This window comes from Bacillus sp. ABA4_010 (assembly GCF_056159105.1).
The window spans coordinates 1,498,841-1,556,511 of record NZ_JBSWUN010000003.1 but is presented as its reverse complement, the minus strand read 5'-3'; the positions used below and the strand labels follow the sequence as shown (position 1 = coordinate 1,556,511).

Here is a 57,671-nt window from a genome sequence, read left to right as displayed (position 1 = left end):
AGTTGCAACTATTTTCTCTTCTACATGAATAGTAAAAAAAGAATATGTCCAATTACTTAACAGCTGTTGTTTGTTGTGCTTCTTTTCCTTTGAATAATAAGTGATCAAGTGCGTAAGCTTTTGAACCGCTAATCGCTAAAGATAACGCCATTCCTAAAAAGGCTAAGTCTAATTCAAAACCAGACATTTGTCCGTTCCCCATAAATCCTGCCGAAATTTTCACCGTAAAGATAGCTCCAAACATAATGATAACAAATAAACCTGCGGCAATACGTGTGCCAAATCCGACAACCATCGCAATTCCACCAACTAATTCAATAAACGCTACAACATACGCCAAAAAGCTTGGAATTCCAATGCTGTCAAACCAACCCGCTGTATTGACCAAGCCACCTTGGAATTTAGCAAGTCCATGCAAGAAAAAGCTAACTCCTAAAATCACTCGTAAAATTAGCGCACTTACTTCGTATTTATTTTCCATATTTATCCTCCTCTTTTTTGTGATGGTGTGAATAACACATCACTTACATTTCGTAACTAAGTGTACGATAGTAATTTATATACGTCAAGTACATTATTATAAAAAGTATATTAATTTATGTTTACCATCAATTTTTGGTATAATAGCTATTAAAGAGGTGTTACTATGAATCAATCTACACTTTGTCCAACCGTTGAAAAAGCGATGCAATTAATGGGAAAACGATGGACAGGGTTAATTATTTATCAATTGCTTTCCGGCCAGCAACGATTTTGCGCTATCCAGGCTGCGCTACCGATTAGCGGAAGGCTCCTGTCAGAAAGACTAAAAGAATTAGAAGATGAAGGAATTGTCAATCGGCATGTTTACCCGGAAGTGCCTGTACGGGTCGAATATTCTTTAACTGATAAAGGGGCAGCACTAGAGCCCGTTATCCGGAATATCGAACAATGGGCTTACACGTGGAATACTTAATTTTCCTTCACAAACCGAGAAAAGACAGAACGGACCGTCTGTCTTTTTTTCTTTTTCTGAAGAAAGCACCTTCAGCACGTCATAATGACTAATGGGGGCGCGGTCAAAAAAGGGAACAGGTTGGCGGCATCCCGTTCCATCGCTTTCCACTCTTCTGTTGTCATAACTGCTTCACATTCCTCAGGGCTTTCAAATTCAATTTCGGACATGACATAGAAATCGAGCTCCGCTTCATTTGTTTTCGCCACTTGATGAATTGAAAACCGCTTGATATGCGGTACTTTATTGGCTAAAGCCGTATGGGTCCCGAAATAATGGTCATCAAACCGCTCTTTCTCCTTCGGTTTTTGATATAAAATCATGATTTTGGCCATTTCTCTCCTCCTCACCTGTCTGCCACGTAAGTTAGATTATCCAAAATCCTTTTATTCACACCTACTGAAGTAAAAAAGCTTTCTGAAACCGCACACCGCTGTTTCAGAAAGCTTAGATCCATTGATTATGAGCGAACTTCTGTCGCTTTAACTTCTTCAAAATAATAAATGTCGTCAATCTTTTCCCGCACTTGTACACGCTCGCCGATAATTGCTTCCCCTTTTTTCCGGCCTGTTACCTTTAAACCGTTTTCCAGCTCGACAACAATGACGGTATAGGGGGCATCATGCTGAAATTCAGCTGAAGCAATATGAATAGTGGAAAATGAGTAAATCGTTCCTTCGCCGGATACATTCGCCTCCGTCAATTGCTCATGATGGCAACTTCGGCAAAGAAGCCGCTTTTGCAAGGACGGCTGCCCGCATTGTTCGCATACAAAAATGGTCATTTCCATCGTTACACACCCGCCTTTTCCAAAATATGAACGGTCGAATACGCACCGGTTCCGCCTAAATTTTGCGCAAGTCCGATTTTCGCTCCATGCACTTGGTTTGGTGCCTCTCCGCGCAGCTGTAGAACGATTTGGATAATTTGCGCCAAGCCTGTCGCTCCGATTGGATGACCGCGTGACAGTAGCCAGCCGCTCGTATTGACCGGCACTTTTCCGCCATGCTTCGTTTCTCCATCTTCGACCGCTTTCCAGCCCATCCCTTTTTCCGCAAATCCAAGCTCTTCGATCGCAATAATTTCCGTCATAGAAAAACAATCATGAAGCTCCACGACGTCAATATCTTCAGGTGTGAGACCTGCCTGTTCGTACGCAAGACGCGCCGATTCACGAATAGCCGGAATCGCGGTCAAGCTTTCAATGTATTCAATTTGTGTCGGCCCTGATGCTTGACTTGATGCGATAATTTTCACACCGTTTTCTCCTTTGGAAAGAACAACAGCTGCCGCTCCGTCCGTCGCCGGTGAACAGTCAAATAAGCCAAGCGGCTCGGTGATAAGCCTTGCGTTCAAAATTTCTTCGACAGATGTTTCTTTTCGGAACTGGGCATTCGGATTATTTAACGCATATTCACGGTTTTTCAGCGCCACCATTGCCAAATGCTTTTTGCTTGCGCCTGTTTCGTAAAAATAACGGTTCGCCACAAGCCCAAAAAAGGCCGGAAAAGTCAAGCCTGCTTGCTTATCACTTGAAGCGTTATCCATCGCCGCATTGATTGCTTTTGTCACCTCTTGTGTCGGCGCATGCTTCATTTTTTCGACTCCTGCAACTAATACATGGTCATACACGCCGTTTTCAATCATTAAATACGCTTGGCGAAAGGCGATGCCAGCAGACGCGCACGCCCCTTCCACTTTCGCAGTCGGAACCGGTCCGAGTCCTAGTTCATTCGCGATGATCGAGCCGAGCACCTCTTGATTGTTGACCATCCCTGACATGAAATTTCCGACATACACCGCATCAATTTTCGGAAACCCCGCATCTTTCCATGCTTGAACGCTCGCTTGAAGCACAAGCTCTTTTGCACTCGCTTCCTCATGCGTCCCAAACTTCGTCAATCCCACTCCTGATACGACTACACCGCTCATTGCTTAACCCCCTTATACTGTTCGCGAAGTGCTCGCTTTAAAATTTTTCCGTACGGACTTTTCGGCAAGTTTTCGACCATATATACTTCTTTCGGTTTTTTAAAGTTCGCCAAATGTTCACCGCACAGTGTCATTAATTGCTGTTCATCTACTTGAATGTTGCCATTTTGGACAACATAAGCAATGACTCGCTCTCCCCACCGTTCATCAGGAACACCGATGACACACGTTTCCTTAACACCGTCATGCTTATTGAGCACTTCCTCAATTTCTCGAGGATAAATGTTCATTCCCCCGCTAATGACGACATCTTTTTTTCGATCTACTAAGTGAAGATACCCTTCTTCATCCATCCAGCCAATATCACCGGTATGAAGCCAACCGTTTTTAATCGTCTCAAGCGTCGCACTTGGATTATTCCAATACCCTTTCATTACGAGTGAACCCTTGCAGACGACTTCGCCCGCTGTTCCGGTCTTTGCTTCTTCGCCGTTTTCATCGACAATTTTTACCTCAACGAATGGTCCTGATTTTCCGCATGATTCGAGACGAACAGCAAGTTCCTGCCGCGGCATGATTGTCACAGCCATCGGCGCTTCTACTTGTCCATATGTTTGAACGAGCTTCGGCCCTAATAAGTCGAGCGCCTTTTTCAGCTTCGCGGCCGCCATCGATGAACCCGCCATATTAATAGATTTGACATGCTGGAGCTTCACTGGATGAAACTCACGCTCTTGAATCATTAAATTAATCATCGTCGGCACAAGAAATAGAACCGTTACTTTCTCTTTCGCCACATCATCAAGAAACTCCTTTGGATCAAATTGATTGAACACTACTTGTGTCAGTCCAAATAACCAAGCAATATGGGATAGAAAATTGCTACCGTGCGTCAATGGCGCCACGTGGCCGATTGTATCGTCCGCTGTCACTTCACAAGCAAGGGCCAGGGATAATGCACCTGCAATCATGTTGCGATGCGACAGCATCCCTCCTTTCGGCCGTCCAGTCGTCCCTGATGTATACATAATCGAAAATACATCATCTTCCTGTACTTCACATCTCGGATAATCGTCGCTTTGGCGAAGCAACCACGCTTCATATTTCTCCCCGACTTCAAGCTTTGGAATGTCCACATCAATCTTATGAATCAGCTCTTTTTCACCAATCAACAGCTTCGCCCCTGAGTTTTCAATCATATAAGAGAGTTCTTTCGGATGAAGGCGATAATTGAGCGGCACTTTAATGAAACCGCCAAGCGCGGCCGCACAGTCCGACTCTATCTGCTCCGGACGATTGGACATGAGCACCGCGACTCTGTCGCTCCTTTTTAAATGATAGCTTCGAATGCCGTTCGCAAGCTGACACGACCGAATGCGCAGCTCATCATACGTCATCGTTTCACCGTAAAATTTAATTGCGATTTTATTCGGATAAGTCCGAAACGCTTTTTTCATATAGGATCCGAGTGTTTCCATGCTATTCCCCCTCGTACGGCTTCAGCGTCAATAGCCGAAACCCTTCTTGTTCATCATAGGCGCGGATGACACCGGCTCGGACAGCTTGCACTGAAAATTCAATGGTGACCGCAACGGGATTTTCTCCTTTTAGAAAATGTCCTCCGGAAATGGCGCCTCCTTCCTTGACGACTAGGGCATGCATATGCAAATCAAGGCGTCCGCATTCCATTTTCGATAAAAAACCTGTTGCAGAAAGCACTTCAACGAGACCATTCCATTCGACCGGACTAGAATAAGCAGGTTTTCTATTTTGGATGGACGGCTGCGCAAAGACCGCTTTACTTAATGAACCAATGCCTGTCACCGTACCAGCCGACAGGCGATGTTTTTCACATTCCGCCACAATTCCTTCCAAGAAGTCTGTACCTTTTGCGAGCGTTCCGATTAAGATGCCGCGCTGCTCGTCATATACAGAATGAGACATGTGTGCCACCATTTCACCTTCTTTCTGTTTCCTTTACTCCGCTTTCTAAATGTTTGAGCATATGGATGATTGTTCATTCAATTTCTTTATCCGATTGCTGAACCGCCGCATACTTTCAATACCTGTCCGGTCGTGTAGCCTGAAGCGGGTGAAGCAAAATAAAAGACCGCCTCGGCAATATCTTCCGGCGTTCCGGGACGTTTAATCGATTGCAAGCCAAGGTTATAGTTAAAGCCGCTTGTCATCTCTGTTTCCACAGGACCTGGAGCAACACTGTTGACACAAATGCCGAGCGGACCGACTTCTTTTGCGACCCATTTAGAAAAGGCGATGACCCCGCCTTTTGAGGCAGCATAAGCTGGACCTGAGCGCCCTTTCATCGAACCGTCTGTCGTCGACGAATACCCGCCGATAAGACCAGATACTGAACTGACGTTGACAATCCTTCCGTACCCTTGCTGCTTCATATATGGATAAATAGCTAGCTGGGTAAACAAAAAAGTCCCTCTTAAATTCGTATTCATGTCCCGTTCCCATATGTCATCCGTCATCTCTTCCAAATCAATCCGTCCGCACGTTCCCGCATTGTTGACGACAATGTCAATCCGCCCGAACTCGGCAGCCGTTGCATCGATAATGTTCTGCACTTCGGCACGTTCACGAATATCCGCTTCATAAGAGCGAACTTGTCTAGTTGGAGCCGTTTGTACAACCTTATTCATCGTATCTTCACTTGATAACAAATCGACTAGAACAACATGAGCGCCTTCTTGTGCGAGCTTGAGGGCACAGGCGGCGCCAATTCCTCGTGCCGCCCCTGTCACTATGGCTGTTTGACCTGACAATTTCATTCCTTATTTCACCCCTAATACATCCGGCAGCCATGTGCTGAAGGATGGAATGTATGTCACTAAAATTAAAACAATAAAGGAAGCGACCAAATAGGGAACCGTCGCTTTCGAAATAGACTTCAGCGGTACATTGGCAATGCCGCACGCCACATAAAGATTCACGCCTACTGGCGGTGTAAACAAACCAATTGCCAAGTTAACCGTCATAAACAAACCAAATACGGTCGGGTCCACCCCGAAATGCAGCATAATCGGGAGTAAGATCGGGACAAAAATGTAGTATGCGGAAATGGCATCGATGAACATCCCCGCAACGAGTAAAATGACATTCACCAGCAGCAAAATCATATATTTATTGTCGCTGAACGCAAGCAACATGTCTGACACTTGCTGGGCGATTTGTTCGGTTGTGACGACATAGCCGAACAAAGATGCCGCACTGACGATAAACATCACGACTGCTGTTTGAATAGACGAATCAACAAGCACTTTTGAAATGTTGGTGAGCTTCAAATCCCGGTAGACGAACAAGCCGATGATAAGTCCGTAAAAGACTGCTACAACTGCCGCTTCTGTCGGCGTAAATACCCCGCCGTATATACCGCCTAAAATAATGACAGGGATTAACAACCCCCAAATCGCCTCTTTAAACGCAACCCATATTTCTTTTCCGCTCGCCCGTTCTCTTGCAGCTGATAGTTCCAGTGCTGCCTCACTTGTCGATACTTTCGCCGCCGCCTTCTTTTTGACATACATAGCGGCCAGCGCCAAACCCACACCAAGCATCACACCTGGAATGATTCCGGCGATAAATAACCGAGCGATAGACACTGGAACTTGATCTCCCGCTACAACGCCAAACACGATAAACGCAATGCTCGGCGGAATAATAATGCCGATTGAGCCAGAGCTTGATAGAAGGGCTGCCGCCGACGCTTTCGGCACACCGTTTTTCGCCAGCGCCGGAATTAAAATCCCGCCTATAGCAGCAACTGTCGCGGGGCCTGAACCAGAAATCGCCGCAAAGAAAATCGCTGTGAGAACGGTAACAAAAATGATGCCGTTTTTCCGATGTCCAACACATACATCCGCAAACTGAATTAGTCGTTTTGAAATACCTGCCTGTTCCATAATGACCCCTGCTAAAATGAAGAACGGAATGGCTAACAGCGTGAACTTAGCAATGCTTGTATACATAATGTCGGCAATTAAAGAAAGCGAGGAGATGCCGCTTGAATACAGAAGGCTTCCAATCGCACCTGCTGCAAGGGCTACAGCAATTGGTATCCGAACAAGCAGCAGGGCAATGAACGTCCCAAATAAAAGAAAGACGGTCATACGTGTTCCCCTCCTTTTTGATGCAATCCTTTCCATTCCTTCACTGTCGCTTCAACTGTTCGCACTAAGCAAAGCAGACTTCCAAAAGGCAAGGACAAAGAAAACATCCATTGCGGCCATCCTAATGCCGGTGTCGTTTGCTTCACCATCATCTGAAACTGAACCATCTCGATGCCGTAGTAAGTAAATAAAGCGAAAATCATGGCCATTATGAAACCTGTAACTACCGTCAGCCGTTTTTGAAGCGGCAAGCTGGACTTTTCAAACAGCAGCGTAAAGCCTAAATGAGCATGTCTACGCAATCCAGCCGCTGCCCCGACAAACGTTAACAGCACAAATAAATTAATCGTCAGTTCTTCTGTAAATGCGAGCGAATGATTTAAAAAATAGCGGGTCATTACATTCATAAACGCAATCACGGCCATGACTGCGGCCGTCATTGTTAAAATGATGTGTTCGATTCGTTCGAGCAGCCGTGACATAAAAAACATTCCTTTCCAAACAAATTGTAAGCAAATTTAGACCGTTACTGGAACGCCTTCAGCAAATCAGCTCCCCATTTTTCTTTATATGTTTCATAAATCGGCTCAGCTGCCGCTTTAAATGCGGCCATTTGCTCAGGTGTCGGCTCATAAAATTCCATTCCTGCGTCTTTCAATGCTTGAATTTGTTCGGCTTCTTTTTCACGTGCCATTTGGATTTGCGCAACATTCGCATTGTTCGCTGCTTCTTGAATGACCTTTTGATCATCTGGATGCAGGGAATCGAATTTCTTTTTGTTCATTCCTAAAATCAGCGGATCATAAGAATAGTTCCACATTGTAATGTATGTTTGCACTTCGTTTAATTTAGCGGAGTAAATAACATCAATCGGATTTTCCTGTCCATCAATTGTATTTTGCTGCAAAGCGGTAAAAACTTCTGAGAAAGTCATCGTCGCTGGGTCCGCACCGAATTCTCTCCACAGGTCTGTATACATTTTAATGCCAGGGATACGTACTTTTAATCCAGCTAAATCTTCAGGTGATTGAATCGGTTTCACTGAGTTTGTCACTTGACGGAAACCGTTTTGCCCAAAGCCAAGCGGTTCAATTCCCTTTTCACGAAGCAACTCTTTAATCGCCTCTCCACCTTCCCCGCTGAATTTCTCATCGACCGCTTCTAAACTATCAAACAAAAATGGGGCACTCGCAACACCGAAGCGCTCATCCAAAATGGAATAAATAATGGTAGAATGGTAACTCAAATCCGTTGAACCTTTTAACAACATCTCGACACCTTTACCGGAATCTCCCCCCGATAACTGCTCATTTGGATATACATTAATCGTAATACGGCCGTCTGTTTTTTCGTTCACCTCTTTGGCAAATTGCTCAGCTGCCAAAAACCATGTCGATGTTTCCCCTACTGTAACCGACATTTTTAAATCAAGCTTTTCTCCCGGTTCTGACGAGGTACCAGCACTCTCCGATTTTCCACACGCTGATAAAATAAGCGTAAAGATAACGCTTACAATCATTAAACTTGTCATCTTCTTTTTCATCATAACTCTCCCTTTTTTTCGATTTCATTTGTTTGATGTGTCACTACAGGGGAAAGTGATCTCTATCCCCTAACTGGAACGAACTCTCATCGACGATGGTCCTCGCTTGCTGGCGGATGTTCTCTATTTGTTCATCCGTAAAATGATAGCTGGCTCGAGTCTGACGGCTTGTACGGTAGTCACTTCCATCGTCACACTTGATGCAAGCTGAAATGCAAATGGATTGTTCTTCACAGATGTGAGCGATTCTAAGGTGGACAAGAAACGGTGAATCGTGGCGGTGTTGCGGTTCATGAGGAAAATCAATTCGTTGAAAGAGCGAGACCATTTTACTAGCTGCTCCATGAGGTAAAAAGCTTTTTCAACGGTTTTTCAGTTTTGAATTGCTAGACATGGCCCCCTTCTCTATGAAACTATCGTTTCGTTTGCTTAAAGTATATATATTCCATTTTTATTAGTCAAATAATTTTAAATTTTAAAATAATTATTGTTTCACTTCCTAAAAAAATCCTTTAATAATTTAATTATAAAAGAATCTTCTATCAATAGCGGTTCCCTCATCCCCCACTCAAACTTCTCCAATTACTCTAAGTTTGGGAGGAAAACTTACGGCTCGTTCATACGAGATAAAAAACAGACCAACATGTTTACTTGGTCTGCTCATTCATTTCTTTTTTTAGATCCGTGACTTAACTGTACTATGATTATAAAAGGATAATTAGTTCAATATATGAGGGAGCACCATTTCCTCTCTTGTTCAAGTAAAGGACCCGATTCTTGAGTAATTTATTGTGGAAATTATAGGGTTTTGAAATAATGGTTGTTAAGTTAAAGGGCGGTATGGAGGAAGAAAAATGAAGATAATAGAACTACCAATTGAATTTGAATTTAATGGACAAAAAACTGTATTTATCCTAGCATGATTATCTTGAATAATGAACTAACTTTGGTCGATACACGGTACACCAATTTTTTACCTTTAATCGAAAATGAAATTTTGAAAAATGGGTATGAGATGACAATCATATAAGTTCCTTATATGATTTCAAAGAAAAGTATCCTTGGATTAACATTATAGCTAGTGAAATTGAAGCAAAATACATTAGTGGTGAAATGAAATCAGAAAGATTACTTCAAGCCGAAGAAATGCTAGAAAATATACCAAAAGAAGAAATGGAATTTGGAAAGTGGTTTATACAGCAATTAAAGAATTTGAAGCATGTTTCAATTGATGAAAAGGTACGTGACGGTGATATAATTTTAGATAACAAATGTAGAGTAATCGCAACACCAGGGCATACGTCAGGGCATATTTCATTATACTTTCCAAGTTTAACATTCTTTTATAATACAATAGCTCTTCTGCAATCGAGGTAAAAACGGAAAACCGTTATGTATGTCTTTCAGATGATCTCGATATTGAGTTTTCCAGAAAAGGGCGCGATTGTGGCACAAGAAGGAAAAGGAGAGAAACAGATTAGTCATGACTAATCTGTTTCTCTCCTTTCGATTTAGGTCTAAATAAATTTTAAAAGATCGCCTGCTTATCCTTCAGTCAAGTCGGTAATGTCCACAGTCGTTCGTTGTTCAAGCGGCCCTCTTAAATGAACGGTTGCCGTTCTTCCATCTTCACTTAATTCATCAATCCAAATGGAAGCACCATTAAATTTTACTTCAATATCAGCAGATGAGGACAAAATTTGCTTTACCCGTTTAACATCCATTGTGTTCACTCCTTTAATCTATTCACCATAGTGTTTGAACAAATCCAATTTTTATGCAAAGGAAGAGAATGCGCCTCCCCATCATGTTCGCTTCCGCAAGCTCATATACTAATGTCAAAGACTACGGAAACGAGGTGATTACACATGAACGTGTTTGTCCGAAAAGGAGATTCACTTTGGTATTACAGTCAACTCTTTGCCATCCCTGTTCAGCTTATTGTCGATTCCAACCCATCTGTTGATCCAACTGAGCTGACCATTGGGCAAAAGATTCGAATTCCGGGCTTTGTCACGACGGCTTATACGATTAAAAGCGGCGATACGTTATGGAATGTAGCTCGCAGCCGTAATTTGCCGCTTGATGCGCTACTAGTGGCGAATTCGTCCGTCAATCCGAACGCCCTACAAATTGGCGACACCATTCAAGTACCGCTCCGCATTACGTGGCGGCTCGTCAATGGAAAGCAGCGTTATACTTACGATCAAATGGTCAACGATTTAAACAGGCTCGTCCGCGTTTACCCATTTTTGCGGCGACGCTCTATCGGAGATTCCGTGTTAGGTGAATCGATTCCTGAGCTCTTAATCGGCAAAGGGACGAAGCAAGTTCATTATAATGCCGCCTTTCATGCGAATGAATGGATTACAACCCCTGTCATGATGACTTTTATAAACGATTATGCACTTGCTTTAACAAATTCTGGCTCCATTCGCGGGTTATCGGTTCTCCCGCTTTATAGCCAAACTACTTTATCGCTCGTTCCAATGGTGAATCCAGATGGCGTGAATCTTGTGCTGAACGGTCCTCCCGCTCAGTCTCCGTGGAAAGAGGACGTGGTCCAAATTAACGGTGGCAGTCGTGATTTTACCGGCTGGAAAGCCAACATTCGAGGAGTGGACTTAAACGATCAATTTCCGGCTAAATGGGAAGAAGAGCGGGAACGAAACCCGAAAAAGCCGTCGCCAAGAGATTACGGCGGCGAAAAGCCCCTTACTGAACCCGAAGCGATTGCGATGGCCGAGTTAACGAAAAGCCGAAATTTTGAGCGGGTTCTCGCTTTTCATACACAAGGAGAAGTGATTTATTGGGGATTTGAAAAGATGGAGCCGCCAGAAGCGAAAAGGATTGTTGAAGAATTTGGACGAGTGAGCGGCTATGAACCAGTACAAACCATTGAAAGTTATGCAGGCTATAAAGACTGGTTTATTCAAGATTGGAAAAAACCAGGTTACACCGTTGAATTAGGAAAAGGCATCAATCCGCTTCCACTCAGCCAATTCGAGGAAATTTACGAGGAAACGCTCGGCATTTTTTTAGCCGGACTATATATGTAAAGTTGCATCTCCAACGGGACGTTTCCCTTACGTCCCGTTGGATTTAGGGGGTTCTTCTTCGGAAAGCTCTCTCGCTTCCTCAATATTCGTTTTCTGTCCCCTCATATGGACCGAGCCGCCTGACAAACCTTCATTAATCATCCGGTCAATGTCTAAATACGCCTCATCTCTTCCTTCATACTGCAAATCCTGTTTTTCCTTCATCGCTAACCCTCCCGCTTTTTATGCCACTGTCCTTATTGTGTGGAATAAGCGAGAAAATATGAGTCGATGGAGAAAGAACGGCGGTTATTCCTCTTGCCCTGCTGTTTTAAATACCGATTTAGCGTAAAACTCGATAATTTCTCTTCGTCTAATGATGCCGATAAAAGTTCCGTGGTCATCAATGACGGGGACAAAGTTTTGTTCTGTGGCCTGCAATAAAATACTGCTCATTTCGGCATAGATGGAAATGGCTTTATTGTCCTGGCGTCTTGGGACGTTCTTCAATTTCATATCTTCTAAATCCTGCAAATTCATTTTCCCTTCTTTTTTTAAAAACCAAAGAAGGTCACCTTCTGTCAGTGTACCTTTATATTTCCCTTTTTCATCGATAAGCGGAACGGATGTATATTGATGATGCTCCATCTTTTCCAGTGCTTGGCGTACAGTAGATTCAATTTCAATTGTTGCAACTTCATGCTTTGGAATAAGAAAAAATGCAATGTTCATACGTTTTTTAGCTCCTTTTTCACTTACCTAAAATGAGCCGATTCCTGTACGTTTTTATTTAAACGCTTCCATGAATCGAATATCCTCATATCCATAATTATATAGTAATAATATCGTTTAGGTGAAGGAGAACCATCAAAATTGAACAAAATTTACTTATTTGGAAAACTCATTTCTCTTTTTTTCGTGAACTTGATACAATGAATCGTAGACATTACACATGAAAGGAAGAGGAAAATGAGCGCTTGGGGCACCGGGATTTTTGAAGATGATTTAACATGTGACATACAAGACGAATTTAATGAGATGATGGATGACGGCTTATCTGTTGCAGAGGCAACTGGACATATTTTAGAAGAGTTTTTAGAGGAGCTTGATGATTTGGAAGACGAGGAAGAACGATTGGCAGAAGAAGCCCTCGTTTACATCGCTCTTGCTCAATTGCAGCTTCGCCATCAATCCCTTCAGGAATCGGTTCGCACAAAAACAATTGAACTAATTGACAAAGGGGCCGACCTTCCGTTTTGGGAAGAAGCTGACCGAAAAGACTGCCTTGAGCGCAAGGAAGTACTTGAGCAGCTAAAACAAAAGCTAGCAGAGAGCGAAACCGTCTCTTAAGCTTGTATTTACGAAAAATGCCTGATATCCGCATTGGACATCAGGCGTTTTTTATGACTCATTCTGCCTCTTATAAGGCTGCCTCTGTTTCTTCTTTTACTTCCGATTCCACAGTTGCCGGATACACTTCAATTCGTTTAATGTGGTGTTCTTCCATCTCCAATACGGTAAACTCATACCCGCCAAAGATTAAAGATTGACCTTTTTCCAAATCAAAGTTTTGGGTTAACATCCAACCACCAATTGTATCCATGTCTTCTTCTTCAATCTCTGTTCCTAGTAAATCATTCACTTCATCAATTAATACTTTCGAATCAAAGATGTAGTGCTGTTCGTTTACTTTTTGAACTTCAGATATTTCATCGGCATCAAATTCATCACGAATATCGCCAACAATTTCTTCCAAAATATCTTCCACTGTTACAAGTCCGGCGGTTCCACCGTACTCATCTACTAAAATAGCCATATGAATGTGGTCCTTTTGGAATTTAAGCAATAAATCATGAATCGGAATTGACTCGATTACTTGAATAATCGGTTTTGTATACGATTCAATCGTTTTTTGTGACATATCCATTCCATGAACGTAATCTGTTAATATTTCTTTCAAGTTAACCATTCCGATAATTTGGTCTTTGTCGCCATCAAGTGCAACTGGATAACGCGTATATTTTTCAACCTTTGCGACTTTCAAGAAGTCTTCAATGGTATCCGTCTGCGAGGTACCCACAATTTCAGTACGGGGGACCATAATTTCTTTCGCAACGCGATCATCGAAGGCAAAAATGTTGCTGACATAGTTATATTCAGACTGATTGATTTCACCGCTCTCATAGCTTTCTGAAAGAATGATGCGAAGCTCTTCTTCACTGTGCGCCACTTCATGTTCTGAAGCTGGCTTTAACCCGAATAACCCTGTTAAGAAACGAGCCGATCCGTTTAACACCCAAATGAACGGATACATGATTTTATAGAAGAAAATAATTGGGCGGGCAAACAACAAGGTCACAGCTTCCGCTTTTTGAATCGCGAATGTCTTTGGCGCTAATTCTCCAACTACTACGTGCAAAAATGTCACCGACGCAAAAGCGATAGCAAACGAAAGAAGGCTCACAATCGACTCGCCTAATGCTAATCGTTCAAATAAAGGATGCAATAATCGTTCAACGGTCGGTTCCCCGAGCCACCCTAATCCAAGAGCTGTTACGGTAATTCCTAATTGGCAAGCTGATAAATATTCATCCAAGTTGGAAATGACTTTTCTAGCCGCAATGGCGTTTTTATTTCCTTCTGCTACCAACTGGTCAATACGGGTACTGCGAACTTTAACGACAGCAAACTCTGTTGCTACAAAGAATCCGGTCATCGCAATTAACACGGCGATTAATAGTAAGTTAATAATGTCCAAATATGATCCTTAGCTCGTTTTGACGAAACGAGTAAGGGTCCACCTCCTAAAGATAGAAAAATAATAGTCATGTTTTATTGTATTTTCGTAAAAAACATTCCGTACTTGGCAGCCGATGTCGGACTGCTCTCTAATAGTCATGTTTCTTACATTCTCCATCGCTGTAAGTGCGACAACTCGGTATCTCCCAGTCCCATCGAACCACCTCCTTTAAGTGAAAAACCCCAACATCAGTTCGGTCAACATTCCTTGTAATGATAGTTTTACGTTTTACGATTTCAATAGGTTTCATTTTTTTAGTTCACATTGTACATTTTTTATTATTTTACCATTTTTAAAGAAAGAGGACATGGGAAAATGCCCCATGCCCTACTTTTTACAATCCAAGCGAAATATATTTGACTTCTAAATATTCCTCAATGCCGTAATGCCCGCCTTCACGTCCAAGACCGCTTTCTTTAAAGCCGCCGAACGGTGCTTGAGCAACAGACGGCAAACCATCGTTTAAGCCGACAATGCCGTATTCAAGTCCTTCTGAAATTTCCAGTGCTTCGCTTATATGTTCACTAAATACATACGCCGCTAAGCCGTACGGCGAGTTGTTGGCACGCTCAATGACTTCTTCTGTTGTTTGAAATGTCGTAATGGGTGCAACCGGACCGAATGTTTCTTCTTTCATGCAAAGCATATCATCTGTCACATTCGTCAACACCGTCGGTTCAATGAAAAAGCCTTCTTGGTCATCAAGCTTGCGACCACCAATTACCACCTTCGCACCTTTTTCCGTCGCATCTTTCAATTGTGCAACTACTTTCTCGACCGCACGCTCATCAATTAAAGGGCCAATATCGACTCCTTCTTCCAACCCGTTTCCGACTTTGAATTCAGCGACCGCTTTTGTAAAAGCATCAACGAACGAATCGACGACCGACTCATGAACATACACACGGTTCGCGCAGACGCACGTTTGGCCTGCATTGCGATATTTTGACCCGATGAGACCTTTTGCCGCTTTTTCAATATCCGCATGTTTCGTGACGATAAACGGCGCGTGTCCGCCAAGCTCTAGCGACACTTTCTTCACCGTATGTGCTGCTTGGCGCATGAGCAACTTTCCAACCTCTGTCGAACCAGTAAAGGAAATCTTGCGCACACGCCCATCTTTCATCCACGTTTCACCAATTGCCTTCGCATCGCCTGTGACGATGTTAATGACACCTTTCGGAATGCCCGCTTCTTCTGCCAGCTCGACTAATCTTAAGGCCGTCAGCGGCGTTAGCTCCGCAGGTTTAATAATAGCCGTGCAGCCAGCCGCCAATGCCGGTGCTACTTTTCTCGTAATCATCGCTGCTGGGAAGTTCCACGGCGTAATAGCTGCCATGACCCCGACAGGCTGTTTTTGAACGAAAAGGCGCTTTTTCGGATCAGAGGCCGGTATCGTTTCGCCATAAATGCGTTTTCCTTCCTCTGCGTACCATGAAATAAAGCTGTTTGCATATCCAACTTCCCCAATTGCTTCTTTTAGCGGCTTTCCTTGTTCCTTCGTCATGAGCTCGCCAATTTCTTCTTTCGCTTCTTCAATGAGCGCGTGCCACTTCATTAAATAGGCGCTTCGTTCCGCGGCCGTTTTCTTTGACCAGCTTTTGAACGCTTCATGTGCAGCATCCACCGCTTGTTTCGCTTCCTTTTCCCCGCCGTTTGGCACGGTTGCAATAACATCCTTCGTCGCTGGATTTATCACGTCAATTTTGTCGTTTGTATCAATCCATGTTCCATCAATATACATTTTCCACTGTTTCATTGTCTGCACTCTCCTTTGCCTTATGTAGTTCGCTTTCTTTATTTTCGATATGTCCATTATATTTTCCTCTGTTCATTTGATAGAAGAAATAGGCTCCAATCGTTGTCCAACCCGCCACCATGATCCATTCATACGGCCAAATGAGTGCAGCTGGCATTCCTGGCATGTACAACACGATAAAACCAAAGCTTAACACAAGGGCAATCCACCCGATGGCACTTCCTTTTCCTGCTTTAAACGGTCGAGCCATATTCGGTTCATTTTTACGTAAAAGAATGAAAGATAATGCCACTAAAAAGTAGGCAATCACAATGCCTAAGCCTCCTGCATCAACAATCCACACTAATGCTGGTCTTCCTAATAATGGGGCTAGTACGGCTAACGTCCCAAGAAATATTACCGCGTTCGAAGGCGTTTTATATTTCGGGTGCAAATAAGCAAACCATTTCGGAAGCATGCCTGAAATAGCCATCGCGTAAATAACACGGCTTCCTCCAATAATAAAAGCATTCCAGCTTGTAACAATCCCACAAATCCCGCCGACAATTAAAATATTCGCAAAAAGTTCTGAGTTAAAAACGGTTGCCATCGCATCAGCTGTCGCTAATTGCGTAATGCTTAACGCTTCTTTGCTTAACGCCATTGATACACCAAACGCAATCGCTAAATAAAAGATAACGGCACATCCAACCGAAAAAATTAAAATTTTTCCGATATCTCTTGGCGGAATATTCGCTTCCTCGGCAACTTGCGGAATGACGTCAAAGCCGACAAACAAGAATGGCACCATAATAAGAACCGCCATTATACCGCCTGCCCCGCCTTCAAAGAACGGTGCTAAATTTTTTGTTTCCCCATTTGTCACAGAACCAAACACAAGCAATAAACCAATTCCGACAATCGCAATTGTTAACACTACCTGCATGAAAGCAGCAGGCTTTAATCCAAAATAGTTAAGAGCCGTCAATAATACCGCCCCAACCGATCCAATCAACACCCACGTAATATAAACATCCCAGCCGCCAATCGTCCATAAATAACCGACTTGATAGTTTGGAATTAAATAATCAATGACCGTCGGCAAAGCAACGGCTTCAAACGTGACGACCGATACATATCCGAGCGTAATCGCCCACGAAACAACAAAGGCAGCTTTATGCCCCATTGCCCGCTCGACATAATGGTGCTCGCCCCCTACAGCTGGCATAGCAGAAGCAAGTTCTGCATACGTCAACCCAACAAACGTAACGAGCAAACCGCCAATTACAAAAGCAACGATCGCCCCCATCGAACCAGCGGACACAATCCAGTTTCCAGAAAGAACGACCCAGCCCCAGCCAAGCATCGCTCCAATTGCTAAAAATAATACATCAACCCGTGATAAAACCTTTTTTAATTTCTTCTCTTCGCCTTCCATCCCCTTCAGCCCTTTCGATATATTTCCTCACTTTTCGCATGGCTGACGATTGGCTAATGCCAAGCGCTTCAGCTATTTTATAGGTGGATTCATATTTTTCATATGCTTGCTGCACGACTCTTTTTTCCACTTCCTCCAAAATTTCAGGCAATGTGTCGCCTTTTGGCGCAAACTCTGTATGCAGCATTTCTGACGGAAGATCGTCTACCATGACGATTTCGTCATTTGTAACGACAAGCCGCTCGACAATATTTTCAAGTTCACGAATATTCCCTTTCCATTCATGATGAATGAACGCCTCCAACACTTTGGGCGAAAAACGAACCGCTTGCTCGTACACATTATTAAAATGATCCAAAAAATGATACACAAGCGGAATGATATCTTCTTTTCGCTGCCGAAGCGGCGGAATGTGAATGGGTACGACATTTAAGCGGTAATATAAATCACGCCGAAATGTTCCTTCCTCCACCATTTGAGCCAAATCTTTGTTCGTGGCAGCAATAATGCGAATATCAAGGGTAATCGGTTTTTGCCCTCCAACAGGACGAATTTGTTTTTCCTGCAAAACGTGAAGAAGCTTGCTTTGCGCTTGCAGCGATAGCTCCCCGACTTCATCTAAAAATAATGTTCCGCCATTCGAGAGCTCAATAAGTCCTTTTTTTCCTTCCCGAAACGCTCCTGTAAAAGTTCCACCTTCATAACCAAATAATTCAGACTCAATGAGCTGTTCCGGCAAGGCTGCACAGTTGATGTCATTGAATATTCGGTCTTTTCTTGGACTTAATTGATGAATCGCACGAACAATTTTGCTTTTTCCGACTCCCGTTTCCCCTAGTAATAGCACCGTTGTATTTACTTTTGCGACTTTTCTAACAGTAGCTAAAACACGTTCCATGCTCGGACTTTTTGAAACGAGCCCCTCCACTTCGAGTGGCTCGCTCCATTCCTTTTTATAGGAGGCTAATTGATCTTCCATTTCTTCGAGCTTATGCCGCAAATGCATCAGTTCCGTTAAATCGCGCGAATAACTGATGACACTTTTCAATTCCCCTCGTTCGTTAAACACCGGCTGTGTGCGTACATGAAGATACCTGCCCGAGTTCGTCGTTTGAAATAATTCAAGCGACTGTTTTTTTTCAATTACCTTTAACGTCGCAGACGGATAAAAAATGCCCATTTTCTCTAAATCTTTCACATGCTTACCAACAAGCTGACTCGAAGGCATACCATAATTTCGTTCACATGCAGAATTGACGAGAACGACAATTCCATCTGCATTCGTTAAAAATATTTCATCGAACGATGATTCAAAAATGTCAAGTAGCTCTTCTGCAACAGGACCTAATGATGAATTCATGACAAGCTTCCTCCTGAACATAATATTATTCATATTATATCAGAAAATTCTTTCAACATAGAGAAGCTTGTAAGATTTTGTCACATCGTTCACACAGCGGCCATTTCAGCAGCAAGCGCCGCTTTCAGCGATTGTTCAATAATGTCGAGCCCTTCTGCTAATTGTTCTTCTGTTATAACGAGCGGCATTAAAATACGAAGAACGTTTCCATAGGCCCCAGCACTTAACAACAGCAATCCACGCTTATTCGCTTCCTGAACGATGCGATTTGTCAATTCTTTATTCGGCTCTTTCGTGTCAAGGTCTTTCACAAGCTCCATCGCACACATCGCTCCAAGTCCGCGCACATCTCCAATTACCTCATACGTTTCTGCCAACTGATGGAAACGGTCCATTACGATTGCCCCAAGCTTTTCTCCGCGCTCATTTAACTTTTCTTCTTCGATAATATCGAGTACAGCAAGGGCTGCCGCGCATCCGAGTGGACTGCCGCTATATGTGCCTCCAAGCTCACCTGGGGCTGCCGCATTCATAATTTCTTTTCTGCCAATCACTCCGCTAATTGGTACACCGGCACCCATTGATTTCGAAACCGTAATAAGATCTGGTACGACATCAAAATGCTCAATGCCGAAATAACGACCTGTTCGCCCAAAACCTGCTTGAATTTCATCCGATACGAATAAAATGCCATGCTTTTGGCACTCTTCGTATACTGCTTGAACAAATTTCTTAGACGGAACGATAAAGCCCCCTTCTCCTTGCACGGGCTCCATCACAACAGCAGCAATTGTTTCCGGTGCCACCTCGTTAATGAACAGCTCACGGAACTGCTGGATGATGCTCTCTTCGTATTCCGCTTCCGATAAGTTGCCAGGACGGCGGTATGTGTATGGATATGGCGCTTTGTATACTTCCGGTGCAAACGGCCCGAACTCGAATTTATATGGCTTCACTTTGCTTGTCATTGTCATCGTCATTAACGTCCGGCCGTGAAACCCTCGTGTAAAAGAAATAATGCCAGGGCGTTTTGTATATTTACGAGCGATTTTTACGGCATTTTCCACCGCTTCCGCTCCGCTGTTTAATAACAAAACTTGCTTCTCATGCTCGCCAGGCGCAATCGCCGCTAATCTTTCAGCAAGCTCGATATATGGTTCATACATCACAACATTAAAGCCTGTATGAATGTATTGATCAATTTGGTCATGAAGTGCCTGCTTCACTTTCGGGTGACAATGTCCTACGTTAACCGTTCCGATAGCCCCTACGAAATCGATATACGAATTGCCGTCCACATCATGAACAATGGCTCCTTCTGCCGATTGAACAAAGGTTGGAATTCCGTTGCTTACCCCTTTTGGCACAATTTGATTTCTTCTTTCAAGCAACTGTTTTGCTTGATCTCCTGGTAAGTTTGTTGTCACATTCGCGTATGTTTTCGTCATCTTTTCTCTCCCCTTCTCCAAATAATCAGTCATCTATCTAAAATGCAAGAAGCGTGCCAATTTTAAAAAGGCGAAAAATTGCTTTTTTTCTGTCAAATATATATCCTTTCTAAGTCTAAATTGACTTAATTGAGTCACATTCAACTTATTAAGAGAATAAAAAAATCAGTAAAACGATAGACGATGAACACCTCTCTTCGCTTTACTGATTTCTAGTTCGTTATTTAGTTCATACTCTTCACATAAAATGTGCGTGTTCTCGGCCCGTCAAACTCGCAAAAATAAATGCCTTGCCATGTTCCAAGAAGAAGCTTGCCGTTTGTGACGATAATATGCTGGGAAGCGCCCACCGTACTTGCCTTCATATGTGCTGCTGTATTTCCTTCCATATGGCGGTCAAGCTTATGGTGCCACGGATACACTTCATCAAAGCGGCGTATCATATCTTTTTTCACGTCCGGATCGGCATTTTCATTAATGGTCATGCCGGCCGTTGTATGCGGACAATAGACAATGACCGCCCCTTCTTCGATTCCATGTTCTCGAACGAAAGACTGCACTTCGTCTGTAACGTCTATCATTTCGTCTCGTTGATTCGTTTGTACTGTAAATCGTTTCAGCATCGTATTCTCCCTTTCTTTCATATGTACTTACTTTCATATTACACTATCACGGAAACTAACCTCAAAAAAAAGAGAAACCAAACGGCTCCTCTTTTTAATAGTAAGGCGAAATCATTAAATATACAATCACACCGGTAAAGCTCACATACAGCCAAATAGGCATGCTCCAGCGCACAATTTTTTTATGCTTTGTAACTTGGTTCGTCACGCCCCAAATGAGCGAGAACAATGCAAGCGGAACGATAATGGCTGCTAATACACTGTGCGTAATTAAGATGAAGAAATAAAGAGAGCGTAAAAACCCTTCTCCGCCATAACGCGTCGTTTCAACAGATAAATAATGGTACGAAAGATACGAAACACAGAATAAAAGTGTCGTCGTAAACGCAGCGAAAATGAAGCGTTTATGGACCGTAATGTTTCGTTTTTTAATCGCATATAATGCTGCGCATAAGAAAATAAATGTAAAACTGTTCAGTACGGCATTAATTCTTGGGAAAATTGTTAAATCAAACGTCACTTCCCCACGGTAGCCAATCGGCGAGAAAAATAATAATAAAATAACAGCGTTCACTACAATGGAAAGACCGACAACAAGAGGCGTATAGTTTCGATTATTGTTCGGCGTTTCAGATATGTTGTTCATCTATGAAACCTCCTTCATTCTCCTGAAAACTCCACATATGTCCATCATAGTAGGTTGCAGCCGATTGTACAATCATTTTCCCTCAATTGAAACAAGATGTTCACAAACTCTCTTTTTCTTTATGCTCGCTTTTTTTGACACAAAAATCGTACGCTTTGCGCCACCAAGTTTTTTTGTCGTCCCCATTACCGTACGCAGCTAACGTTTCGCTATCCATTGTATGCTTCATAAAAAAGTCCCACATAAGCCGACTCGCGTCCGGACCTTTCGGGTCAGTATAGCTCCCATCCAAGCTGCCTCCAGACCATGCATGCCCCATTCCGGTCACGATGAACTTTTCCATAAGCACTTTTCCATCGTCATTTTCATACATAAACTGTTCGTATTCCAGTCCTTCTGGTACACGATCTTTTCTGACAGCATCTGCCTCGTTATCGAGCCAGCCTGTCAATTGACCATCTTGTGCCAAATCATTCGTAACGGCCCATTGGGTAATAAGCTGATCGGCATTTTTCAGGCCAACAGTACCATCATGGTCGCCATGGAAGACAATAATCGGGATCACTGCCGCATGGACCCCCATTTCTTCATACGCTTTCCTTCCTTGTTTGACAGGATTCGGTCCACCCTTTGACATCGCCGTATATGCGCCAATGACATTTCGCGCCGCTCGGTATTCTAGTCCTGCACACACACCGATTCCAGAAAATAAATCAGGATACGTAACTCCCATAATGACACTCATCGCTCCGCCTGCTGACAGTCCCGCTACAAAAATCCGTTTTCCATCAATCGCATAACGCTCTTGAATCTGCTCAACCATTCCGGCAATAATCGCCGGTTCCCCCATTCCTCTTTGCTGATTCGCAGAGCGAAACCAATTCCAACATTTATGATAATTTCCGGCAAACGATTGCTCCGGGTATAATACAATAAAAGTTTGTTCTTCTGCCAACTCATTCATTTTCGTACCAGCCGCAAAATCATCCGCATCTTGCGTACACCCATGCAGCATAACCACTAACGGCACAGGGCAATTAGGATGATAGCCGCTCGGCACATACCATTTATAACTTTTTCCTTGATGAACATCCTTCAAAAAGCTTCCTCTTATCTCATCCTTTTTTTCCATCTTCTGTCCATTGGCTTGTTCTACGTTTTTATGGCTGTGGGAAAAAACAGATAGCCCCATGTTGTTCCTCCTTTAACAAACCGCTGAAAACACCTCTTTCCTTCAGCGTATGCAACACGCACGCAAGTGATGAAAGGGCATTCATAAAATGTGTATGAAGATATATACTTTACCACCTTGAGGGGGTGGTAAAACATTTTTTGGCGAAATGAATGATCGTTCTAATGTAAAAAGGCATGCCTGCGACGCAGACATGCCTTTTTACCTTTTCTTCTATCGCTGGAAGTTTTTTTATTCTACTTCACTGATAAAAGTTTCTTTCCCTTCATCCATATTGAATTTATGTTTTCTTGCCGCTTCTTCGATTTCTCTAAATGCCCAATGATCTTTCGGTACATCTGTAAATGTCGGCTCAATGTCGCCTAAAAGCGGCCCTCGGTCAAACAATCGATTTAATACTTTAATTGCTTGGGCTCTCGTTAACTTTCCTTCTGGATTAAACGTACCGTTTTCATAGCCTTCCATGATTTTCGTTTGCTGAATGGCTAAGATTGCGTCTGATGCCCAATGCTGATTGGAAACATCCGTATACGTCATATTTCCAGTTTCTCCGAAAGTCGAACAGTATGCACGAGAAGCCGGATTATGTTCACATTCGCTTTTCACCCATCGGTAGGCAATCGTCGCCATTTGGGCACGTGTAATGTTTCCATTTGGGTTGAAAAGCTCTTCGTTTCCAAGCATGATCCCATATTTCTTTGCAGTCATAATTTCATTGAATGCCCAGTGTGAAGCAAGAACATCCTCGTAGTTTGCTTGTGTGCCGAATTCCTGTTCTACGCCTAGATTCCTAGCTAAAATGGCCGCCATTTGCGCTCTTGTAACAGGTGCATTCGGTCGAAACGTGTTATCCGGGTAGCCATTAATATACGCATCATGAACGTTTTCGTTCAACCCTTCCAAGTATACCATCGTAAACGTACTGAACTTATCAATTTCAAATTCCATACCTAAGGTGTCATCTTGATAAGTCACTACTTTCCCTGTTACCAACTCTGTCGTGTCGTCACTATGTTCAACGAAAATGACGACATTTCGTAAATACGCCTGTCTTTCTTGTTCATTTTGCGGCAATTCCTCTGCATTTACTGGCAATACAACGGTAACAGGCTGACTTTGCATGTTCGTATCAATATCTGCCGGTCTTCCTACTATTTCAATATTGCCTCCGTCTGCAAGTTCTTCTAGCACTTGTACTTTTTTCATTCTTTCCATTACTTTTTCTTTATCCTCTGGAGCTCTGATTGGAACAATTCTGAAATAAATATCTTCATCGAATTGAGATAATGTACTATTTAAAATCGCAAGCTTCGCATTCGCAGTTTCAACTTCTAAATCAATCTTTCCGCTGTTCAGTTCCGTTAATGCGATTTTTGGAATGGAAATATTGACTTCAGACACTTCATCTTTTGTATCAGGGATGATGACTCGCGCTGTATTATCGCCTTGCTCTGAAAGTTTTTTAATCGTTTCAGCAGCGCTTTTTTCTGTTAATACAACGGCATCCTTTATTTTCCCGTCTGTTTCTTTCGTTCTTGTAATTACCGTTTTTGATATAGCCGTTCCCTCTTTGCCGCTTTTAACATCTACGGTAATTTCTGTTTTCGTTCCAGAGCCTGAAGAGGAGTTATTACTACCACCACTGCTTCCGCCGCCTCCTGTGCTCCTCGCCTCCACAACGAACGTATCCGAAGCAACATCCTCTTCTTGTCCAACCACTACTTTATACGTCCCGTACATAGCATCTTCTGCCAACGTAAAGGAATTGGAGAACGTCCCATTATCTCCAACCGGAATGACATTAACATAGAAAATATGATTAGCAGGATTGTAAACTTTTACAATCACTTCCGCAGAGGAGCTTGTACCAGAAATAGTCACTTCGCTCCCTCTATACTTATTAGTAATATCTGATAATTCAACACTACTGGATGCTTTAACGACAGAATAAGGATGAAACAAGATTGCCGCCAAAACTATTAAGAAAAAGAATGGTTTTATTTTCATCATAAACTTCCCCTTCATTTTATATGTTCTTTTTTTACGATGACCGAGACTTCTTTTAAGGTCGGAAGGTAAGCGTATTCGAATCAGCTAAACTGATACCTACATCCGTTTGATGACTTAACTCTTGATCTAGTACATTAACGATAACAGAGTAATCTGAACCTGCCACATCGAAGTTAACAGATACATTTTCCGTTGTTTGCAATGTCTTTTCGACCACCTTCACACTAACCGGTGTCGTCCCCTTCATTAGCTGGAACACTACATAAGTCAATCCAGACGCTGGAACCGCATGATCTTTAAGGGAAATAGTGGCTGTGGCTTTCAGACCATTTTCAATTGTGAGGACACCTGTGATTTCATACGGTTTATCGTATTGTTCATAAACATGGATGATGAAAGCTGCTTCATCTGAATAATCCACTCCATCATATCCACTCACTTTTATCGTCGTACTGCCAGACCAATTTTCATCGGGCACAAACTGCAACTGACTAAATTGTTCTTTTGAAATTTCCTCGTTTGCTGTCACAATCGTTTCATTCGTTCCATCTACTAATTTAAGTGAGCCGTTAGCAGGAAGTTCTGTAATTTTGATTTTTTCTAATGAATGGCTATCAACATCTGTAAAGGCATCTGTAAAAAAAGATGATGTAAAGGAATAGGTTTCATTTATGCCAATTAAACTCGTTCCAAAGTTTAACGTTGGCTTTACGTTAAATTTAACCGGACCAACATAAGCACTTTGTACACTTGTCCCATTTCCACCTGCATCTGCAGGAATTACTTCAAAGCTAATGTACTTTCCATCATCATTTGCATCCAGCACGTATGTCTTATCAACAGCACCCGAGATGGCCGTCTGATTCGTTCCATTTGCATCATCTGCCCGATACCATTGATACGTTGTGTTCGTTTCTACATCCCCATCAACATCCAAGAACGTATAGGAAGCCGTTAACGTTGTCGTAATTAAGGTTGTTCCCGTTATCGCTGCATTTGCCGCTGTCGGTGCATCATTCACCGCATTCACTGTTAGATGAACGGTTGCACTGTTTGGTGTGTAATCGATGCCGTCTGATGCTTGCCACGTAAAACTTGTATTTCCGTTCCAGTTTGCATCAGGAGTGAACGTCAAGTTCGCTAAATCACTCACGGCAATTTCTTGTCCCGCCGTTACAGTTATATCATTTAGCTTTAATTGACCATTTGCGGGCAAGGTCTCCACCTTGATTTTAGCAAGCGATTCTCCATCCGCATCATTCACTTTAGCGGAAAAATCAGTTCCACTAAACGTTACAGATGTATCTTCCCCCATACTTTTATTAATCTCGCTCTCTTGGACGAATGTTGGCGTATCTTGAACAGACGCTACTTTTATGATCACAGAAGCTGCAATCTCTGAGTAATCGACCCCGTCCGAAGCCTTCCATTCGAAGCTTGTCCCAGTTGCTTCATCGTTCCAATCAGCATTTGGCACGAAAGATAGCTTCCCAATATCAGTCGCAGCAATTTCTTTCGGAAGATCACTTGCTAATAATGTTGTCCCATCAAATGTTAACACGCCATTTGCAGGAAGAGAGGTAATTTGGATGCTTGCCATTGCTTCGCTTTCCGTTTCCGTATATTGACTAGAGAAATCCGTTGCCGTGAAGATTAATGGCATATCTTCATTTATTGTCTTTGAAATATTTACAACGGTTGGTTTGATATTGGCTAAAACCGTTACTTTTCCAACTGTTAAATTAGCAGCAAGATTCGTTTGATCACTAGCCGTTAATTCTAAGTTTCCAGCTATATTCTTATTAAGGGTTAACTGTGCATCGCCGGTTGCTGCACCATCTTTTACTTTAAATCTCACATTAAACAAAGTAGAATCATCAGTAATTGGTTGATCTCCTCCTGTCGAGTCTACCCAAGCAGCACCGAACCAACCTTCCGTATTGTTAAAGTTCGACTCAAATTCCTCCGGAGTTCCGTGGCTTTGTGTAATACTGATTACTTCTAATTTTGACGGATCAAATTCAATTTTTTGGGCTCCGTACGCTGAAAGACCTAAAGATAAGTTCGCAATCGAAACAGGTACATCCACCTCTTGACCTGCCTTGGCTGTGGCTGTGCCGATGGAGAATGTGTTTGATTCGTTTACGGTTACAACCCCTGAAATAAGACTTACTTCTAGCCTGTTATTATTACTTCCGCCAAATATGGCTGAATTAGTGGAATCTATCGAAACTGAAGTATCTCCAACTGACGCTGACTCTAAAATTTCAAACTGTAAAACGAATAATTCTCCTGAAGTACTAACTCGTGCATCATCATTATAATCATCAAACATATATAGACCCTGACCAAAATCCATTGCCATAAAACCAACACTATTTCTTTTATCCTCTGCACTTATAAATCTCAACTTTGTACTATCAAAATCTATCTCTAACCCATAATTATCTATGTCCATGCTTGGAGTATCAATCGACACCGGAACATAAACGATATCCCCAGGATTCCCCGACACACTGCCAACCGATACCGTAACATCCGTTGGCATCGCCTCTGCATCAGTTGGGAGAACAGTTGTTATTGGGATAGCGCCTAACGTTGCACCTAGCATCATCAAGACACCTTTTTTGCTCAGTGGAATTTTGCTTATACTGTTATTCGAATTTCTTTTTTTCACCGTACAGCCCTCACATTCTTAAATGTTTTGTATTTTAAACGGGGCAGACAACATAACAGCTGATGATGGAAAATGTTCATTTTATGTGAAACACTTTCCATCCTTCGTCCCCAAATTTTATTAAACTCACTAAATATGAAACTACTTGATCCGCCGTTTCTTTATTTCGATAAAATACTTCGAGATTACAACGAAAAATCGACTCTTCTCCTTCTGTGACAAACACATCATTTTTCATGGAAAAGCCTTTTTCATAATGTTTCGAATCCAATATGTATTTGGGAGTGTATTCCTTCATATATTGGTCCACTTGCTGAATGATGTGCAGTTGCTCTTGCCATGTAATCGTTGCGATGCTTTGGGTGATTTCTTCTTGCTGAGGTTGTTCCGGTTGTTGGATAACCTCTTCTTCCCTATAAAATAATGGCGTGCGAAGGCGATTCCATAATGTATGCACGTTTTCACCTTCTTCCTTCTTTTACATAATTGTTACAATCCTAAGTAAGCTTTCATAATGAGGCTAACATCCATTGCATCTAAATCCTGGTCATCATCCATATCTAAAGCCAGCTTCTGCATAGCAGTCAATGTCACTTTCCCGCTTATATACTGCTGAACTAAAAAGGCATCAGCTGGAGTAATGATGCCATCACCATTTCCATCACCTAATTTCACCCAAGCAGCATACAAGGTGACATTCCCTGCGCCCATTGTGAATGCTTCTCCCTCCATATAATGAGTTCCCGTTCCATTTGCTAACGTATTCCACCCGACAAACTTACTGCCTGATTTGCTTAGATCCGCCTTCCCTAAAACCGTTGTTGAATCTCCCTCGTTATAAAAGTCAGAGTCCACAGGAGCATTTCCTCCCGTGTTTCCATTTCCGTCATAAGTAACGGCAAATCCACTAATCAGCCCGAAATCTTCTGATGTTCCTGTTAGACTGCTAATTTCTCGCAAACTATGATGCAGCATTGCCACCATAAAATTGCCGTTGGAGTCAACTAAAAATGTCCGCTCATTTAAAGTGAAATCTTGAGCTAGAGCTGGGATTACTGTTTTATTTCCAACAATCCATCCGTTGCCGTTATTGGCCATGGCAAAAAAATAGTTGTTGGACCTATCAACTTTTCGTGAATCCATCAATAAGTAAACCGTTGAATTTACCACATAAGCCCCTACAGGCACAGTCTCCCTTTCATTATCGAAATAAATCTGTTCTCGCTGCCAGCTTCCTGACGCATTTGAGAAAAAGTAGGAAGTGCTGGATACAGTGCTTGGGTTACTTGTACGAATGACTTCACTAAACGTAACATACACCTTACCGGAATCATCTACGACAAACGGAGAATACTTAAAAGATTTGTTTTCCGAAACAGCATCGATTAATTTAGTTGCTGAAGGAAAATTCGCGTCCGTCAATCCTTTTTTCGCATAATAATAATTACCGTAATAACTATTTTGATTGTCTTCCCTTACATAGGCAATGTGAATGGTACCATTTCCGTCTATTCCAATACGTGGATTATGCAATTCATCTTGACCTCCAGCGCCGGAATCAATTGTTTGAACAGCCCATGATCCTGAAGAATTTGTAGCGTATTTTACATAGTCTCCGGTAGAATCAGCGTAATTGTACAGTAAATGCGCCTTACCACTTGAATCTACGGCTATCGTAGGGTCATCAAAATTTCGGCCTCCTTGAGGATGGCTATAAGCTTCTATTTCTTCGAACGTCCAAGTATTCCCATCGTAAAACCCATACTTTACACCTCTATGACTAGTAACCCCTGTTCCATCAGAATGCCTGAAAGCCAAATGCAAATTTCCCTGTGCATCGACAACTAAATGTAAATCATCACTAAAACTTGTATCTCCGGCTAAAGCAGTCGTGACGCTTGGGAGAGACACCCAGCTACTGCCATCCCAACGCTTCACAGCAATTTCGATACCGTTTACTTTATGAGCGAGATAAATATCACCATTTGGACTCACAGCTAGTGAATTCCAAGCCCACGTATTATCACTATACGTATGGATTGAATGTTCCGATATGGCTGCAGAAGTGGTGGTAGCACCACTTCCATTGAAAATCATGACCAATACCATAAAAAGGGATAAAACATAAGTCCTCTTCTTATTCATCATTTTGTCACTCCTCTTTGTTTATTTAGAAACACACTGCCCTTTCCTGAATAATGAAACATTGGCTTATTTCCCCCTACATCCCCATCTATCTCCTCCTTTCATCATCGTTTTTTGTCTCTCTTTCTCTAAATCTATAAAAGTAATTCCATCACATCACCTTTGATAATTTGGTGCCTGTATGTCTTTTAAAGCATGAAACAATGCGTCTCGAACATAGTGCTCCATAGACGTATAAAGCTTCCACGCCTCATCATGAAAAATCAAAATGGGGTCCCGCTGTTCATAAATGCGAGCATGAAGACTTTGTTTTAAATGGTGCAACATGTGCAAATGATTGGCCCAGCCTTCATCCAGTATGGTCATATATGTTTGAAGAAGCTTCTGCCTTTGCCATGCGGTCAGTTCGTTTATGCGCTGTTGCCAATCTAGAAGAGCCTGCTGATTAGCTGCCTCTTCTTCAAGGTCTTCATCGTCTGCTTCCGCCTTGTACATCATGCTTACATGAGAGGATACATGCTTTTGTAGCGTTTTCAAAAACGACTCTCCGTCTAGCATTTGCTGTCGATGTTGGTAAAAAAGTGTTCGCTGGTCGTGCACGACAGAATCTAGCAAATACACAATGGTCCGAATGGCATAGTTTTGCTGTTCAACTTCATATTGAATGCTTTCAAACAGTTCGTTTTTAAGCGACTGATGTCGCCATTTCTCCAGCCTTTCCCCCGCAAACCGAACGATGAGTTCATCTTCGAGCGAAAGGAAAAACCGCGTTTTCCCAGGATCGCCTTGGCGCCCCGCTCGACCTCTCAGCTGCCGGTCAATGCGTCTGCTTTCATGTTTTTCTGTTCCAATGACATACAATCCGCCAAGCTCCGCAACCCCTTCACCTAAACGGATATCTGTTCCGCGTCCTGCCATGTTTGTCGCAATGGTCACCATCGCTTTCTCGCCTGCTTTCGCAATCATGTTCGCCTCTTCTTTTTCTGTTTTCGCATTAAGCAGCTGGAGCGGAACCTTTTCCTTATGAAGCAGTTGGGCTAACCGTTCCGATTGCCCAACAGATGTTGTGCCAACTAATACAGGCTGTCCGCGCTGGAAGCTCGCTTTGATTTCAGCCATAATCGCCTCTTCTTTTTCTCTTCTCGACGAAAAAAGGACGTCCGCGACATCTTCACGTATGACAGGCTTATGTGTTGGAACGACCGTTGTTTTAATGCCGTATAATTCATAAATTTCTTGTTGCTCTGTTTGGATGGTCCCTGTCATGCCAACGACTGTTTCATATAGGCTGAACAGCTTTTGAATCGTAATCGTTGCCTTCACCCGATTTTCTTCACTTAGCGGCAAACCTTCTTTCGCTTCAATCGCTTGATGCAGTCCGTCATTGTATTGCCTGCCTTCTAACATTCGTCCTGTAAACGCATCAATTAATTGCACTTCTCCGTTTTTCACTATGTAGTGGTCATCTTTTTTCATCAACACATTCGCTCGAAGGCATTGCAATAAAAAATGAAAGAGGGGCGCATGCTTGCCGTCATATAAGTTATCAATCATTAACACTATTTCAAGTTTGCGAATTGACGATTCCGTAAAAAAAACTTGATTTGTTTGCAAGTCAATCTCGTAGTCGCGCCCTTCCTGCATTGTTGACACAAGTTTGAAACAAACCGCGTACACATCAGGCGGCGTTTTTTGCTTTTCGGAAATGATAAGGGGTGTTTTGGCCTCATCAATTAAAATGCTGTCAATTTCATCAACGATGACAACGTCAAGCGACGACTGAACGATATTTATCTTTTCCCGTACTAGATGGTCTTTTAAATAATCAAAGCCGAACTCGCTGCACACCCCATATGTCACATCTTGCTTGTAGGCATGCTTTTTTTCCGTTCCTGTCATCTTGGCGAGATTCAATCCGACGGTGACACCTAAAAAGCGAAATATTTTTCCCATTTCCTCAAAATCACGCTTTGCTAGGTATTCATTCACCGTCATCATATGAACGTTTTTACCAAGCACCGTATACCAGCAAGCCGGAAGAACAGACATGAGCGTTTTCCCTTCTCCTGTTGCCATTTCAGCAATTTTCCCGTCCGCAAGCACCCATCCTGCTATGACTTGTTCACGATGAAGGACGATTTGATACACACGTTGCACCGCCTCTTTGACTAAAGCAAATACATGGCACCGAACATTCTCATCAAATGGAGAGCTTTTTTTCAACTGCATAAAAGAATGTTTCAGCTCTTGATCGGTACAATTCACGTACTTCTCCTGTAATGCATCAATCATTTGAACATACCGCTCCAACCGTCCAAGTTCCTTCTTTACGATGAAGGAGTTCATTATTTTCTCCATTGCCAGCTTCCTTTCTCCTTCATGTGAACCGATACTTATGGCACGTTCTCATATAGCTCCATCTTTGGTTGTTCACTCCACCTGTTTTTATAACTATTCGATATAGATAAAGCTAGTAAAATGTTCATAAATAAAAAGACCTATTCTATTTCTCATATTACAACTATCGACAATTTTTTCATAGCCTTTTTAAAATATTATGATTTATTTTTCATATAAAAAAGGATGTGTGAAGAGCTTATTGACAGTAGCTCTTCACACATCCTTGTTCTGTTCATAATTGAAAACTTACTTCACTGCCTCCGGAACTAAGCCCGTATAAATAGATTTCGGGCGGTAAATACGATTGTCTGTGGACTGTTCGAGTACATGAGCCGTCCAGCCGACCATACGACTTGCGGTAAATGTCGGTGTGAATAAGTCAGCAGGCAAATCAATTGATTTCATAACAGCAGCAGCAAAATATTCGACATTCGTATAAATTTTTCGTCCTGGCTTATATTCTTCTAATAGCTGTAATGTCGTGCTTTCAATCTTTAAAATGAGATTGAACCAGTCGTCACTGCCGGCAATTTGCTGTGACACGACTTTTAAAGCTTCTGCGCGCGGGTCATGTGTTTTATACACACGGTGGCCAAAGCCCATAATTTTTTCTTTTGCCTCTAATTTGGCTCGTACCCATGGCTCGATGTTTTCCTCTGAACCGATTTCTTCCAACATGGTAATAACACCGGACGGCGCACCGCCATGAAGCGGGCCTTTCATCGCTCCAATCGCTGCACAAATGGCTGACACCATATCAGATTCCGTCGATGAAACAACTCGAGACGAGAACGTAGAGGCATTCATACCGTGTTCAATCGTTAACACAAAATACGCGCTTAACGCCTTAATGGAGTTGGCACTCGGAATTTCTCCTGTAATCATATACATATAGTTCGCTACATGATCAAGTTCTTCATGTGGCTCAATATAATCCAATCCGCTTTGTTTGCGGAACCAGTAAGCAATAATCGTCGGCGTAATCGCCGTTAACTTAATCGCCTGATCGATTGTTGGCGGCCATGAATAAGAAGCATCACCTAATGCGGAAATGCACGTTCTTAAAACACTCATCGTTTCCGTCTTAGTTGGAAGGTGCTCCATAATGGCCAGAAGATGCGGCGGCAATGTACGTTCTTGCTTCATTCGCTCCTTTAACTGTGCCAGTTCTTGATGATTTGGCAAGCTGTCATGCCAAATCAGATGAGCAACTTCCTCGAACGTATAATGAATGGCCAAATCTTTCGCCCAATGTCCTCGATAAATAAGCAAGCCTTGTTCTCCATCAACGCGACCAACCTTCGTTTCTGCTGCTACTACCCCTTCTAACCCCTTTGCATACGTCATTTCTTTCTCCCCTTTTCAATTATCTATTTCACTGATTATTCATCTCATCGTACAGAAAAAGCCTTGCACATTCACTGTTTATTAACATTCAAAACAATCGTGCAAGGCCGTTTCATTCCATGAAGTTGTGAAAAGTAAAATTAGTAGGCTTCTAGTTTAACATCGTCTGTGACAAGAAGGTCAGCTTCTGTTGCATTTACCACTTCTTCCACCGTATAACCTTGTGCCACTTCAACAAGCTTTAGCCCTTCGTCTGTCACATCAATTACCGCCATGTCGGTAATAATGCGGTTGACGACCCCTTTTCCTGTGAGCGGAAGTGTACATGCTTTTAAAATTTTGGATTCCCCGTTTTTATTCGTATGATCCATAATGACGATAATTTTGCGGGCACCGTGAACAAGGTCCATCGCCCCGCCCATCCCTTTAATCATTTTTCCAGGAATCATCCAGTTCGCTAAGTCGCCGTTTTCAGACACTTCCATGCCGCCTAAAATGGCAATGTCAATATGGCCGCCGCGAATCATCCCGAACGATTCAGCACTATCAAAATAAGCCGCTCCCGGAATAGCTGTTACCGTTTCTTTTCCCGCATTGATTAAATCAGCATCGACTTCTTCCTGCAACGGATACGGACCAATTCCAAGCAGCCCGTTTTCAGATTGCAGCACCACTTGCTTGTTTTCGCTAATATAGTTCGCCACAAGTGTTGGAATCCCAATTCCTAAATTAACATAAAAGCCGTCTTGAATTTCCTTTTCTGCCCGCATGGCAATTTTTTGTCTTACAAGTGCTTTATCATTCACTTTTGCTGACATTTATCTCACCCCTGCTTCCCGAGTTGTTACACGCTCGATTTTTTTCTGTTGGTCGCCTTGGATTAAACGTTGAACATACACGCTTGGCGTATGAACAGATTGCGGATCTATCGCGCCGATTTCCACTAATTCTTCAACTTCGGCGATCGTAACGGTTCCAGCTGCAGCCATCATTGGATTGAAGTTTTGAGCGGTTTTATTGTAAATAAGATTGCCCATTTTATCGCCCGTCTCAGCACGAACTAAACTGAAATCTGCTTTTAATGCGCGTTCAAGCACATACTCTTTTCCGTCAAATGTGCGGACTTCCTTGCCTTCTGCAATCGGTGTTCCAACGCCAGCCGGTGTATAGAAGGCGGGAATGCCAGCGCCGCCGGCACGAATCTTTTCTGCTAATGTTCCTTGAGGTACAAGCTCTACTTCTAGTTCCCCTTCAAGTACTTGGCGCTCAAATTCTTTGTTTTCACCGACATAAGAGCTAATCATCTTTTTAATTTGCTTGTTTTTCAGCAACAACCCAAGACCCCAATCATCAACGCCGCAGTTGTTAGAGATGACCGTTAAATCTTTAACGCCCGTTTCCACCAATGCGAGGATCAAGTTTTCCGGGATGCCGCATAATCCGAAGCCCCCTACCATAATTGTCGCCCCATCTTGAATGTCTTTGACTGCTTCCACATAAGACGTATACACTGTCTTCATTGAAATCCCCTTTCTTTCTTCTAAATTGGTCATCTATTAAAATAAAAGTGTTAACGCTTACAATCATGATTGTTAAAAAGAATTTTCGCTGCGAAAATATTCGTTTTGCTTATGTATTGCTTACTTAAGAGTTTACAGAACTTTCTAATATAAGTAAAATGAATAAAAGGAATCTATTATATAAATACAATTCATACATATTTCTCCATCTGACTGGGAATTGGAAATAGAAAGGGTTTTCACATGGATATTCGAGATTTACGAAATTTTATGGAAGTAGCGAACAAAAGAAATTTTACGAAAGCTTCCTCGGCGATTCATTTATCACAGCCTGCTTTAAGCAAAGCGGTAAAAAGATTGGAGGAAGAACTCGGGGTTGAGCTATTCGACCGCTCCGGCCGTGAGCTAAAGCTGACGGACGCTGGAAAAATTGTATATGCGCAAAGCGGGAAAGTATTTAGCACACTGCAAGATTTAAACGCGTTGCTCGATGATTTAATGAACCTTCCGACAGGGGACATTAAAATCGGCATTCCGCCATTGATCGGAACATTGTTTTTCCCTCTCATTGCCAAGGAATTTCATGAACAATACCCAAATGTTTCGTTAGAATTAGTGGAACATGGCGCAAAGGAAATTACGACCGCAGTCGAAGAAGGAAAAGTGGATTTGGGCATCATTGTTCTTCCTGCCGATGAACAAAAATTTACTGTTTATCCATTTATAGAGGAGGAATTTGTCCTTTATGTAAACCGCAACCACCCTCTTTCCGAACGCGATTGTATTTCGTTACACGAATTGCATGAACAATCTTTTATTTTGTTCAGCAATAGTTTCGCACTGCATGACCGCATTATTCAAGAATGCCACAATGCCGGATTTGATCCGAAAGTCGCTTACAAAAGTTCGCAATGGGATTTAATTATTGAACTTGTCGCAGAAGATTTAGGCATTACCATTCTTCCGAAGTCGATTTATAATAAGCTCAATCATAGTAATATTAAAGCCATTCCATTCGTTGAGACGATTCCGATGTGGAAACTTGGACTTATTACAAAGCGCGAAGGATATGTCTCATTTGCGGTCAAGAAGTTGTTAGAAGTGCTAACATCCATCCCTTCACGAGACCATGTCAAATAACGGTTGTTTTGTTTAAAAATTCAGAAAATATTTCCCGGTAAATAACGGAGGCTTGCATTGAAGAAAGACGAGGAATACACATTTAAATTTCACATCTTAGATCATTACCCGGTTTCCCTCGATGAAGCGGGAACGAAGGAGATTCGGGTCACAGCTGTTGTTCGTCGTCAAACCGACATTCTGTTTGACGGCCCAATTCGCGTTCAATTCAATCAGTTCGGGATTTTCCCATCCATAGCAGATGTAGCGGAAGCTGTCTCGAACACGGCTGTTCGCCGCTTACTCATCGTTGAATTAAAGCGCTATGTCAAACCACACCGAAAATTTTTATAAACAAAATGAGACGACCGGTTCTATCGTTCCAGTCGTCTCATTTTTTTATTTATTCCGGCTGAAGACAGAATAATCGTCCACCACCTGCCCATGTTTCAAAAAAGCGGTCACACCCTCTGCAGGCAATGGCTTGCTGAAATAATAGCCTTGTCCAACAAAACAGCCATTGTTCAGCAAAAAGTGAACTTGTTCTTCCTGTTCAATCCCTTCTGCAACTACTTTAAACTGTAAGTTATGAGCCATATCAATAATCGCTTTTACGATGGAACCGCGATTGGTACTCTCTAAAATATCATCTACGAATGATTTATCAATTTTAATGCTATGAAGCGGGAGATGTTTTAAATAGCTTAACGATGAATAGCCTTTCCCAAAGTCATCAATGGATAAGTTAATGCCAAGCTGTTTTAATTCATTTAAAATAATCGTCGATTTTTCAATGTTTTGCATAATGCTTTCCGTAATTTCAAGCTCGAGGGACGAAGAGGCAAGTCCAGTTTCTTTTAACACTTGCTCCACATCAGCGACAAACCCGTCATCTTGAATTTGACGAACGGACGTATTAACGGCAACGGGAATTGGTCCGAATCCTTCCTCTTGCCATCTTTTACTTTGCTGACACGCTTCCCTTAAAATCCATTTCCCGATTGGTACAATCAGCCCGGTTTCTTCCGCGAGCGGAATAAATTCATTTGGCGGAATCACTCCAAGTTGTGGATGCTTCCAGCGAATTAACGCTTCTACTCCCATCAGCTTCCCGGTTTCCAATTCCACTTTCGGCTGATAATGAAGCACAAATTGCTGTTCTTCCAACGCTTTTCGCAATCCATTTTCCAGCTCCATCTTGCGTGAGGCCAATAAATCAAGACTAGACGTGTAAAACTGAAAATTGTTTTTCCCCCGCTCCTTCGCCAAATACATGGCCGTATCGGCATGTTTAATTAGCATTTCATGATCTGTTCCATCATGCGGATACATGCTGATGCCAATGCTCGTTGTGACAAAAAACTCATCGCCATTAAGGTCAATGGGTTTAGAAAATGAGGATAGGATGCGGGCAGAAATATGTGCGGCTTTCTCTTTTTCACAATTCTCCAATAAAATGATAAACTCGTCTCCGCTCTGACGGGAAACTAACCCATCCTTTTGAACGGCTTCCTGCAAACGATCGGCTACTTTTTGCAGCAGCAAATCGCCAACGGTATGTCCTTTTGTATCATTAATAATTTTAAACCGATCTAAATCTAAAAATAAAACAGCAAGCGTGGATTGTTCCGCTTTGCTTAATACGCGGTCGACATGCTTTCGGAACATATTTCGGTTAGGAAGCCCTGTCAACGCATCATAATAGGCCATGTAGTTAATCGTCTTTTCTGTTTTTTTCCGTTCTGTAATATCTCGTCCGACAACTTGCCATGCTGTTCTTCCTTCATATAAAATTGGCATCGTTGCCATTTCAATATCAATTGTTTGACCGTCAAGCCGCTTCACTGGCAGCTCGAGCAGACTCTGTTCTCTCTCCCGTGTTTTCCACTCCTGTTGCAAATGTTCCACTGTATCTGGAGAAATAAACATAGAAACGGGCTTTCCAATGAGTTCACTCGCCCCCGCCACTCCGAATAACCGGCTTCCTGTCTCATTAATATAGTCAATTTGTCCTTGACTCACGACGGCGATAATATCTGGAGACAGTTCGACTAAACTGCGGTAACGGTCTTCACTTTCCTTTCGATCGGTAATATCAAATAGCACGCTCGTAAAGTCGACAAACTGGCCTTTTTCGTCATAAACTGGAATGCCTCGATCTTGAATCCAACGCACTTCCCCGTCCGGACGAATAATGCGATAAATACTTGTTGCCGTCTCTCCTGCCGCCAGTTTCTCATTTCGTTCATTTAAAACGTGCAAATCCTCTGAAAAGATGACTTTTTTCCATAAATCATGATCGCGGTAAAACTCGTCCAACGACCGGCCATACAACTTTTCAATCCCTGGCGTAATGAGCAACACATTTGTTTTTAAGTCATGTGACCAAATCGCGACATCTAATGTATCGAAAATATTATTTAACTTTTGATTGCTTTTTCTCAGCTCTTCCGTTGTTTTCGAAATGCTAAGCAGTAACACAAACAATAAAAGAATGGTCCAAAAGCTGAGCACAAAATGCGTGATTTGAAAAAAAGGTTCGTTCGTTGCCAACAGCAGCGGTCCCATTTTTTCAAACAGCTCCGAAAGGATAACGGAAAGGCCTAGTATAATCATCCATCTGCGTTTCGTATGGTCATTAGTGATCTTCATTTTCTATCTCCCATTGTTCGTGCATACGTTATCATTTTCTATTTCATGAACAAAGCATGTTGCTTAAACAATTCAAAAAAATGTGTATATTAATAAATGTAACATTTTCGTCATAATGTTTACAATATGCATTTAGGAGAAATAGGCGGTAATATTACCCAATCATCCTTCCCCCTTTCAACTAGTGATAATTTTCCCTAATGAAAAAGAAGAGGAACGTCCAATCTAGATGTCAAAGGTTGAAGTCATAATCATTAGCTTTCCGTCTATGCGGAGCTCTCATATACTACCAATAGTATACATGAATCGCCCCCCATAATAAAAAGAATGTTGAAAAAAAGCGGTTCACAATGGCTTTTTTCAACATTCTTCCTACCATATTTATTCTGTAGTAACATCCTCACTTCCGAAAGCGAAGACATGATTTTAGTCTTTGTGTCTCGTAAAGGCCTCATAAGTGAACTAACCATTGATGAGAGATGAAAGAAACCCCTTACTGATGGAAGTTTCCCTTATCCGATTGGTGTTCCGTCTGCTACTTCGTTATCTGGGCTTAACAGGACAACATCCCCTTTTTCCGGGATGCCGCCGATGACTAATACTTCCGATTGGAAGCCGGCAATACGTCTTGGCGGAAAATTCACGACCGCTGCTACTTGTTTGCCAATCATCATCTCAGGTGTATATCTTTTCGTAATTTGAGCACTTGAACGTTTCGTTCCAACTTCAGGACCGAAGTCAATTTCCAGCTTAATCGCCGGCACACGTGCTCCTTCCAGCGGCTCAGCCTGCTTCACCGTCCCTATTCGAATATCCAATTTTAAAAAATCATCAATTGTTGCCATCATGCTCTCTCCTTTTCTACCATCTTCTTCACTTCCCAAAAGCCTCCAGCTTCGGTGATGTTAAGTCTTTTCGTTTACGCGGAGCAAATGAAAGGACCATGATGGAAAGAAGCAATAAACCAATGCCAAACCATGATGTCACCGTTAACGCTTCGCCGATTAAAAACGCCCCAAGCAAGGCGGCCGTCAGCGGTTCGGCCAGCGAAAGTGTAACCGCCGTTGAAGCCGGAAGCTTCACAAGCCCTTTGGCAAAAAGCAAATAGGCTAAGCCTGTCGCAAACACACCTAAATATAAGCTCGCCGCCACACCGCTAGTCTGCTGTAGCCATGAAAGGTCAAATAGAAATAAAAGCGGAGCAAGCATGCACGCACTAAGTGTAAACACAACAGCTGTCACCGCATTCGAGCTTTGCGTTTCTAACAGCTTCTTGCTGACAAGCGTATAAGCGGCAAATGAGGCTCCTGCACCAAGCGCCCATACTAATCCGAGTGGCTCGATGACAGTCGAACCTTTATTGGCAAACAACAGCATACAGCCAAAAATGGCCGTAAATGTAGCGGCCCACCACGTTTTCGCAGGTTTTTGCCTGAACACCGCCCATTCCATCAATCCAGCTAAAATGGGGGCACTTCCAATCGCCACCACTGTTCCGACAGCAATGCCCGTCATTTTCACCGCCGAGAAAAAAAACGGCTGATAGCAAGCCATACTAACAGACGCCAGCAGCATTTGTTTGAGCGGCCACCCTTTTACGCGCAGTTGCCCTTGCAAGCCGACAATAAGTAAAAGCGTCGCCCCCCCAATGGCCAGCCTCATTGCTCCGAAAGAAATGGGATTCGTCTCTTCTGGCGCTAAACTTTGAACCGTTCCTGTCGTTCCCCATAACATCGCGGCCATAAGCGCCCAAAGCATTGGCAGTTGATTTTTCATCGCAATCCTCTCCATCATTTGTTCATATATAGACACAGTATAACCGTTTTCCCGATAAGAGAGGCAGCCATTTTTAAGCCGTTTTTTATCCTATTTCAAGGTGCTTCGATAGGCATTTGGTGTCATGCCTTCATAGCGAAGAAACAATCGTGTTAACGACGACGCATGTTCATACCCGACTTCATGGGCAATAGCCGTGATCGTCCATCCTGTTTCTTGAAGGAGACGTTTTGCTTCTTTTAATCGGAGCTGATGAAGGTATTCAAGCGGCGTTCGTCCCGTTTTCGCTTTAAACCAAGACGAATAATAGGCCGGATGATAATGCTCCACCTTCGCCAGTTCATCAATGGTCATCGACTCGCGGTAGTGTGTATGCATATATGCTATCGACGGGTGCTCCCATTGAGTTAATTTTTGACTCATATATTGAACGAGCGGCACGACAGCGGTCGAGGAGCCATTTTGAGACACTTCCTCCAATAATAAAAAGCGCAATGCGGACCACTGTTCATCAAGCTTCATGTACATGCCTGACTCACTGCCTGACTCACTTAAGTAATGAATAGGAATATCCAGCACTAAAAATTCATTGCGATCCAAAGAATGAAATTGATGGCGGCATTGCGGCGGTAAATATAAGCAGTGCTGACCGTCCAGCTTTACGAGTTGCTGCCCTGCTTCAATCTCCATCGACCCTTGTAGCGGAAACAAAAATTGACCGTAACTGTGCTCGTGAGTGTCGACTTTATATGAATATGTGCGCTTTTCACACTGAACATGCTTTAATGTTTCCATCACTCTCTCTCCATCCGTTTCGAACTCATCGATAGACAGCAGCCAAGCTCATTGGCTCCGCCGCTGTCTATCAAATTTTCTTCATTATATCACGGGTCACATTGAAACCGCATTGGAATTCCCTTTTCCTGCATAGGCATCCGTCAAACTGATGGTTCTGCGCCTATTTTTCGAATCCAGCCCATTACGCCTCTAATCAACAACATCACTAAAAGCGTACTCCCAAACGTATACCCCCATGTCCACGTATGGTATTCAATTAAATCTGTATGTTTTTCCAACAATACCTCGACGGCTGTTAACGTTCCGCAATAAAGGAAAGCTTGACCGATAATCGCCAAAAAAGGTGAACGATAGGTCGTTTGATAAAAATAGACACACACAACAGGAAATAGTAAGTATTCAAATAAAAGGCTCGAATCAAAAAAGTCGGGTAAAAATTTTATAGGATATTCCAGCATTTTGTGCTCGACAACTAAGACACCGATGAAAACGGAAATATAAGCATTCAAAAGAAACGTAAGTAGCCATTGCGTGATGGGCGGTTTGCGTAAACTAAAAACAAGTAAGATGATTCCAAGCAACAATAAGCTCCAAAGCATATATGTTTCCATACATAATATTTCCCCTAAAACAGCGCCGCCTATTCGATGAGAGGAACGCTTTCGTTATAGCGAAACCGTTACGACTTTTGCCGATACACTTCCGCATTAATTAATCCGCCTGTCAGCAGCACGACAGCGGTTAAATAAAACCAGGTCATCAGCACGATTATGCTGCCCAGCTGGCCGTAAAGCTTTGAATAGTTGCCTAACGTCACATAATACGAAAAGATGACCGAAACCCCTTGCCAGCCCAATGTCGCAAAAACGGCTCCAGGCAAAACCTTCAGCCACGACAATTTCACACTTGGCACAATTCTATATAATAGTAGAAAGAACACGAATAAAAACGAGGTTCCAAGCCCCCATTTCACAACTTGCCATAATTCCCCCCAAAACACGGGAAGCTCCGTCCTTGTGACGACAAACGTGTAAACAATTTGTTCGATAATCGGGACAAACAATGTAGCAGATAAAATAATCATAAAGCCCGCCGTCAAGAAAAGATCATTCAAAAGTGCTTCTAAAAAAGGCTGCTCACGCTGAAATTGATAAGCATGATTTAAGGAACGAACGAGCGACTGGACAGCCATCGAGGAAAGCCAAAAAGCCGCAAGCAAGCTCAGTGGCAGCCATTCTCCTTGCCCGTCATAAAACATGCTGTATAACGTCGACTGAATGATGCCATATGTATTGGCAGGGGCAAACGGTTCAATGACAAGTAAGACATTGTCAGCCTGAAATGGCAAAAAACTAATAAGCAAAAACACAAAAATTAAAAACGGAATCATCGACAGCATGAAATAATACGCCATTTGCGCACTGAGGTCGTAAAAGCGATCAGCAAAAAAGCGGTACACAATATTTTTCGCACTTGAAAGCACCCCGCTCCTCACCTCCTTGCTTTAGTTTATATTTTTAGGCGTGTTGTCATGCAAAGGAAAACACTTCTGAATAAACCATCTATTGGCTGTTGTAAATGATGTTTCAATTATATATATTTCATTTAATGATTCAACACAGCTTTATTTAATGGAAAGCGTTCACCAAAGGTTCTAAATCGGTCTATATAGTATGGGACAAACCATGATTTTTTATATGAATTGATGAGTTTGTCCATGGCAAATCTTTCTTTAAAAACATAGATTGATAGTACGATGTATTTATTTTTTTGAAAGGAGGTGAGAACTTTGGCCTTACAGCTTATGAAACTTCTCGTCACAGCCACTACGACAACCAATGTCGATCCGACACCTGCAAAGTTTTTCTATGTCACAACAGCTGAAACTGTTGCTGGAACTACCCTCAATATAGACGCAGCCGACTTTTTCTTGGATGATGGTACAGCCGCGACTGCCCTTCCGCCCCTTGCTACAGATAACAGTTATTTTAATGTGTATATTAACGGAGTGTTGCAAATGGAAGGAAACTCAACGTATACACCTGGGGCAACTGCCGTTGGGTCCCTTGCCTTTTCCGTCCCTGCAGGGGGAGACCCGATTTTACAAAACTCACCCGTTGTATTAGAAGTCGTCAACTATACCCCAACTTCCCTTACAACCGTCACAACATAAAGAAAATCAAAAAGCAGGAAAACCCGTAAGATGTTCTGGTTTTTCCTGCTTTTTGATTTTGACGTCCTGATGTTCACTCCTATTGCAGCTATGATCCATAAATTATGATAAATTGAAGAATAATAGGTACCTCCTTCTTCGGAATGTCTTGTGACGTTAGAACAAGGATACCTTCCTGTACTTTATAAAGAGTAGGAGGCTGCAGCATCCCATTAACGAAAAGATTGACATATGATACAGAAGCAGGATCAAGAATATTCGTATTTCCATATCCGCTTACACCGTCTTGATTTGTATATATTCTTTTTATGCCATCAGACAGCGCGACATACTGCAAGGTGTTCGCCTTTAAAATATTCGGTGTCATCGGTTTTTCTTTTCGTGGATAAATGTCTGGGCAGCTACTTGGTGCAGTTGGTGGAAAACAAAACCGTGCTTCCCTTAAAGATTGGCTTTGTAGACGGTGAAAATTGGCCAATTTCCTATTCATTACAGCTCCCCCTTTCTTCGGTTGGCACATAGTGAACCTGCCCTGTAAAAATGATGAAGAAACAGGCAAGTAGGTGTCTTATGTATGGAATCCTCAGCCAAGGCTCGGTAGAATACTACTATCTCTCTTACCTTCATCATTCAATGTAGAAAGAGAGAGAGATAGTAGCATTATATGCACGTTATAATCAGCATGTTTGAGGCAAAAGTCTTCTTTTTAAAAAAGGGCAATCGTATCATTTGCTAATTTAAAAAATAGAATCACCACTATTAAAGAATCCTTCCATTTCATTGTTCTAACCTATTGATTATCCCTACTGACTACGGTCTTTTATTTGCTGGATGATATCCTTTTGAAATGTCTCAAACGAAACATACTCGGACTGCTGACTTCCATATTTTCGCACATTGACAGCGCCTTCCTTCGCTTCACTGTCTCCTAATACGAGTGTGTACGGAATCTTTTGTATTTGTGCTTCTCTTATTTTGTATCCGAGCTTTTCATTGCTGTTGTCCACTTTCACTCTCACCCCTAACCCCTTCAACTCCGACTGGATGTTTAAACAGTAGTCGAGATGAACATGCGAAACAGGAATAATTTGAACTTGTGTCGGGGCAAGCCACACTGGAAAAACACCAGCAAAATGTTCAATTAAAATCCCCAAAAAACGGTCAATTGATCCGAAAACAGCACGATGAATAACGACAGGGCGAACCTTTTCATTTTGTTCATTAATATAAGTAAGGTCGAATTTTTCCGGCATTTGAAAATCTAGCTGAATTGTTGCACATTGATGACTCCGCTTTAATGCATCCTTAATGTGAAAATCAATTTTCGGTCCGTAAAACGCTCCGTCCCCTTCGTTTAAGCAGTAATGAATCTCTAACTGTTCAAGCACATTTTGTAACGCTCGCTCCGAAGCATTCCAAAGATGGTCATCCCCTAACGAATTCTCAGGCCTAGTGGAAAGCTCTACGGAGTACTCAAAACCAAATGTACGGTACACTTTGTCGATAAGATGGAACACCGCTTTTATTTCACTTTCGATTTGGTCTTCTCGCACAAAAATATGAGCATCATCCTGACAAAATGTACGAACGCGAAGCATGCCATTTAATGCACCGCTATATTCATGGCGATGTACTTGACCGAACTCTGCCATCCGAATAGGTAAATCGCGATAAGAATATAAGTGATTTTTGAAAATGAGCATATGTCCAGGGCAGTTCATCGGTTTCATTGCAAATTTCGTATCATCAACTTCAGAAAAATACATATTTTCATGGTAATGATCCCAATGACCCGACTGTTCCCATAGTCGTTGATTCATCATAAACGGCGTACGGACTTCGTCGTATTCGGCGCTGTTTTGAAGTTCACGCGAAAATTGTTCTAACTCATTTCTCACAATTTGTCCTTTTGGCAAATAAAAGGGCATACCCGGTGCTTCCTCTGAAAACATAAACAGCTCCAGTTGTTTGCCTAACTTGCGATGGTCTCGCTTCGCCGCTTCTTCCAATAAGTTGAAGTATTCTTTTAAATCTTTGTTCTTTTTAAAAGCCGTCCCATACACTCGCTGAAGAACTTCTTTTTCACTATCTCCGCGCCAATAAGCACCTGATACACGAGTTAATTTGAACGCTTTAATAAAGCCAGTAGCCGGAAGATGCGGTCCGCGGCAAAGATCGATAAATTCGCCTTGCTCATAAAGAGTAATCACTTCATCCTTCGGAAGCTCCTTTAAAATTTCCAGCTTGAACGACTCGCCTTTTTCTTCAAACAGTTTTACTGCTTCTTCATACGAAACTTCTCTTCGTTTAATTTCCAAATTCTCATTGATAATGTGTTCCATCTCTTTTTCAATCGCTCGCAAATCACCTGAAGTTAAGCTATGTTCCAGTTTCAAATCGTAATAGAACCCGTTTTCAATGACCGGACCGATTCCTAATTTTACATGGCGATAAAGTCTTTTGACAGCTTGCGCCAATACGTGTGCAGCTGAATGCCTCAATATATGCAATCCTTCCTCCGAATCGAGCGTCACAATGGAAAGCTGGACATCATGCTCCAGTCTCCAACTTACATCAACGAGCTGGTCATTTATTTTCCCCGCTACTGCCTGTTTCCGTAAACTTGAACCGATAGACCTTGCCACCTCTTCGACCGTCGTGCCTTTCAAAAACTCTTTCACATGTCCATCTGGCAATTGAATGTTTATCATGTTTCCACTCATTCTCAACACTCCTTTTTCGTGATAAATAAAAAAACACACTCATCCCTCACTACGAGGGACGAGCGCGTTTAACCCGTGGTTCCACCCAATTTCCCATAAGTCCTCCATCACACTTATGGCTTTGGTGCTGTAACGTCGCATCAACGGTATTGGATACTTTAGTTCCCCAATACAGCTCAAAGGTGGTAAATGATTCTCCTAAGTTAGGAAGTTCGCACCTATCCTTCCCTCTCTGAAAACCGTAAAAATCATTCATGTCCTGTTCATCGCATATGCATATTCAATTAACCAAAACAAAAACGCACTCATCCCTCATGCAAGGGACGAGCGCGTTTAACCCGTGGTTCCACCCAATTTCCCATAAGTCCTCCATCACACTTATGGCTTTGGTGCTGTAACGTCGCATCAACGGTATTGGATACTTTAGTTCCCCAATACAGCTCAAAGGTGGTAAATGATTCTCCTAAGTTAGGAAGTTCGCACCTACCCTTCCCTCTCTGAAAACCGTAAAAATCATTCATGTCCTTATCCGTGCTTTTTATGGTGAGCTTTGTTTTTTACATCCTACAACAAATTACTAAAAATGTAAATATTTTTAAATGAATCAATTTCATAATAGTTTCTTTTCCTTAGTTGGAAGGACAGAATTTTAGTCGTTTCTTTTTTTAATGCTAAGCGGCTTGACTCATTTCTTTCATTTGTCGATTGATTCGATCTACGGCCAATTTCGAGGCATTATAAACAAGCGTTACCAGATCGAAATGAACTTTTGCTCGTTTTCCAGATCGATATCGGACGTTTTTCAATTGAAAGAATTCTTTTAAATAGGCGTTCACTCGTTCAACGGCACTCCTCTGATGGTAAAGCTTCTTCCAAGCTTCTGACCCACGGCCTGGGGCGCTATATTTCCGAATATCTGTCTCCATCTTGATTTTATAGACCTTTTGACAAAGGGAATCGTGAGCTAACGGACAGGTTTTACATTCGTTTGGCTGCGTATATTTCAGAGTCTGATACTTCTCATCAAAACTATCATAGCGATACGAGTGTTCTCGTACGCAAGTGGGCGCGAAATGTTCATCAAAACCAAGGGGTTCTCCTTCGTTTCGCTTATTATAAGCAATAATGGCTTTGGCTTTCATACGATGAAGCTGCGTATAAATCGCTTCGTAATCATAGCCTGCATCGAATACTCCGTACTGAACGGTCAACGAAGAAAGCCGTTTTTGAAGACCCTTTAACAGAGGAATCGCGGCTTTTCCATCATTCAAACTGGCCGATGACATGAGAGATTGAAGAATATATTGGCTCTTGGATCCAACCGCCAAATGGGCTTTGAATCCAAACCAAAAGGCGTTCTTTCCTTCACTATTTTTCTTGATCCCCCAGTTTGGGTGTAAAGGTACATCTGTCCGTAGGGTTTCAAGACTGACATATAGTTGATCTTCTATCGTTTTCTCGTAAATAGTTTTTTGATCATCTCGCTCTTGTTTTTCTTGTTGATAGGCTTCTTGTTCAGCCTTCGGTTTACGGCCACGCTTTTTTGGTTCGGTCTTTGGCTTCTTTTCTTGTGGCGTAGCCCGGTCTCGAGACTCGAAATGTGTCGCATCAAACGAGACCACATCATCGTCAATAAACCCTTCTTGAATGGCCTGAAGAAGAACGGTTTCTTGAACCGTTTCTAGTGCCTTCGATTCGCTTAACTTTTGAGTGAACCGAGAAAAAGAAGCCTCAGAAGGGATACGATCAGAAAAAAGAAACCCACATTCAAGGTGGAACATAAAATCGTTTCGTAACCGTTTGACGAGATCTTTGATGGTGGGAATTCGTTCCACAATACGAGCAACGAGGGCGTAGATCATCGCTGGATAATTTAATTCAGTAGGAGCGCCGTACACCGTCTTTTTAGACACGGCAAATAATAATGGCTCTATATTCAGTGTCGAAAAAATGGCTTCAAATCGTTTTGTTGGTTCTAATTCATATAAATCCTGCATGCCAAACAGGCTTCCTTGTCGTATAATAGACATAGGGAGTCACCTTCCATTCTTGTGTTGTTTTAGTGTGGTTACTAAACAGTATACAAGAATTTAGGGAGGTACTCCTTTTTTAAGTTCTTAAAAGCCTTGGGCGACAAAGGCTTTAAAATATGAAATTGATTCAAATAACTATTGGCCGTTTCCCATCCCATACTTCAAAAAATCAATCATTTGCTCTGCTAGCTTTTCAATATAAACAGCCATTGGGCCATTTTCTTCCTTGAAGCCTTCAACCGCTAAGTTGGAGGATAAAAGGTAGATCGAGCGCGCAAGGAATTTGACGTCCAGTTCCGGGCGAATTTCTCCTGCCTCCATGCCCTTTTTAATCATCGTCTCATATATACTTGTTACGTCTTGCGCGGCATCTCCGAGAAGCTCGGTCATTCGTTTTTTGTTTTCAACCATTTTGTTGGCGAGCTTCTCATATTCCGGATGATTCGCCGCAAACGCGGCTCCCGCTTTCATCAGCTCTTTGAACTGTTCAAAAAAGCTCGCCCAAGCTCGCTCCATGACAGGCGCCATATACTTCGTTTTCTCAGCTTGAACGAGGGATAAAATGTGCTTGTACATATCCTCTTTATCTTCAAAGTAATCATAAAAGCTGCTTCTTGGCACTTTCGCTTTTTTAATAATCGTCGAAATTTTCACTTCTTCAAAAGTATTTTCGGCAAATTCATGAATGGCGGCATCCATTACCTGACTTTGTTTTTCTTTTGGCAAATTAAAAAATGTGGCAGTCGGCATTACATTTCCTCCCTTTTTTCCATATATGCTTCAATATAGTTAACCGCTTGAGCAAGTCCATTTTCTGACTCAATGATTCCTTTCATTTCGTTCGCCTTCGCGATGACTGTTTCGTTCTCCATTTCTCGAAGTGCCTCTATTAAATCAACTGTCTTCAATGTTTTCTCTCTTAATGGCCGAATCGTATAGCCTTTTGCATAAAGTCTAGCCGCCCAAAATGGCTGGTCAACCGTAAACGGCATTACAAGCTGTGGCACCCCGCTTAACAGTGCTTCGGACATTGTCCCGACTCCGCCGTGATGAATAATTCCTTTCGCCCGTTTGAAGATGAGACGATGCGGCGCCTTTTCCACTGCGATTAGATCGTCTTCGTCTTCAAACGTCATCCCGCTCGTTCCTGTTAACACCACCGCACGATTGCCGGTTTCCTTCACTGCTTGCACAAACTTTTGCTTGAATGCAGCGGGGTTTTCAAGCGGCATTGAGCTAAACGACACGACCATCGGCTTTTCACCAGCCGAAAGAAATGCTTCTAGCTGTTCATCCAGCGCTTCGTCTCCAAGATCTAAAAAGAAAAAGCCAGATAAATAGACACGATCCTTCCAGCTGTTCACGTCTTTAAATAAATGCGGACTAATCGGATATATAATAGGAATCGGTTTTCCAGCCATTTCCCATAACATACTGCCGGTCTTTCGTTTCGGCAAGTTTAGCGACTTTTCACGAAAATCGTTAATATGCTTCATATACGGTCGTTCACTAAACTCAATTACTTTATATGACCATTTATTCAGTAACGGTCCGAAGCTTTTATCCGGTGACAGCTGAAAATTAGGAAATTCCGTAATCGGGTACATAATGGGAACAGGCGGCATACAGATGCATGGAATATCCAAGTAAAAAGCGATATCGACCGCACTTAATGCTTTCGGATGATAAATAATTAAATCCGCTCCCCTTGAAGCCGCTAAAAAATCATCCATGCTCTTTCGGTAAGCCGGGGTAATGACCTTGTTCGCAAACTGAAACATCTTCCACCAATTGTAGTTGCCACCGTTAAATACTTTTCTTCCTTCTTCACTTTCCATCATCGCCATTAAATCAGCCGATGCTTCATAAAAAGCAATTCCGTTTTTTTCAATAAATGGTTGATAAGTAGCCCCTGTGCAAATACACGCTTCATGCCCTTTTTTTATAAGCTCTTTTGCTAATGCTACATATGGCTGTACATCGCCTCTGCTTCCGAGCGTTAAAAATGTAACCTTCATCCATACCACCGCCTATGCGTTATTAAGGTGAATGATACCATTACACCGACACTGTCGTCGGATTGCGCCTATTATCTCATCTCCATTCCTCCCCGTCAAACTAGGTGCTACAATAAAACAGCCGAAAGGACTCGCGGTGTCCTTCCGGCTGTTACATTTACCTACTTTTATACAAATTCGGCGCGCTTCGTATCAGCGTCCTTTTCCAATGAAGAAACTTGATTCGTCAGCGATTCCGTCACACCTTTTAAGCTTTCTGTAATGGCATTGATTTCATCAAAAGCAGCGAGTTGCTCTTGAGAAGCTTCAGAAATGCTTTCAATATTTGTTTTGTACGTTTCAGATACAACGGTCATTTCTTCAACGGTACGATACACGCCGCTCATTCGTTCTCCAATAGAATGGACGATGGCAGATGATTTGTTCACATGCTCATGAACGTTGGAGATTTCTTCTACAATTCGCTCGAACACGCGCCCTGTTTGCTGAACTTGTTCGATGCCTTTTTCGACTTGTGCTTGATTAACTTCCATCACTTGAGCAATTCGTGATGTTTCATAAAGGAATTCTTGAAGTGTCTGCCCGATTTGCTCGGCATACACTCTCGATTGATCTGCGAGCTTCCGCACCTCTTCGGCTACGACAGCAAATCCTTTCCCAGACTCGCCCGCTCTCGCCGCTTCAATTGCCGCATTCAATGCTAGCAAATTCGTTTGAGCCGCGATGTCTGACATATGCGACAACGTTTCCCGAATGTTGGTAGACCGGTCCTGCAAACGTGTCACCACTTCATCCATTTGATCAACCGTTTGCACGATGGCACTCATTTTTTGCTCGGTCCCGCTCATACTATCTTTCCCTTCTATCGCCTGTTCCATCGCCATAGAGGAAGACTCAGCAGAGCGGTTCGCCTGCGCCATCACCGCTTGAATTTCTGTTTTCATTTGGTCAAGTACGTGTTTGCTTTCTTGTGACGAATAAAGTTGCTCTTCCGCTCCTTTCACCATTTCCTCCATCGAAAATGCCACCTCATTTGTCACACTTGTTGATTCCTTTATCCCCCATTCAAGCTGTGACACATTCGATAACACATTTTGAGAGGTAGAAGCGATGCTATCAATCAATTGGTCAATGATTTCCTTCTGTTTTCTTTCTTGTTCCTTCGTTTCTGCTACATACTTCTGTCTCGATACAATTTGAATGATAATAACCGTACTCGTAAAAATAAGAAACAACGCATGAATAAGTAAAAGGGCAAACGGATAGGTTTCCATGCCGCAAATTAATTCAGGAAATGTGACATAACCAACTAAATGTTGGAAAGCAAAAATTACAGTACTAATAAGAACGAGTTTAACACTTTCAAAATAAGCAAGGCTCGCCAATACCATAAAGATTGAAAAATGATATTCAACCATGCCATCGCCGCCAGCAATAATTGAAATACTGCTGAACGTTAACGAAAGCATAATGAATAACGGAATCCACGGATGAACTTGTTTTTTCACATATATATAGAATGCAGCAAGCAACAGTACAATCGGCACGATGAGTAATACATTTAATATGAATGATAGACTAGATGTATGCCCACTCAATATGTCAAATAAAATGAGATATTCATCTAGCCACCCAACTCGACGGTGCATCACATGTACGAAAATCGATAGCACCACTACAAATAAAGAAAAACGAAGCATCATTACATTTTTACGTTTGTCCATACCCTACCCTCTCTTTTCTCCCACTGTTAAAATGTATCAGGCAGAAAAATTTGGCATAAAAAAAGCTAATGAAATGAGTTCATTTCATTAGCCGGTTGCGCTACTCGCTCCAAACTATCCAAGCGCCCATGTACAGATAGTTCTTCAAAGCTGCTAGTTTTATTCACCATTTTCACTACCGTCGTAGTGAATATATCGTCTGCTTTTTAGAAAAGTTTATCTTTTTTTCGAGCGGTCGTGTAATAATATTTCCTTGATAAACAAAAAAAGACAGATTGGACTATTTTCGTTACAAACGTTCACGCTTACGATATTCGTTCGGAGATAGGCCGTATGTATGTTTAAATGTTCTTGAGAAATGGCTATTGTCGTTGAAACCAAGCTCAAGAGCAATAGCTGTAATGGTGTCACTCGTTGTTTTCAGTCTGTGTTTAGCTTCTTCCATATTTATTAAGTAAACACCAACAGGACAGCGGTTTTTGGCTGTCCTGTTGGTGTTTATAAACCTTTCATCTCATTTGCAATGAACTCGACATCCGTGCCGATGATGACTTGGAGGTCGGTTTTGTTGAGCTTGATGACACCTTTTGCCCCGAGCTGTTTTAAAGCCGCTTCATCAATGGCATTCATGTCTTTTACTTGAAGGCGCAGACGCGTCACACAATTATCCAGATTAGCGAGATTATCTTTCCCTCCAAGCGCCGCTAAATATTGTTTAGCAAGTTCCACATGTTGAACGCTTCCGTTGCCGCCTTCCGCTCCTGTATCCACATCCTCACGTCCAGGCGTTTTAATGTCTAGTTTGACAATTAAGAAATAGAAGAGTACAAAATAAACAGCTGCATAAATTATACCGATAAACGCAAGTAGAAGCGGTTTTTGTGCAATACCGAAGTTCAACAAGTAATCGATGGCACCAGCAGAAAATCCGAAGCCGTGATGAATATCAAGCGCAACTGAAAGCGCCAGCGAGATACCTGTCAACAAGGCGTGAATGCCGTATAAAACTGGTGCGATGAACATGAACAAAAATTCAATTGGTTCGGTAATACCTGTTAAGAAAGACGTAAACGCAAGACCAATCAGCATCCCCGCCACTGCTTTTCTTCTTTCTTTTTTCGCCGCCGCAATCATGGCCATCGCAGCTGCCGGTAAGCCGAACATCATTACAGGGAAGAACCCGGTCATGAACGCACCGGCAGTCGGATCGCCCGCAAAGAAACGGTTCAAGTCTCCTGTCGCCCCGTTATACTCACCGAATACGAACCAAACTAAACTGTTTAATACATGATGTAAGCCAATTGGAATGAGCAAGCGGTTCAAAAAGCCAAACACCCCAGCCCCTAATGCACCGGCACCAGTAATCCAATTACCGACACTGTTAATGCCATCTTGAATCGGCGGCCAAATAACCCCGAAAACCCCCGCCAATATAAGCATCGCTACAGATGTGATAATCGGCACAAACCGTTTTCCCGCAAAAAATCCGAGCCATTCTGGCATCTTGATCGCATGAAAGCGGTTATATAATACACCAGCCACGATTCCTGAAATAATTCCACCAAGAATCGCCATATTGATGTTTTCATCAATCGCCGCTGTTCCTTTCGTCAGTACGAAGTAGCCAACCGCTCCGGCTAATCCGGCGGCTCCATTCCCATCTTTCGCTAATCCAACTGCAATCCCGATGGCAAACAGTAGCGCTAAATTGGCAAATACCGCTTCTCCCGCCGCTGCCATAAATGGAATTTTTAATAAATCATCTTGACCTAAACGCAGCAATAACGCTGCTGCTGGCAATACGGCAATCGGCAGCATGAGCGCTTTTCCGATTCGTTGTAAAAATCCTATCATTGTCAAACTCCCCCTCATTCTGTTTTTCTCTAGTTGTTCATGCTGAAAAATAAAGTAACCGCTTTCTTTATGTGCCCGTCTGCTTGTTGCAAATAACGGGCAGCCTCTTCAAGCGGAGCATCGGTCAACGCCATAAAAAGCGCTTCTTTCAGCTGAAACCCGCTTTGCTGTAAAAGCGCTGACGCTTCTTGTTCGGAAACACCAGCAATGGTTTCGATCATGTGCGCAGCACGTCCAACGAGTTTTTGATTCATAAGCTTCATATCGGCCATTTCGTTGTTGTACACTTTTCCGAGGCGCACCATGACCGCTGTTGATAACATGTTCAAGACGATTTTTTGAGCGGTTCCTGCCTTTAACCTCGTTGACCCGCGAATGACTTCTGGACCGACAACTGCTTCAATGGCGACATCGCTGACAAAAGAAACCGGTGTACCTTCATTATTCGTCACAGCGACTGTTAATGCGCCTAACTGTTTCGCCAGGCGCAAACCAGCGAGGACAAACGGCGTGCTTCCGCTTGCCGTTATGCCAATGACAGTATCGTATGCTGTCATTTCTTTACTTTTCAGCTTTGCTTCAATGACCGTTTCATCATCCTCCGTCTCCTCTAACGGCTGCCACATCGCTTCATTGCCGCCGGCGACAATCGCCGTCCAACGGCTGCTTTCAACAGAAAACGTAGGCCCGAGCTCGACTGCATCAAGCATCCCAATTCGCCCGCTCGTTCCGGCACCGATCACAAAAACCCGCCCTCCCTTTTTCCAACGGGTGACGATTTCATCAACCGCTTTGGCAATCTTTGACACATGCGGTGAAATGCCTGCCGCAATATGCTGATCTTCCTCAAGCATAGCAACTACGATTTCAGATGATGTCATGCGATCTAAATGGAAGGTCCGTATATTTGATTGCTCTGTTTGTCTTTCCATCGTTACCGTCTCTCCATCTCGATTTTAAATTTATAGCGGTCTCCACGGTAAACAGATTGAACGAATTCCACCGGCGTTCCATCTTCCATATAGCTCGTCCGTTCAATCAGCAGGACAGATGCCCCTTCCTTGATTTGTAAAATGGAGGCTTCATTTTTTCGGGCAATGGAGGCTTCAAGCACTTGCTCCCCTTTGGCAATCTGGATGTTTTGCGTTTTTTCCATATAGTCATAAATAGAGGAACTAAGCGTTTCTTCCTTTAAACCCGGCACAAGACGTTCGGACATATAAAGCATTTCATACGCCATCGGAATGTCGTCTGCATGCCTTACTCGTTTAATCTCGTATACAGATTCGCCTTCCGTGAGCTTCAACTTCGAAGCGATAAGCACGGATGCCGGCACAACATTAAATTCCAATAATTTCGAGCTTGGCGTCATCCCTCTTGCCCGCATGTCTTCGGAGAAGCTCGTCAACCCTTGCAAGCCTTGCTCAATTTTGCTGTCAGCAACAAACGTTCCCTTGCCGCGCTGTCTTACTAAATAGCCATCATTGACTAAATTACTAATTGCCTGCCTAACAGTCATCCGGCTCACATCGTACCGTTCAGACAGCTCTCGCTCGGACGGGACGAGATCCCCTGGCTTCAGCGCTTCTCTTGCAATCAGCTCTTTTATCCCCTCTTCAATTTGATAATAAATCGGCAACAGCGACTCTTTGTCTACTTTAAACATTTCGCCCCACCTCTTTACGTTCATTTCTCCATACACTTAACGCATCTTCATCCGCAATGATGGTCACATTCGGATGACTTTTTAACGCGGTGGCGGGAATGTCTTCGGTCGGATGGGAAGTAAGAAGCTTATTCACAATTTCGGCCTTTCCTTTTCCAGAGACAAGAAGTAAAATTCGTTTGCTGTTTAAAATCGTGCCAATCCCCATCGTCATCGCATGTGTCGGGACATCTTCCATTCGCTCAAAGTAACGGGCGTTCGCCTTGCGTGTAAGTGCCGTTAATTCGACGACATGTGTGGTTGAATGAAACGAAGTCCCTGGTTCATTGAACCCAATATGACCGTTATGGCCAATCCCTAATAGTTGTAAATCCACTCCACCTAACGCTTCGATCGTCTTTTCATAGCGAAGGCATTCCGCCTCTGTATCGTTCGCTTTCCCATCTGGGATGTGACGATGACTTACCGGCAAATCAATATGCTGAAATAAATGATGATTCATATACGTATGGTAGCTTTGTTCATGACCTCGTTCGATGCCAATGTATTCATCTAAGTTAACCGTATGCGCTTTTGCGTAACTCGTCCCATTTGTCTTAACATCTTGAACGAGCCATTGATACGTCCCAATGGCTGTACCGCCTGTTGCCATGCCGAACACGGCATCAGGCTTCGTTTTGACCATTTCGATTATCAAGGCTGCCGCCTTTTTGCTCATCTCTTCATAATTTTTCACTTCAATGATGTTCACTCGAATCCCTCCTGTGCTGTGTAGGTAATGCGGCCGCGGCAAATCGTCATAAAAATATCATCGTTTTCATCCAAAACGACGACATCAGCGTCCTTCCCTTTTTCAAGGCTGCCTTTTCGGTCATATACGTTCAGCTGCTTCGCCGGATTGACACTTGCCATTTCAATCACCGCTTCCAAGCCGCACCCTGTATATTGGCGTATGTTTTTAGCCGCTTCGCTTAAAGTAAGAATGCTTCCTGCCAGCGTTCCATCTTTTAATGTCGCTTTTCCTTCTGCTACCGTCACATCTTGACCGCCAAGCTCATATGTTCCTTCGCCAAGACATTTGGCACGCATCGCATCAGTAATCAAAATGAGTCCTTCTTTTCGTTTATTGTTGTAGGCGAGGCGAACCATCTCGGGTCGTGAATGAACCCCATCAGCGATGATTTCACATTTGATGTCGTCATGAAGCAGCACTGCACCGACGACCCCAGGCTCACGATGGTGAAGCGGTCTCATTTGATTGAATAAATGGGTAGCATGCGTCACTCCTGCTTCCATGCTTTCCACGACTTCTTCATACGTCGCGTCTGAATGTCCAATTGAAGCGGTGACTCCTTCGTCCTTCAAATGCCGGACAAGCGCCAAGCCGTTCGGCTGTTCCGGGGCGAGCGTTACAAGTTTAATATGCCCATTTGCTAACTCCTGCCATTTACGGAACAACTCGACACTCGGCGGCACGACATAGTCGGGGTGTTGGGCACCAATTCTGTTCGGTGAAATAAACGGTCCTTCTAAATGAATGCCAAGCACTTCCGCCGCTGCGTCTGTTCCTTGATTATTTATATAAGAAGCGGCATTTTGCAGCGCTCGTTCAATCTCACTTTGATCAACGGTCATCGTTGTGGCCAAAAAGCTTGTCGTCCCTTCCGCAGGCAGTGCCGCAGCCATCGTCCTCAACGCCTCCTCCGTTCCATCCATCACATCCGCTCCGGCTGCTCCGTGAATGTGAAGATCGATGAATCCGGGGATTAGTTTGTATTGATTAGACAATTCTATCGTTGTGTACGAAGAATCAAGCTCTGGGCACATCTCCATTTTCCCGGCATCAGCGATTACCTCATTACAAATAATAAGGTAACCGTTATCAATTAACTCATCACCGATGTATACTTGTACATTTTTAATGAGTGCTTTCATGCTGAACTCTCATCCTTTCTTCCTTACTATCTCATGTTATCATATAGAAAACTAGTTGTCTATACCACCTATAAACTATTTTTCTATTCATTCATTGAAAGCGTTTTGATTGACATTCTCTCCCCTTTTCTGTTTAATCTAATCTTGAGGTGATATACATATGGAAAGAATTCAAATTGCAGAGGATTTATCATTCTCTCGAATCGTTCACGGCTT

55 protein-coding genes, 1 pseudogene, 1 riboswitch and 2 other annotated features (1 of these 59 cut by a window edge) are annotated in these 57,671 nt (G+C 42.7%); of the genes and pseudogenes, 8 read left to right on the top strand and 48 right to left on the bottom strand.

The window, feature by feature from the left end:
* Positions 1-52 precede the first annotated feature (52 nt).
* Positions 53-481 (bottom strand): DoxX family protein, encoded by a 429-nt coding sequence (locus ACXAEO_RS08810; protein WP_474880089.1) that lies wholly within the window; start codon positions 479-481, stop codon positions 53-55.
* 165 nt (positions 482-646) lie between these two features.
* Here ACXAEO_RS08810 and ACXAEO_RS08805 point away from each other — a divergent pair, with 165 nt between their 5' ends.
* Positions 647-955 carry a winged helix-turn-helix transcriptional regulator gene (locus tag ACXAEO_RS08805; RefSeq protein WP_474880088.1) on the top strand — a complete coding sequence of 103 codons (309 nt, stop codon included), beginning with the start codon at positions 647-649 and terminating at the stop codon, positions 953-955.
* A gap of 71 nt (positions 956-1,026) precedes the next feature.
* On the opposite strand, the gene ACXAEO_RS08800 is transcribed toward ACXAEO_RS08805, so the two are convergent.
* The 10 genes from ACXAEO_RS08800 to ACXAEO_RS08755 form a co-directional block, all read right to left on the bottom strand.
* Positions 1,027-1,329: an EthD family reductase gene (locus ACXAEO_RS08800; protein WP_474880087.1), complete on the bottom strand. Its 303-nt coding sequence runs from the start codon at positions 1,327-1,329 to the stop codon at positions 1,027-1,029.
* Between the two features lie 125 nt (positions 1,330-1,454).
* Entirely contained in the window at positions 1,455-1,784 is a 330-nt protein-coding gene (locus ACXAEO_RS08795; RefSeq protein ID WP_474880086.1) for a Zn-ribbon domain-containing OB-fold protein, read from the bottom strand.
* Positions 1,785-1,786: 2 nt separating this feature from the next.
* Positions 1,787-2,926 (bottom strand): thiolase C-terminal domain-containing protein, encoded by a 1,140-nt coding sequence (locus tag ACXAEO_RS08790; protein WP_474880085.1) that lies wholly within the window; start codon positions 2,924-2,926, stop codon positions 1,787-1,789.
* Positions 2,923-4,404, bottom strand: a complete 1,482-nt coding sequence (locus ACXAEO_RS08785) for a class I adenylate-forming enzyme family protein (RefSeq protein ID WP_474880084.1) — start codon at positions 4,402-4,404, stop codon at positions 2,923-2,925. The genes ACXAEO_RS08790 and ACXAEO_RS08785 overlap by 4 nt, the downstream gene beginning before the upstream one ends.
* A gap of 1 nt (position 4,405) precedes the next feature.
* The gene (locus ACXAEO_RS08780) at positions 4,406-4,870 is read right to left on the bottom strand and encodes a PPC domain-containing DNA-binding protein (RefSeq protein WP_474880083.1); all 465 of its coding nucleotides are present in this window, start codon (positions 4,868-4,870) and stop codon (positions 4,406-4,408) included.
* An 86-nt stretch (positions 4,871-4,956) separates the two neighbouring features.
* The gene (locus tag ACXAEO_RS08775; protein ID WP_474880082.1) at positions 4,957-5,721 is read right to left on the bottom strand and encodes an SDR family NAD(P)-dependent oxidoreductase; all 765 of its coding nucleotides are present in this window, start codon (positions 5,719-5,721) and stop codon (positions 4,957-4,959) included.
* A gap of 3 nt (positions 5,722-5,724) precedes the next feature.
* On the bottom strand, positions 5,725-7,059 hold the full coding sequence (locus ACXAEO_RS08770; RefSeq protein ID WP_474880081.1) for a TRAP transporter large permease: 1,335 nt from the start codon (positions 7,057-7,059) through the stop codon (positions 5,725-5,727).
* Positions 7,056-7,541 carry a TRAP transporter small permease gene (locus tag ACXAEO_RS08765; protein ID WP_474880080.1) on the bottom strand — a complete coding sequence of 162 codons (486 nt, stop codon included), beginning with the start codon at positions 7,539-7,541 and terminating at the stop codon, positions 7,056-7,058. The genes ACXAEO_RS08770 and ACXAEO_RS08765 overlap by 4 nt, the downstream gene beginning before the upstream one ends.
* A gap of 44 nt (positions 7,542-7,585) precedes the next feature.
* Complete coding sequence (locus ACXAEO_RS08760; RefSeq protein ID WP_474880079.1) at positions 7,586-8,602, bottom strand: DctP family TRAP transporter solute-binding subunit; 1,017 nt, start codon at positions 8,600-8,602, stop codon at positions 7,586-7,588.
* A 123-nt stretch (positions 8,603-8,725) separates the two neighbouring features.
* Positions 8,726-8,947 (bottom strand): hypothetical protein, encoded by a 222-nt coding sequence (locus ACXAEO_RS08755; protein WP_474880078.1) that lies wholly within the window; start codon positions 8,945-8,947, stop codon positions 8,726-8,728.
* 509 nt (positions 8,948-9,456) lie between these two features.
* Here ACXAEO_RS08755 and ACXAEO_RS08750 point away from each other — a divergent pair.
* Positions 9,457-9,937 (top strand): annotated as a pseudogene (locus ACXAEO_RS08750) (MBL fold metallo-hydrolase); the annotation flags it as partial.
* A gap of 209 nt (positions 9,938-10,146) precedes the next feature.
* On the opposite strand, the gene ACXAEO_RS08745 reads toward ACXAEO_RS08750, so the two are convergent.
* Positions 10,147-10,326, bottom strand: coding sequence for an H-type small acid-soluble spore protein (locus ACXAEO_RS08745; protein ID WP_474880077.1), 180 nt, complete (start codon positions 10,324-10,326; stop codon positions 10,147-10,149).
* Positions 10,327-10,470: 144 nt separating this feature from the next.
* Here ACXAEO_RS08745 and ACXAEO_RS08740 point away from each other — a divergent pair, with 144 nt between their 5' ends.
* Complete coding sequence (locus ACXAEO_RS08740; protein WP_474880076.1) at positions 10,471-11,661, top strand: M14 family metallopeptidase; 1,191 nt, start codon at positions 10,471-10,473, stop codon at positions 11,659-11,661.
* 27 nt (positions 11,662-11,688) lie between these two features.
* Here the strand turns inward: ACXAEO_RS08740 and ACXAEO_RS08735 are convergent, their stop codons facing one another.
* Both ACXAEO_RS08735 and ACXAEO_RS08730 read right to left on the bottom strand, forming a co-directional pair.
* Complete coding sequence (locus ACXAEO_RS08735; RefSeq protein WP_474880075.1) at positions 11,689-11,865, bottom strand: hypothetical protein; 177 nt, start codon at positions 11,863-11,865, stop codon at positions 11,689-11,691.
* An 84-nt stretch (positions 11,866-11,949) separates the two neighbouring features.
* Positions 11,950-12,372, bottom strand: a complete 423-nt coding sequence (locus ACXAEO_RS08730; RefSeq protein WP_474880074.1) for a CBS domain-containing protein — start codon at positions 12,370-12,372, stop codon at positions 11,950-11,952.
* A gap of 237 nt (positions 12,373-12,609) precedes the next feature.
* On the opposite strand from ACXAEO_RS08730, the gene ACXAEO_RS08725 reads away from it, so the two are divergent.
* Positions 12,610-12,990, top strand: a complete 381-nt coding sequence (locus ACXAEO_RS08725; protein WP_474880073.1) for a DUF4259 domain-containing protein — start codon at positions 12,610-12,612, stop codon at positions 12,988-12,990.
* A 70-nt stretch (positions 12,991-13,060) separates the two neighbouring features.
* On the opposite strand, the gene ACXAEO_RS08720 is transcribed toward ACXAEO_RS08725, so the two are convergent.
* From ACXAEO_RS08720 to ACXAEO_RS08645, 16 genes are all read right to left on the bottom strand, one after another.
* Entirely contained in the window at positions 13,061-14,398 is a 1,338-nt protein-coding gene (locus tag ACXAEO_RS08720; RefSeq protein ID WP_474880072.1) for a hemolysin family protein, read from the bottom strand.
* A 376-nt stretch (positions 14,399-14,774) separates the two neighbouring features.
* On the bottom strand, positions 14,775-16,184 hold the full coding sequence (locus ACXAEO_RS08715; RefSeq protein WP_474884056.1) for an NAD-dependent succinate-semialdehyde dehydrogenase: 1,410 nt from the start codon (positions 16,182-16,184) through the stop codon (positions 14,775-14,777).
* A complete protein-coding gene (locus tag ACXAEO_RS08710) occupies positions 16,174-17,616 on the bottom strand; it encodes an APC family permease (protein ID WP_474880071.1) in 1,443 nt (480 codons plus the stop codon). Before ACXAEO_RS08710 ends, ACXAEO_RS08715 begins: the two co-directional genes overlap by 11 nt.
* On the bottom strand, positions 17,570-18,976 hold the full coding sequence (locus ACXAEO_RS08705; RefSeq protein ID WP_474880070.1) for a sigma-54 interaction domain-containing protein: 1,407 nt from the start codon (positions 18,974-18,976) through the stop codon (positions 17,570-17,572). Before ACXAEO_RS08705 ends, ACXAEO_RS08710 begins: the two co-directional genes overlap by 47 nt.
* 89 nt (positions 18,977-19,065) lie before the next feature.
* Positions 19,066-20,424 (bottom strand): 4-aminobutyrate--2-oxoglutarate transaminase, encoded by a 1,359-nt coding sequence (gene gabT / locus ACXAEO_RS08700; protein ID WP_474880069.1) that lies wholly within the window; start codon positions 20,422-20,424, stop codon positions 19,066-19,068.
* A gap of 224 nt (positions 20,425-20,648) precedes the next feature.
* Positions 20,649-21,047, bottom strand: a complete 399-nt coding sequence (locus ACXAEO_RS08695) for a secondary thiamine-phosphate synthase enzyme YjbQ (RefSeq protein WP_474880068.1) — start codon at positions 21,045-21,047, stop codon at positions 20,649-20,651.
* Positions 21,048-21,141: 94 nt separating this feature from the next.
* Positions 21,142-21,693, bottom strand: coding sequence for a DUF420 domain-containing protein (locus tag ACXAEO_RS08690; RefSeq protein ID WP_474880067.1), 552 nt, complete (start codon positions 21,691-21,693; stop codon positions 21,142-21,144).
* Positions 21,694-21,793: 100 nt separating this feature from the next.
* Positions 21,794-22,885, bottom strand: coding sequence for an extracellular catalytic domain type 1 short-chain-length polyhydroxyalkanoate depolymerase (locus ACXAEO_RS08685; RefSeq protein WP_474880066.1), 1,092 nt, complete (start codon positions 22,883-22,885; stop codon positions 21,794-21,796).
* 231 nt (positions 22,886-23,116) lie between these two features.
* The gene (locus tag ACXAEO_RS08680) at positions 23,117-24,895 is read right to left on the bottom strand and encodes an S-layer homology domain-containing protein (RefSeq protein WP_474880065.1); all 1,779 of its coding nucleotides are present in this window, start codon (positions 24,893-24,895) and stop codon (positions 23,117-23,119) included.
* A gap of 52 nt (positions 24,896-24,947) precedes the next feature.
* Positions 24,948-27,572, bottom strand: coding sequence for a cohesin domain-containing protein (locus ACXAEO_RS08675; RefSeq protein WP_474880064.1), 2,625 nt, complete (start codon positions 27,570-27,572; stop codon positions 24,948-24,950).
* Positions 27,573-27,648: 76 nt separating this feature from the next.
* Positions 27,649-28,029, bottom strand: a complete 381-nt coding sequence (locus tag ACXAEO_RS08670; protein WP_474880063.1) for a hypothetical protein — start codon at positions 28,027-28,029, stop codon at positions 27,649-27,651.
* Positions 28,030-28,061: 32 nt separating this feature from the next.
* On the bottom strand, positions 28,062-29,717 hold the full coding sequence (locus ACXAEO_RS08665; protein ID WP_474880062.1) for an InlB B-repeat-containing protein: 1,656 nt from the start codon (positions 29,715-29,717) through the stop codon (positions 28,062-28,064).
* A gap of 156 nt (positions 29,718-29,873) precedes the next feature.
* Positions 29,874-32,075 carry a preprotein translocase subunit SecA gene (locus ACXAEO_RS08660; RefSeq protein ID WP_474880061.1) on the bottom strand — a complete coding sequence of 734 codons (2,202 nt, stop codon included), beginning with the start codon at positions 32,073-32,075 and terminating at the stop codon, positions 29,874-29,876.
* Positions 32,076-32,363: 288 nt separating this feature from the next.
* Positions 32,364-33,464: a citrate/2-methylcitrate synthase gene (locus ACXAEO_RS08655; protein WP_474880060.1), complete on the bottom strand. Its 1,101-nt coding sequence runs from the start codon at positions 33,462-33,464 to the stop codon at positions 32,364-32,366.
* A 140-nt stretch (positions 33,465-33,604) separates the two neighbouring features.
* Positions 33,605-34,282 carry a CoA transferase subunit B gene (locus tag ACXAEO_RS08650; RefSeq protein WP_474880059.1) on the bottom strand — a complete coding sequence of 226 codons (678 nt, stop codon included), beginning with the start codon at positions 34,280-34,282 and terminating at the stop codon, positions 33,605-33,607.
* Positions 34,283-34,984: a CoA transferase subunit A gene (locus tag ACXAEO_RS08645; protein ID WP_474880058.1), complete on the bottom strand. Its 702-nt coding sequence runs from the start codon at positions 34,982-34,984 to the stop codon at positions 34,283-34,285.
* Between the two features lie 243 nt (positions 34,985-35,227).
* Here ACXAEO_RS08645 and ACXAEO_RS08640 point away from each other — a divergent pair, with 243 nt between their 5' ends.
* On the top strand, positions 35,228-36,124 hold the full coding sequence (locus tag ACXAEO_RS08640) for a LysR family transcriptional regulator (RefSeq protein WP_474880057.1): 897 nt from the start codon (positions 35,228-35,230) through the stop codon (positions 36,122-36,124).
* 57 nt (positions 36,125-36,181) lie between these two features.
* A complete protein-coding gene (locus tag ACXAEO_RS08635; protein ID WP_474880056.1) occupies positions 36,182-36,457 on the top strand; it encodes a diaminopimelate epimerase in 276 nt (91 codons plus the stop codon).
* A 45-nt stretch (positions 36,458-36,502) separates the two neighbouring features.
* Here ACXAEO_RS08635 and ACXAEO_RS08630 read toward each other — a convergent pair whose 3' ends face one another.
* From ACXAEO_RS08630 to ACXAEO_RS08605, 6 genes are all read right to left on the bottom strand, one after another.
* On the bottom strand, positions 36,503-38,755 hold the full coding sequence (locus ACXAEO_RS08630) for a putative bifunctional diguanylate cyclase/phosphodiesterase (protein WP_474880055.1): 2,253 nt from the start codon (positions 38,753-38,755) through the stop codon (positions 36,503-36,505).
* A gap of 512 nt (positions 38,756-39,267) precedes the next feature.
* The gene (csaA, locus tag ACXAEO_RS08625) at positions 39,268-39,600 is read right to left on the bottom strand and encodes a chaperone CsaA (protein WP_474884055.1); all 333 of its coding nucleotides are present in this window, start codon (positions 39,598-39,600) and stop codon (positions 39,268-39,270) included.
* A 28-nt stretch (positions 39,601-39,628) separates the two neighbouring features.
* Entirely contained in the window at positions 39,629-40,531 is a 903-nt protein-coding gene (locus tag ACXAEO_RS08620) for an EamA family transporter (RefSeq protein WP_474880054.1), read from the bottom strand.
* Between the two features lie 90 nt (positions 40,532-40,621).
* Positions 40,622-41,326 (bottom strand): helix-turn-helix transcriptional regulator, encoded by a 705-nt coding sequence (locus tag ACXAEO_RS08615; RefSeq protein WP_474880053.1) that lies wholly within the window; start codon positions 41,324-41,326, stop codon positions 40,622-40,624.
* Between the two features lie 143 nt (positions 41,327-41,469).
* Positions 41,470-41,940 carry a CBO0543 family protein gene (locus ACXAEO_RS08610; protein ID WP_474880052.1) on the bottom strand — a complete coding sequence of 157 codons (471 nt, stop codon included), beginning with the start codon at positions 41,938-41,940 and terminating at the stop codon, positions 41,470-41,472.
* 68 nt (positions 41,941-42,008) lie between these two features.
* The gene (locus ACXAEO_RS08605; protein WP_474880051.1) at positions 42,009-42,812 is read right to left on the bottom strand and encodes a YihY/virulence factor BrkB family protein; all 804 of its coding nucleotides are present in this window, start codon (positions 42,810-42,812) and stop codon (positions 42,009-42,011) included.
* Positions 42,813-43,118: 306 nt separating this feature from the next.
* On the opposite strand from ACXAEO_RS08605, the gene ACXAEO_RS08600 reads away from it, so the two are divergent.
* Positions 43,119-43,502 (top strand): DUF4183 domain-containing protein, encoded by a 384-nt coding sequence (locus ACXAEO_RS08600; RefSeq protein ID WP_474880050.1) that lies wholly within the window; start codon positions 43,119-43,121, stop codon positions 43,500-43,502.
* Positions 43,503-43,590: 88 nt separating this feature from the next.
* Here ACXAEO_RS08600 and ACXAEO_RS08595 read toward each other — a convergent pair whose 3' ends face one another.
* From ACXAEO_RS08595 to nagA, 12 genes are all read right to left on the bottom strand, one after another.
* On the bottom strand, positions 43,591-43,992 hold the full coding sequence (locus ACXAEO_RS08595) for a DUF4183 domain-containing protein (protein WP_474880049.1): 402 nt from the start codon (positions 43,990-43,992) through the stop codon (positions 43,591-43,593).
* A 313-nt stretch (positions 43,993-44,305) separates the two neighbouring features.
* Positions 44,306-46,213 (bottom strand): threonine--tRNA ligase, encoded by a 1,908-nt coding sequence (gene thrS / locus ACXAEO_RS08590; protein ID WP_474884053.1) that lies wholly within the window; start codon positions 46,211-46,213, stop codon positions 44,306-44,308.
* Between the two features lie 63 nt (positions 46,214-46,276).
* Positions 46,277-46,501: a binding site (T-box leader), on the bottom strand.
* A 40-nt stretch (positions 46,502-46,541) separates the two neighbouring features.
* Positions 46,542-46,766, bottom strand: a binding site (T-box leader).
* A 130-nt stretch (positions 46,767-46,896) separates the two neighbouring features.
* Positions 46,897-48,255, bottom strand: coding sequence for a transposase (locus tag ACXAEO_RS08585; RefSeq protein ID WP_474880048.1), 1,359 nt, complete (start codon positions 48,253-48,255; stop codon positions 46,897-46,899).
* A gap of 138 nt (positions 48,256-48,393) precedes the next feature.
* Positions 48,394-49,008, bottom strand: coding sequence for a TetR/AcrR family transcriptional regulator (locus tag ACXAEO_RS08580; protein ID WP_474880047.1), 615 nt, complete (start codon positions 49,006-49,008; stop codon positions 48,394-48,396).
* Positions 49,008-50,276: a glycosyltransferase gene (locus ACXAEO_RS08575; protein WP_474880046.1), complete on the bottom strand. Its 1,269-nt coding sequence runs from the start codon at positions 50,274-50,276 to the stop codon at positions 49,008-49,010. Before ACXAEO_RS08575 ends, ACXAEO_RS08580 begins: the two co-directional genes overlap by 1 nt.
* Before the next feature lie 167 nt (positions 50,277-50,443).
* Positions 50,444-51,073, bottom strand: a complete 630-nt coding sequence (locus ACXAEO_RS08570) for a methyl-accepting chemotaxis protein (RefSeq protein ID WP_474884051.1) — start codon at positions 51,071-51,073, stop codon at positions 50,444-50,446.
* A 1,007-nt stretch (positions 51,074-52,080) separates the two neighbouring features.
* Positions 52,081-52,164, bottom strand: a riboswitch (cyclic di-GMP riboswitch).
* 125 nt (positions 52,165-52,289) lie between these two features.
* Positions 52,290-52,445 carry a helix-turn-helix domain-containing protein gene (locus ACXAEO_RS08565; protein ID WP_474880045.1) on the bottom strand — a complete coding sequence of 52 codons (156 nt, stop codon included), beginning with the start codon at positions 52,443-52,445 and terminating at the stop codon, positions 52,290-52,292.
* A 53-nt stretch (positions 52,446-52,498) separates the two neighbouring features.
* Positions 52,499-53,854, bottom strand: coding sequence for an N-acetylglucosamine-specific PTS transporter subunit IIBC (gene nagE, locus ACXAEO_RS08560; protein ID WP_474880044.1), 1,356 nt, complete (start codon positions 53,852-53,854; stop codon positions 52,499-52,501).
* Between the two features lie 29 nt (positions 53,855-53,883).
* A complete protein-coding gene (murQ, locus tag ACXAEO_RS08555) occupies positions 53,884-54,786 on the bottom strand; it encodes an N-acetylmuramic acid 6-phosphate etherase (protein WP_474880043.1) in 903 nt (300 codons plus the stop codon).
* 2 nt (positions 54,787-54,788) lie between these two features.
* Positions 54,789-55,520 (bottom strand): GntR family transcriptional regulator, encoded by a 732-nt coding sequence (locus ACXAEO_RS08550; protein WP_474880042.1) that lies wholly within the window; start codon positions 55,518-55,520, stop codon positions 54,789-54,791.
* Entirely contained in the window at positions 55,513-56,271 is a 759-nt protein-coding gene (gene nagB / locus ACXAEO_RS08545) for a glucosamine-6-phosphate deaminase (RefSeq protein WP_474880041.1), read from the bottom strand. Before nagB ends, ACXAEO_RS08550 begins: the two co-directional genes overlap by 8 nt.
* Positions 56,268-57,455, bottom strand: a complete 1,188-nt coding sequence (gene nagA, locus ACXAEO_RS08540; protein ID WP_474880040.1) for an N-acetylglucosamine-6-phosphate deacetylase — start codon at positions 57,453-57,455, stop codon at positions 56,268-56,270. Before nagA ends, nagB begins: the two co-directional genes overlap by 4 nt.
* Before the next feature lie 160 nt (positions 57,456-57,615).
* Here nagA and ACXAEO_RS08535 point away from each other — a divergent pair, with 160 nt between their 5' ends.
* Positions 57,616-57,671 carry the beginning of an aldo/keto reductase gene (locus ACXAEO_RS08535; RefSeq protein ID WP_474880039.1) on the top strand. Its footprint extends 847 nt past the window's final position, so the window shows 56 of its 903 coding nt (coding positions 1-56); it begins with the start codon at positions 57,616-57,618; the stop codon falls past the right edge of the window.

Coding starts and splice junctions, on each gene's coding strand:
- ACXAEO_RS08710 (WP_474880071.1), bottom strand. CDS start 17,616: ATGGAAGGCGAAGAGAAGAAATTAAAAAAGGTTTTATCACGGGTTGAT.
- ACXAEO_RS08775 (WP_474880082.1), bottom strand. CDS start 5,721: ATGAAATTGTCAGGTCAAACAGCCATAGTGACAGGGGCGGCACGAGGA.
- ACXAEO_RS08780 (WP_474880083.1), bottom strand. CDS start 4,870: ATGTCTCATTCTGTATATGACGAGCAGCGCGGCATCTTAATCGGAACG.
- nagE (WP_474880044.1), bottom strand. CDS start 53,854: ATGATAGGATTTTTACAACGAATCGGAAAAGCGCTCATGCTGCCGATT.
- ACXAEO_RS08760 (WP_474880079.1), bottom strand. CDS start 8,602: ATGAAAAAGAAGATGACAAGTTTAATGATTGTAAGCGTTATCTTTACG.
- ACXAEO_RS08695 (WP_474880068.1), bottom strand. CDS start 21,047: ATGCTGAAACGATTTACAGTACAAACGAATCAACGAGACGAAATGATA.
- ACXAEO_RS08805 (WP_474880088.1), top strand. CDS start 647: ATGAATCAATCTACACTTTGTCCAACCGTTGAAAAAGCGATGCAATTA.
- ACXAEO_RS08550 (WP_474880042.1), bottom strand. CDS start 55,520: ATGTTTAAAGTAGACAAAGAGTCGCTGTTGCCGATTTATTATCAAATT.
- gabT (WP_474880069.1), bottom strand. CDS start 20,424: ATGACGAAAACATACGCGAATGTGACAACAAACTTACCAGGAGATCAA.
- ACXAEO_RS08685 (WP_474880066.1), bottom strand. CDS start 22,885: ATGGGGCTATCTGTTTTTTCCCACAGCCATAAAAACGTAGAACAAGCC.
- ACXAEO_RS08740 (WP_474880076.1), top strand. CDS start 10,471: ATGAACGTGTTTGTCCGAAAAGGAGATTCACTTTGGTATTACAGTCAA.
- ACXAEO_RS08680 (WP_474880065.1), bottom strand. CDS start 24,895: ATGATGAAAATAAAACCATTCTTTTTCTTAATAGTTTTGGCGGCAATC.
- ACXAEO_RS08770 (WP_474880081.1), bottom strand. CDS start 7,059: ATGACCGTCTTTCTTTTATTTGGGACGTTCATTGCCCTGCTGCTTGTT.
- ACXAEO_RS08785 (WP_474880084.1), bottom strand. CDS start 4,404: ATGGAAACACTCGGATCCTATATGAAAAAAGCGTTTCGGACTTATCCG.
- ACXAEO_RS08725 (WP_474880073.1), top strand. CDS start 12,610: ATGAGCGCTTGGGGCACCGGGATTTTTGAAGATGATTTAACATGTGAC.
- ACXAEO_RS08620 (WP_474880054.1), bottom strand. CDS start 40,531: ATGAAAAATCAACTGCCAATGCTTTGGGCGCTTATGGCCGCGATGTTA.
- ACXAEO_RS08665 (WP_474880062.1), bottom strand. CDS start 29,717: ATGAATAAGAAGAGGACTTATGTTTTATCCCTTTTTATGGTATTGGTC.
- ACXAEO_RS08745 (WP_474880077.1), bottom strand. CDS start 10,326: ATGGATGTTAAACGGGTAAAGCAAATTTTGTCCTCATCTGCTGATATT.
- ACXAEO_RS08705 (WP_474880070.1), bottom strand. CDS start 18,976: ATGAATTCATCATTAGGTCCTGTTGCAGAAGAGCTACTTGACATTTTT.
- ACXAEO_RS08615 (WP_474880053.1), bottom strand. CDS start 41,326: ATGGAAACATTAAAGCATGTTCAGTGTGAAAAGCGCACATATTCATAT.
- ACXAEO_RS08810 (WP_474880089.1), bottom strand. CDS start 481: ATGGAAAATAAATACGAAGTAAGTGCGCTAATTTTACGAGTGATTTTA.
- ACXAEO_RS08570 (WP_474884051.1), bottom strand. CDS start 51,073: ATGGATGAAGTGGTGACACGTTTGCAGGACCGGTCTACCAACATTCGG.
- ACXAEO_RS08755 (WP_474880078.1), bottom strand. CDS start 8,947: ATGGAGCAGCTAGTAAAATGGTCTCGCTCTTTCAACGAATTGATTTTC.
- ACXAEO_RS08575 (WP_474880046.1), bottom strand. CDS start 50,276: ATGAAGGTTACATTTTTAACGCTCGGAAGCAGAGGCGATGTACAGCCA.
- ACXAEO_RS08595 (WP_474880049.1), bottom strand. CDS start 43,992: ATGAATAGGAAATTGGCCAATTTTCACCGTCTACAAAGCCAATCTTTA.
- ACXAEO_RS08730 (WP_474880074.1), bottom strand. CDS start 12,372: ATGAACATTGCATTTTTTCTTATTCCAAAGCATGAAGTTGCAACAATT.
- csaA (WP_474884055.1), bottom strand. CDS start 39,600: ATGGCAACAATTGATGATTTTTTAAAATTGGATATTCGAATAGGGACG.
- ACXAEO_RS08650 (WP_474880059.1), bottom strand. CDS start 34,282: ATGTCAGCAAAAGTGAATGATAAAGCACTTGTAAGACAAAAAATTGCC.
- ACXAEO_RS08610 (WP_474880052.1), bottom strand. CDS start 41,940: ATGGAAACATATATGCTTTGGAGCTTATTGTTGCTTGGAATCATCTTA.
- ACXAEO_RS08735 (WP_474880075.1), bottom strand. CDS start 11,865: ATGAAGGAAAAACAGGATTTGCAGTATGAAGGAAGAGATGAGGCGTAT.
- murQ (WP_474880043.1), bottom strand. CDS start 54,786: ATGGAAAGACAAACAGAGCAATCAAATATACGGACCTTCCATTTAGAT.
- ACXAEO_RS08690 (WP_474880067.1), bottom strand. CDS start 21,693: ATGAACAACATATCTGAAACGCCGAACAATAATCGAAACTATACGCCT.
- ACXAEO_RS08660 (WP_474880061.1), bottom strand. CDS start 32,075: ATGGAGAAAATAATGAACTCCTTCATCGTAAAGAAGGAACTTGGACGG.
- ACXAEO_RS08795 (WP_474880086.1), bottom strand. CDS start 1,784: ATGGAAATGACCATTTTTGTATGCGAACAATGCGGGCAGCCGTCCTTG.
- nagA (WP_474880040.1), bottom strand. CDS start 57,455: ATGAAAGCACTCATTAAAAATGTACAAGTATACATCGGTGATGAGTTA.
- ACXAEO_RS08640 (WP_474880057.1), top strand. CDS start 35,228: ATGGATATTCGAGATTTACGAAATTTTATGGAAGTAGCGAACAAAAGA.
- ACXAEO_RS08655 (WP_474880060.1), bottom strand. CDS start 33,464: ATGACGTATGCAAAGGGGTTAGAAGGGGTAGTAGCAGCAGAAACGAAG.
- ACXAEO_RS08565 (WP_474880045.1), bottom strand. CDS start 52,445: ATGGAAGAAGCTAAACACAGACTGAAAACAACGAGTGACACCATTACA.
- ACXAEO_RS08765 (WP_474880080.1), bottom strand. CDS start 7,541: ATGTCACGGCTGCTCGAACGAATCGAACACATCATTTTAACAATGACG.
- ACXAEO_RS08645 (WP_474880058.1), bottom strand. CDS start 34,984: ATGAAGACAGTGTATACGTCTTATGTGGAAGCAGTCAAAGACATTCAA.
- ACXAEO_RS08800 (WP_474880087.1), bottom strand. CDS start 1,329: ATGGCCAAAATCATGATTTTATATCAAAAACCGAAGGAGAAAGAGCGG.
- ACXAEO_RS08790 (WP_474880085.1), bottom strand. CDS start 2,926: ATGAGCGGTGTAGTCGTATCAGGAGTGGGATTGACGAAGTTTGGGACG.
- thrS (WP_474884053.1), bottom strand. CDS start 46,213: ATGATAAACATTCAATTGCCAGATGGACATGTGAAAGAGTTTTTGAAA.
- ACXAEO_RS08580 (WP_474880047.1), bottom strand. CDS start 49,008: ATGCCGACTGCCACATTTTTTAATTTGCCAAAAGAAAAACAAAGTCAG.
- ACXAEO_RS08630 (WP_474880055.1), bottom strand. CDS start 38,755: ATGAAGATCACTAATGACCATACGAAACGCAGATGGATGATTATACTA.
- ACXAEO_RS08715 (WP_474884056.1), bottom strand. CDS start 16,184: ATGTATATTGATGGAACATGGATTGATACAAACGACAAAATTGACGTG.
- ACXAEO_RS08585 (WP_474880048.1), bottom strand. CDS start 48,255: ATGTCTATTATACGACAAGGAAGCCTGTTTGGCATGCAGGATTTATAT.